The 56,556-nt window shown below is 70.8% G+C and carries 51 protein-coding genes (2 of these 51 only partly in view); 21 read left to right on the top strand and 30 right to left on the bottom strand.

Features of this window, described 5'->3' with window-relative positions; translation table 11 throughout:
* From ACFWV3_RS12420 to ACFWV3_RS12405, 4 genes are all read right to left on the bottom strand, one after another.
* Positions 1-3,161 carry the 5' portion of a beta-ketoacyl synthase N-terminal-like domain-containing protein gene (locus ACFWV3_RS12420; protein ID WP_382411180.1) on the bottom strand. It extends 538 nt beyond the left edge of the window, so only the first 3,161 of its 3,699 coding nucleotides appear in the window; it begins with the start codon at positions 3,159-3,161; its stop codon lies off the left edge, out of view.
* A complete protein-coding gene (locus ACFWV3_RS12415; protein WP_382411179.1) occupies positions 3,149-9,670 on the bottom strand; it encodes an SDR family NAD(P)-dependent oxidoreductase in 6,522 nt (2,173 codons plus the stop codon). Before ACFWV3_RS12415 ends, ACFWV3_RS12420 begins: the two co-directional genes overlap by 13 nt.
* 196 nt (positions 9,671-9,866) lie before the next feature.
* Complete coding sequence (locus ACFWV3_RS12410; RefSeq protein ID WP_382411178.1) at positions 9,867-10,190, bottom strand: hypothetical protein; 324 nt, start codon at positions 10,188-10,190, stop codon at positions 9,867-9,869.
* Between the two features lie 43 nt (positions 10,191-10,233).
* On the bottom strand, positions 10,234-10,986 hold the full coding sequence (locus tag ACFWV3_RS12405; protein WP_382411177.1) for a nuclear transport factor 2 family protein: 753 nt from the start codon (positions 10,984-10,986) through the stop codon (positions 10,234-10,236).
* Between the two features lie 55 nt (positions 10,987-11,041).
* Here ACFWV3_RS12405 and ACFWV3_RS12400 point away from each other — a divergent pair, with 55 nt between their 5' ends.
* Positions 11,042-11,860 carry a helix-turn-helix domain-containing protein gene (locus ACFWV3_RS12400; protein WP_382411176.1) on the top strand — a complete coding sequence of 273 codons (819 nt, stop codon included), beginning with the start codon at positions 11,042-11,044 and terminating at the stop codon, positions 11,858-11,860.
* Here the strand turns inward: ACFWV3_RS12400 and ACFWV3_RS12395 are convergent.
* From ACFWV3_RS12395 to ACFWV3_RS12360, 8 genes are all read right to left on the bottom strand, one after another.
* Positions 11,837-12,709: an aminoglycoside phosphotransferase family protein gene (locus ACFWV3_RS12395; RefSeq protein WP_382411175.1), complete on the bottom strand. Its 873-nt coding sequence runs from the start codon at positions 12,707-12,709 to the stop codon at positions 11,837-11,839. The genes ACFWV3_RS12400 and ACFWV3_RS12395 overlap by 24 nt on opposite strands.
* 307 nt (positions 12,710-13,016) lie before the next feature.
* On the bottom strand, positions 13,017-13,469 hold the full coding sequence (locus tag ACFWV3_RS12390; RefSeq protein WP_382411174.1) for a winged helix-turn-helix domain-containing protein: 453 nt from the start codon (positions 13,467-13,469) through the stop codon (positions 13,017-13,019).
* A gap of 15 nt (positions 13,470-13,484) precedes the next feature.
* Positions 13,485-14,420 (bottom strand): ABC transporter substrate-binding protein, encoded by a 936-nt coding sequence (locus ACFWV3_RS12385; RefSeq protein ID WP_382411173.1) that lies wholly within the window; start codon positions 14,418-14,420, stop codon positions 13,485-13,487.
* Positions 14,421-14,433: 13 nt separating this feature from the next.
* Positions 14,434-15,171: an amino acid ABC transporter ATP-binding protein gene (locus ACFWV3_RS12380; RefSeq protein ID WP_382411172.1), complete on the bottom strand. Its 738-nt coding sequence runs from the start codon at positions 15,169-15,171 to the stop codon at positions 14,434-14,436.
* Positions 15,168-16,019 (bottom strand): amino acid ABC transporter permease, encoded by an 852-nt coding sequence (locus ACFWV3_RS12375; protein ID WP_382411171.1) that lies wholly within the window; start codon positions 16,017-16,019, stop codon positions 15,168-15,170. The genes ACFWV3_RS12380 and ACFWV3_RS12375 overlap by 4 nt, the downstream gene beginning before the upstream one ends.
* Before the next feature lie 239 nt (positions 16,020-16,258).
* The gene (locus ACFWV3_RS12370) at positions 16,259-17,530 is read right to left on the bottom strand and encodes an LLM class flavin-dependent oxidoreductase (RefSeq protein WP_382411170.1); all 1,272 of its coding nucleotides are present in this window, start codon (positions 17,528-17,530) and stop codon (positions 16,259-16,261) included.
* An 11-nt stretch (positions 17,531-17,541) separates the two neighbouring features.
* Positions 17,542-18,384, bottom strand: coding sequence for an LLM class flavin-dependent oxidoreductase (locus ACFWV3_RS12365; RefSeq protein WP_382411169.1), 843 nt, complete (start codon positions 18,382-18,384; stop codon positions 17,542-17,544).
* Positions 18,385-18,482: 98 nt separating this feature from the next.
* Entirely contained in the window at positions 18,483-18,965 is a 483-nt protein-coding gene (locus tag ACFWV3_RS12360) for an NUDIX hydrolase (protein ID WP_382411168.1), read from the bottom strand.
* 67 nt (positions 18,966-19,032) lie between these two features.
* Between ACFWV3_RS12360 and ACFWV3_RS12355 the strand changes: the two genes are divergently transcribed.
* From ACFWV3_RS12355 to ACFWV3_RS12325, 7 genes are all read left to right on the top strand, one after another.
* The gene (locus tag ACFWV3_RS12355; RefSeq protein WP_382411167.1) at positions 19,033-19,419 is read left to right on the top strand and encodes a MerR family transcriptional regulator; all 387 of its coding nucleotides are present in this window, start codon (positions 19,033-19,035) and stop codon (positions 19,417-19,419) included.
* Entirely contained in the window at positions 19,410-19,718 is a 309-nt protein-coding gene (gene trxA / locus ACFWV3_RS12350) for a thioredoxin (RefSeq protein ID WP_382411166.1), read from the top strand. Before ACFWV3_RS12355 ends, trxA begins: the two co-directional genes overlap by 10 nt.
* A 19-nt stretch (positions 19,719-19,737) precedes the next feature.
* Positions 19,738-21,321 (top strand): Na+/H+ antiporter, encoded by a 1,584-nt coding sequence (locus tag ACFWV3_RS12345; RefSeq protein ID WP_382411165.1) that lies wholly within the window; start codon positions 19,738-19,740, stop codon positions 21,319-21,321.
* Positions 21,314-21,565, top strand: coding sequence for a hypothetical protein (locus ACFWV3_RS12340; RefSeq protein WP_382411164.1), 252 nt, complete (start codon positions 21,314-21,316; stop codon positions 21,563-21,565). Before ACFWV3_RS12345 ends, ACFWV3_RS12340 begins: the two co-directional genes overlap by 8 nt.
* Before the next feature lie 9 nt (positions 21,566-21,574).
* The gene (locus ACFWV3_RS12335) at positions 21,575-22,165 is read left to right on the top strand and encodes a TetR/AcrR family transcriptional regulator (RefSeq protein ID WP_382411163.1); all 591 of its coding nucleotides are present in this window, start codon (positions 21,575-21,577) and stop codon (positions 22,163-22,165) included.
* A gap of 88 nt (positions 22,166-22,253) precedes the next feature.
* Positions 22,254-22,988: an SDR family NAD(P)-dependent oxidoreductase gene (locus tag ACFWV3_RS12330; protein ID WP_382411162.1), complete on the top strand. Its 735-nt coding sequence runs from the start codon at positions 22,254-22,256 to the stop codon at positions 22,986-22,988.
* A complete protein-coding gene (locus ACFWV3_RS12325) occupies positions 22,988-23,680 on the top strand; it encodes a phosphotransferase (protein ID WP_382411161.1) in 693 nt (230 codons plus the stop codon). Before ACFWV3_RS12330 ends, ACFWV3_RS12325 begins: the two co-directional genes overlap by 1 nt.
* Here ACFWV3_RS12325 and ACFWV3_RS12320 read toward each other — a convergent pair.
* The 3 genes from ACFWV3_RS12320 to ACFWV3_RS12310 are packed head-to-tail and all read right to left on the bottom strand — an operon-like array spanning position 23,673 to position 26,300.
* Positions 23,673-25,244: a hypothetical protein gene (locus ACFWV3_RS12320; RefSeq protein WP_382411160.1), complete on the bottom strand. Its 1,572-nt coding sequence runs from the start codon at positions 25,242-25,244 to the stop codon at positions 23,673-23,675. The genes ACFWV3_RS12325 and ACFWV3_RS12320 overlap by 8 nt on opposite strands.
* A 59-nt stretch (positions 25,245-25,303) precedes the next feature.
* Entirely contained in the window at positions 25,304-25,477 is a 174-nt protein-coding gene (locus ACFWV3_RS12315) for a DUF397 domain-containing protein (RefSeq protein WP_382411159.1), read from the bottom strand.
* Complete coding sequence (locus ACFWV3_RS12310; RefSeq protein ID WP_382411158.1) at positions 25,452-26,300, bottom strand: helix-turn-helix domain-containing protein; 849 nt, start codon at positions 26,298-26,300, stop codon at positions 25,452-25,454. Before ACFWV3_RS12310 ends, ACFWV3_RS12315 begins: the two co-directional genes overlap by 26 nt.
* Before the next feature lie 143 nt (positions 26,301-26,443).
* Here ACFWV3_RS12310 and ACFWV3_RS12305 point away from each other — a divergent pair, with 143 nt between their 5' ends.
* The 6 genes from ACFWV3_RS12305 to ACFWV3_RS12280 are packed head-to-tail and all read left to right on the top strand — an operon-like array spanning position 26,444 to position 31,878.
* Entirely contained in the window at positions 26,444-27,562 is a 1,119-nt protein-coding gene (locus tag ACFWV3_RS12305; RefSeq protein ID WP_382411157.1) for an efflux RND transporter periplasmic adaptor subunit, read from the top strand.
* Positions 27,559-28,239: an ABC transporter ATP-binding protein gene (locus ACFWV3_RS12300; RefSeq protein ID WP_382411156.1), complete on the top strand. Its 681-nt coding sequence runs from the start codon at positions 27,559-27,561 to the stop codon at positions 28,237-28,239. Before ACFWV3_RS12305 ends, ACFWV3_RS12300 begins: the two co-directional genes overlap by 4 nt.
* On the top strand, positions 28,236-29,426 hold the full coding sequence (locus ACFWV3_RS12295) for an ABC transporter permease (protein ID WP_382411155.1): 1,191 nt from the start codon (positions 28,236-28,238) through the stop codon (positions 29,424-29,426). Before ACFWV3_RS12300 ends, ACFWV3_RS12295 begins: the two co-directional genes overlap by 4 nt.
* Before the next feature lie 12 nt (positions 29,427-29,438).
* A complete protein-coding gene (locus ACFWV3_RS12290) occupies positions 29,439-29,936 on the top strand; it encodes a hypothetical protein (protein ID WP_382411154.1) in 498 nt (165 codons plus the stop codon).
* Positions 29,936-30,631, top strand: coding sequence for a response regulator transcription factor (locus ACFWV3_RS12285; RefSeq protein WP_382411153.1), 696 nt, complete (start codon positions 29,936-29,938; stop codon positions 30,629-30,631). The genes ACFWV3_RS12290 and ACFWV3_RS12285 overlap by 1 nt, the downstream gene beginning before the upstream one ends.
* Positions 30,628-31,878 (top strand): sensor histidine kinase, encoded by a 1,251-nt coding sequence (locus tag ACFWV3_RS12280; protein WP_382411152.1) that lies wholly within the window; start codon positions 30,628-30,630, stop codon positions 31,876-31,878. Before ACFWV3_RS12285 ends, ACFWV3_RS12280 begins: the two co-directional genes overlap by 4 nt.
* A 28-nt stretch (positions 31,879-31,906) precedes the next feature.
* Here the strand turns inward: ACFWV3_RS12280 and ACFWV3_RS12275 are convergent, their stop codons facing one another.
* Positions 31,907-32,809: a LysR family transcriptional regulator gene (locus ACFWV3_RS12275; RefSeq protein WP_382411151.1), complete on the bottom strand. Its 903-nt coding sequence runs from the start codon at positions 32,807-32,809 to the stop codon at positions 31,907-31,909.
* A 123-nt stretch (positions 32,810-32,932) separates the two neighbouring features.
* Here ACFWV3_RS12275 and ACFWV3_RS12270 point away from each other — a divergent pair, with 123 nt between their 5' ends.
* Complete coding sequence (locus tag ACFWV3_RS12270) at positions 32,933-33,682, top strand: SDR family NAD(P)-dependent oxidoreductase (RefSeq protein WP_382411150.1); 750 nt, start codon at positions 32,933-32,935, stop codon at positions 33,680-33,682.
* A 14-nt stretch (positions 33,683-33,696) separates the two neighbouring features.
* On the opposite strand, the gene ACFWV3_RS12265 is transcribed toward ACFWV3_RS12270, so the two are convergent.
* A complete protein-coding gene (locus tag ACFWV3_RS12265; RefSeq protein WP_382411149.1) occupies positions 33,697-34,902 on the bottom strand; it encodes a YbiU family protein in 1,206 nt (401 codons plus the stop codon).
* Positions 34,903-34,989: 87 nt separating this feature from the next.
* On the opposite strand from ACFWV3_RS12265, the gene ACFWV3_RS12260 reads away from it, so the two are divergent.
* On the top strand, positions 34,990-36,057 hold the full coding sequence (locus tag ACFWV3_RS12260; RefSeq protein WP_382411148.1) for an ROK family transcriptional regulator: 1,068 nt from the start codon (positions 34,990-34,992) through the stop codon (positions 36,055-36,057).
* Here the strand turns inward: ACFWV3_RS12260 and ACFWV3_RS12255 are convergent.
* The 3 genes from ACFWV3_RS12255 to ACFWV3_RS12245 form a co-directional block, all read right to left on the bottom strand.
* Positions 36,054-37,121, bottom strand: coding sequence for a DUF1684 domain-containing protein (locus ACFWV3_RS12255; protein WP_382411147.1), 1,068 nt, complete (start codon positions 37,119-37,121; stop codon positions 36,054-36,056). The two genes, ACFWV3_RS12260 and ACFWV3_RS12255, sit on opposite strands and share 4 nt — an antisense overlap.
* Positions 37,118-37,684, bottom strand: a complete 567-nt coding sequence (locus ACFWV3_RS12250) for a class I SAM-dependent methyltransferase (RefSeq protein WP_382411146.1) — start codon at positions 37,682-37,684, stop codon at positions 37,118-37,120. Before ACFWV3_RS12250 ends, ACFWV3_RS12255 begins: the two co-directional genes overlap by 4 nt.
* A 90-nt stretch (positions 37,685-37,774) precedes the next feature.
* Entirely contained in the window at positions 37,775-38,344 is a 570-nt protein-coding gene (locus tag ACFWV3_RS12245) for a helix-turn-helix domain-containing protein (RefSeq protein ID WP_382411145.1), read from the bottom strand.
* A 48-nt stretch (positions 38,345-38,392) separates the two neighbouring features.
* On the opposite strand from ACFWV3_RS12245, the gene ACFWV3_RS12240 reads away from it, so the two are divergent.
* Positions 38,393-39,277, top strand: a complete 885-nt coding sequence (locus ACFWV3_RS12240; RefSeq protein ID WP_382411144.1) for an NAD(P)/FAD-dependent oxidoreductase — start codon at positions 38,393-38,395, stop codon at positions 39,275-39,277.
* Positions 39,274-40,584 carry an MFS transporter gene (locus ACFWV3_RS12235; protein WP_382411143.1) on the top strand — a complete coding sequence of 437 codons (1,311 nt, stop codon included), beginning with the start codon at positions 39,274-39,276 and terminating at the stop codon, positions 40,582-40,584. The genes ACFWV3_RS12240 and ACFWV3_RS12235 overlap by 4 nt, the downstream gene beginning before the upstream one ends.
* On the opposite strand, the gene ACFWV3_RS12230 is transcribed toward ACFWV3_RS12235, so the two are convergent.
* The 4 genes from ACFWV3_RS12230 to ACFWV3_RS12215 form a co-directional block, all read right to left on the bottom strand.
* Entirely contained in the window at positions 40,571-41,662 is a 1,092-nt protein-coding gene (locus ACFWV3_RS12230; protein ID WP_382411332.1) for an FAD-dependent oxidoreductase, read from the bottom strand. The two genes, ACFWV3_RS12235 and ACFWV3_RS12230, sit on opposite strands and share 14 nt — an antisense overlap.
* A gap of 105 nt (positions 41,663-41,767) precedes the next feature.
* Positions 41,768-42,910, bottom strand: coding sequence for a galactonate dehydratase (gene dgoD / locus ACFWV3_RS12225; RefSeq protein WP_382411142.1), 1,143 nt, complete (start codon positions 42,908-42,910; stop codon positions 41,768-41,770).
* A complete protein-coding gene (locus ACFWV3_RS12220) occupies positions 42,907-43,584 on the bottom strand; it encodes an SDR family NAD(P)-dependent oxidoreductase (protein WP_382411141.1) in 678 nt (225 codons plus the stop codon). The genes dgoD and ACFWV3_RS12220 overlap by 4 nt, the downstream gene beginning before the upstream one ends.
* A gap of 10 nt (positions 43,585-43,594) precedes the next feature.
* On the bottom strand, positions 43,595-45,607 hold the full coding sequence (locus tag ACFWV3_RS12215) for a hypothetical protein (protein WP_382411140.1): 2,013 nt from the start codon (positions 45,605-45,607) through the stop codon (positions 43,595-43,597).
* Between the two features lie 73 nt (positions 45,608-45,680).
* Between ACFWV3_RS12215 and ACFWV3_RS12210 the strand changes: the two genes are divergently transcribed.
* Positions 45,681-46,271 carry a bifunctional 4-hydroxy-2-oxoglutarate aldolase/2-dehydro-3-deoxy-phosphogluconate aldolase gene (locus tag ACFWV3_RS12210; RefSeq protein WP_382411139.1) on the top strand — a complete coding sequence of 197 codons (591 nt, stop codon included), beginning with the start codon at positions 45,681-45,683 and terminating at the stop codon, positions 46,269-46,271.
* Here the strand turns inward: ACFWV3_RS12210 and ACFWV3_RS12205 are convergent.
* Genes ACFWV3_RS12205 through ACFWV3_RS12190 form a run of 4 tightly spaced genes read right to left on the bottom strand, consistent with a single transcriptional unit; the run spans position 46,249 to position 51,115 of the window.
* Positions 46,249-48,180 carry an alpha-galactosidase gene (locus ACFWV3_RS12205; protein WP_382411138.1) on the bottom strand — a complete coding sequence of 644 codons (1,932 nt, stop codon included), beginning with the start codon at positions 48,178-48,180 and terminating at the stop codon, positions 46,249-46,251. The genes ACFWV3_RS12210 and ACFWV3_RS12205 overlap by 23 nt on opposite strands.
* Positions 48,181-48,209: 29 nt before the next feature.
* Positions 48,210-49,022, bottom strand: coding sequence for a carbohydrate ABC transporter permease (locus tag ACFWV3_RS12200; protein WP_382411137.1), 813 nt, complete (start codon positions 49,020-49,022; stop codon positions 48,210-48,212).
* A 1-nt stretch (position 49,023) separates the two neighbouring features.
* Positions 49,024-49,851, bottom strand: a complete 828-nt coding sequence (locus tag ACFWV3_RS12195) for a carbohydrate ABC transporter permease (RefSeq protein ID WP_382411136.1) — start codon at positions 49,849-49,851, stop codon at positions 49,024-49,026.
* Position 49,852: 1 nt separating this feature from the next.
* Positions 49,853-51,115 carry an ABC transporter substrate-binding protein gene (locus tag ACFWV3_RS12190; RefSeq protein ID WP_382411135.1) on the bottom strand — a complete coding sequence of 421 codons (1,263 nt, stop codon included), beginning with the start codon at positions 51,113-51,115 and terminating at the stop codon, positions 49,853-49,855.
* 78 nt (positions 51,116-51,193) lie between these two features.
* On the opposite strand from ACFWV3_RS12190, the gene ACFWV3_RS12185 reads away from it, so the two are divergent.
* Positions 51,194-51,880: a FadR/GntR family transcriptional regulator gene (locus ACFWV3_RS12185; RefSeq protein WP_382411134.1), complete on the top strand. Its 687-nt coding sequence runs from the start codon at positions 51,194-51,196 to the stop codon at positions 51,878-51,880.
* Between the two features lie 102 nt (positions 51,881-51,982).
* Positions 51,983-52,903 (top strand): sphingomyelin phosphodiesterase, encoded by a 921-nt coding sequence (gene sph / locus ACFWV3_RS12180; RefSeq protein ID WP_382411132.1) that lies wholly within the window; start codon positions 51,983-51,985, stop codon positions 52,901-52,903.
* Here the strand turns inward: sph and ACFWV3_RS12175 are convergent.
* Both ACFWV3_RS12175 and ACFWV3_RS12170 read right to left on the bottom strand, forming a co-directional pair.
* Positions 52,900-55,395, bottom strand: coding sequence for a DUF6493 family protein (locus tag ACFWV3_RS12175; RefSeq protein ID WP_382411130.1), 2,496 nt, complete (start codon positions 55,393-55,395; stop codon positions 52,900-52,902). The genes sph and ACFWV3_RS12175 overlap by 4 nt on opposite strands.
* Positions 55,392-56,556, bottom strand: the 3' portion of a protein-coding gene (locus ACFWV3_RS12170) for an SWIM zinc finger family protein (RefSeq protein ID WP_382411128.1). The gene runs 116 nt beyond the window's last position; 1,165 of the gene's 1,281 nt are visible here — the last part of the coding sequence; the start codon falls outside the window, past its right edge — the gene reads right to left on this strand; it ends in the stop codon at positions 55,392-55,394. Before ACFWV3_RS12170 ends, ACFWV3_RS12175 begins: the two co-directional genes overlap by 4 nt.

The following is a 56,556-nucleotide window of genomic DNA, read 5'->3' as shown; positions in this document are numbered from 1 at the left end:
TCGATCCCGGTCGGCAGCACGGTCTGGTCCACGGTGTGGCAGACCTGCATCCAGTGCCCGATCAGCTGGCCGGCGCTGTCGAGCAACGCTCCCGGCGCGGGCAGCGGCGTCAGCACACCCGCGATTCCGTTGTCCGCCAGGCACTCGATCTTCGTGACGCCCGCGAACGCCGGTCCGTGGAACATCCAGTTGTCCGTGTACAGCTCCTCGGCCGACACCGGTGGCGTGCGGACGCCCTGGAGTTCCCGGTCCACGCGCTGGAGCGGTTGCGGCGCCATCAGCACGACGCCCTCGGCGAAGTCACCGACCTTGACGAGAACGTCCTGGCCGTGTGCGCGGGCGGAGACCTTGGCGGTGGTCGCGGGCAGTGCGGTGAGCCAGCGCTTGGCCCTGACCTGCGCGAAACCGTGCACGGTGCCGCCGGTGAGCTTACGGGCCGCGTCGGCGAAGACCTCCAGCAGGCCGGTCGCGGGGACGATCGGGAACCCGTCCTCCAGATCGGGCCAGCCGAGCGGTTGCGGGAAGACGGAGTGGTCGACCAGCTCGGGCATGGTGCGCAACGAGAACTCGCGCGAGAACTCGGCCTCGGCCGGAGAAGAATCACGCTGCCTGACTCCACCGCCAAGGCCGCGTGCCGCACCGATCACTTCCCGCGCCACGGCGTTCGTGTGTGCGAGCAGCTTGTTCACCGCCGCCGACATCGGACCGTCGTCCACCGCCGGCACGGGTTCGGCGGCGAGCGGTTCGACTGTGATCTTGGGCGTGCCGAGCCGCAGCTTCACGCGGTGTGCCGTCCCGCGCTTCAACCCGAACGCCCACAACGCCTCCGGCGCGATGTCGGAGCTGACGGCGAGGTGCGGGCGGTCCGACAGCGTGTCGCCGACGAACCCGGGCAGGCTGCCCTGTCCGATCTGGACGAACGCGCGGAAGCCCTCGCGGTGCAGGCGTTCCAGCAGCGGCCGGAACTTGACGGGCTCGACGAGGTGGCGCAACACCAGGTCGCGGACCTCACCTGCGGCCATCGGTTCGAGCGAGTTGGCCGACCACACGGGGACGTCCGGCGTGCGGACCGGCAGCTGGTCGAGCATCTCCCGCGCGCGGCCCAGGTACGGGGCGAGCGCCGGGGTGTGGAAGCCCGTCCGGAACGGCATGAGCTGCGCCATCACGCCGGCGGCCTTGAGCGTCGCGACGACCTCTTCGAGCCGGTCGAGCGGGCCGCAGATCACCGACTGGTGCGGGCAGTTGTCGTGGCTGATCGTGACGCCGTCGACGAGGTGCCGCGCGGCGGTGTCAGCCGAGCACCCCAGTGCGGCGTAGGCGATGTCGACGACGGCGACCGCGCCGGGACCGAGCGCGGCGACGAACTCGTCGATCGTCGGGTAGATGCCGCCGACGACCATGGCGGTCCACTCGCCCATGCTGTGCCCGGCGAGCGCGCCGGGCGTGATGCCGAGCGCCATCAGCTCACGGGCCTCGCGGCGGCCGTCCTGCAGCAGCGCGACGGCGTGGTCGACGACCTCGCCGGTGAACTCGCGTTCGAAGCCGGGGAACAGGAACGCGACCTGGTCCGTGCTGGTCACCAGTGGTTCCGGGGAGAACCAGATGTCGTGGCGGCCGGGCCACGCCTTGCCCTGGGCGAGCACGCGTTCGGCCAGCTTGAGCTTGCGGTCGTCGGGGTTGCCGATGGCGAGCCGGAACGCCCGGTCGGCGCTGGAGGTCCGTCGCTCCTTCAGCGCCGCGGCCAGTTCCTCGGCAGTGTCGGCGGCGAACGTCAGGACGGGCTTGCGCGGCTTGGCGACGGTGTGGCCGTCCAGGACGGCGTGCGCGTTGATGCCGCCGAACCCGAACGCGTTCACCACGGCGCGGTGCGGGCCTGTCCACTCGCGGGCGGTCGTCACCGGCGTGAACCTGGTGCCGCACAACGCCGAGTGCGGTTCGGAGACGTGCAGCGTGGGCGGCAGGGTGTTGTGGTGCAACGCGAGCGCGGCCTTGATCAGCCCGGCCATCCCGGCGGCGGGCATGGCGTGGCCGATCATCGACTTCACCGTGCCGATGCCGATCTCGTCGCCCTCGCCGCCGAACGCGTTGATCATCGTCTGCAGCTCGGCGGCGTCACCCGCGGGCGTGGCCGTGCCGTGCGCCTCGATCAGGCCGGGTCCGTCGGCAAGCGGGTCGAGACCGGCGCTCTCCCAAGCCCGTTGCACGGCGAGGAGCTGGCCTTCCGGGTTGGGCGTCATCATGCTCGTGGCACGGCCGTCGCTCGCGGTGCCGATGCCGCGGATCACCGCGTAGACGCGTTCGTCGCCGACGTCCTCAAGGCGCTTCAGCACGACCATGCCGACGCCCTCGGACAGCAGCGTGCCGTCGGCCGAGGCGTCGAACGGCTTGATGCTCTCGGTCGGGCTCAACGCCCTGAGCTGGGTGAAGACGCTCCACAACGTCGGGTGGTGGCACACGTGCACGGCACCGGCGAGCATGGCGTCCGCGCGGCCCTCCTGGAGCTCGCGGACGGCGTGCTCGACGGCGACGAGCCCGGACGCGCAGGCCGCGTCGACCGTGTAGGCGGTGCCCCGCAGGTCGAACCGGTTGGCGATGCGCGACGCGGCGAGGTTCGGCACGAGCCCGATCGACGCCTCCGGCTGCTCCGGCCCGAGCTTCTCCCGGATCGCCTCCCGGACGGTGTCGAGGTCCGCGCCGGCGAGAGCGGGGAACAGGTCGCGCACCACCGAGACGACCTCGTCGGCGAGCCGCACCCGCTGGTCGAGCCGGGCGCAGCCGGGCGTGAGGTACCCGCCACGGCCGACGACGACGCCGACGCGGTCCCGGACAGGCAGGACCGCCTCGCCGCCCGCGTCCGCGATGGCCTCCGCGGCCGTGGCGAGGGCGAGCAGCTGGTCGGGCTCCGCGCCGTCCACAGTGGACGGCATGATGCCGAACCTGGTCGGGTCGAACTCCGCGAGGTCGTCGACGAACCCGCCGCGGCGGCAGTAGAACCGGTCGCCGCTCGTGCTGTCCCGGTCGTAGTAGGTCGCCGGGTCCCAGCGGCCGGGCGGGATCTGCCCGATGGCGTCGACGCCGCCGGCGATGTTGCGCCAGAACGTCGTCGCGTCGGGGGCACCGGGGAAGACGGCGCCGATCCCGACGATCGCTACGCCTCCCATCGGTAGACCACCTGGACGTCGTCACCGGCCGCGATCTCGGCGAGCAGCGCGTCCACGCCCTGCCGCGGCTCGATCAGCGGGATCCCGCGCCGCGCGTACTCGTCGGCGAGCCCGACTGCCATGCCGGCGCCGGCCCAGGGGCCCCAGTCGACGGCGACGACCCGCCGGTGCGCGCCCCAGAACCGCGCCATCCGGTCGAGCGCGTCGTTGGCGGCCGAGTAGTCGGCCTGCCCGCGGTTGCCGAACACCCCGCTGACGCTGCCGAACAGCACCAGGAACCCGTCGCCGAACGCCTTGGCGCCGTTGACCTTCGTCGCCCAGACCCGGTCGAACGACTCCTGCGTCTTGGCCTCGATCAGCTTGTCGTCGAGGACGCCCGCGCCGTGGATCACGCCGTCGATGCGCCCGAACCGCGCCTTGACGTCGTCGAGAACCCTGCTGACGGCCTCGGCGTCCGTGACGTCGCATTCGTGGTAGCGCACGCTCGACGCGGTGGCGCGCAACCGTTCCATGGTCTGCCGGACCTCGCGCTCGGCGAGGACCTTGCGGGCCTTGGCCGGGACGTTCTCCTTCTCCCCCAGCTCGAACAGCGCCTTCACCAGCTCGGGTTCGGTGGTGGCGTGAGCGAGCCGGTGGTCCTCGGCGGCGATCGGGGTGCGGCCGACGAGTTCGACGTGACAGCCGGTGCGCTCGGCGAGTGCCGTGGCGGCCAGCGCCGTGATCCCCCGTGCTCCGCCGGTCAGCAGCACCACGCTGTCGGCGTCGAGGGCGAGCGGCCGCGGCTCCAGATCGGTGGCGATCGCGTCGATGACCTGCCGTTTGCCCGCCTGGTAGCCGACGACGGCCGGTCCGGGCCCGATCTCGGCGAGCAGGGCGGTGGCGATGTCGCGGTGGCTTTCCTTGGTGTTGACGTCGACCGCGCGGACGACGAGGTCCGGGTACTCCAGCGCCGCGGTGCGGACCAGGCCGTGCAGCCCGATGTCGCCGGGCAGCTCGTCGGGCTGGTGGTCGAAGCCGAACGTGCCGCCGCCCGCGGTGACCACGACGAGCGCGACCCCGGTGGTGACACAGGCTTTGACCTCGCTGAACGCCTCCGGCAGCCGCGCGCCGAGCCGGACCACGACGTCGATGCCGCCGAGGTCGGCGGGGAACGACGGCTCGATGCGCGGCCGGGCGGTGTGGCGTTCGAGGAGGTCGGCGAGCTCGAGGCCGATGCCGTTGTCGTCGACGATCAGCACGGTCTTGCCGGTGAGGTCGACCGCGGCGGCCGGTTCCGCGGGGACGACCCGGGGAACGAGCCGGACCAGCCGGCCGCCCTTCGGAGCTTCCAAGGCAGGCTCCGGTGCGGTCAGGGCCGGTGCGGTGGTGTCCCCGAACCAGCCCACGATCCCGTCGATCGTCTTGAGCTGTGCCAGGTCGTCGACCGATCCCGACGCGCCCAGCTCGGCCACCAGCTCGCCGACGATCTCCGCGCGCTTGATCGAGTCGATCGACAGGTCCGCTTCCAGGTCCAGGCCCGGCAACAACATCTCGGCCGGGTAGCCCGTGCGGGTGCTGATGGTCCGCACGACGACCGCCCGCACGTCCTTCACCGGCGCGCTGGCCGGGGCGGACGTGCCGAACCAGCCGACGATGCCCTCGATGGTCTTGAGCTGCGCCAGCTCGTCCACCGAGCCGGACGCGCCCAGCTCCGCGACCAGCTCGCCGACGATCTCGGTCCGCTTGATCGAGTCGATCGACAGGTCGGCTTCGAGGTCGAGGCCCGGCAACAACATCTCGACCGGGTAGCCGGTGCGCGTGCTGATCGTCCGCAGCACGACCGCCCCGACGTCCTCCTGGGGCTCGTCCTGGTGCTTTTCCGGGGAGACCACCACGACGGCCTGCTCGATCACCTGCGTCACCGGTGCGGCCGGGGCGGCGGGCGCGGTGCCGAGGTAGCTCAGCAGCACGTCGCGCTGGGCGCTGACCGCGTCCCGCATGCCGTCCAGGAACTTCTCGATGATCTCGTCGCGGCCCAGCCCCGCGCCCACGCGCAGAGTCGGGAACTCGGTCGCGGGCCGCAGCCCGCCGGGCAGTGCGTCGCCGTTCGCGTCCCGCACGAGACCTCCATCGACGTACCAGCGGGCCCGCGGCGGCACGGCCGTCGCGGGTTCGGCCCTGTCCTCGAACAGCGGTGCGGCGTCCACCTCGACCCCGGCGGCCGCGAGCTCCGCCAGCGTGCGCAGGAACGTCACGTGGTCGTCGCAGCGCAACGCCTGGTGCGGGCGGTCGCCGAGGGTCTTGCCCACCAGCGACGTCAGGACGCCGCCCGGTCCCGCCTCGACGAAGATCCGGGCGCCCGCCGCGTACATCGACTCGACCTGGTCCACGAACCGGACCCGTCCGGCGAGCTGTGCGGACAGGCCGTCGCGCACGTCCTCGTGCGGCTGCGCGGCCACGTTCGACCAGACCGGAAAAGCCTTCTCCCCCAACGACATCGCCGCGAGCCGGGCCGCGAACCGGTCGCGGGCGCCGGCCATCAACGGGCTGTGGAACGCGGCGGCGACCGGGATGTTCCTGACCGACAGCCCCGCTTCCCGGAGCACGTCGACGGCGCGGTGCACGGCCGCGGTAGGGCCGGAGATCACGACCTGGTCCGGCGCGTTGTGGTTCGCCACCACGACATCCGCCGGCAACAACGCCTCGACGGCGTCCAACGGTGCCGAGACTGCCGCCATCGTGCCGGGGTCCTCACCGACGGCGTCGAGCATCGCCTCGGCCCGCGCGGCGCTCAGCTCCAGCAGCTCCTCGGGCCCGAACACCCCGGCCGCCGACAGCGCGACCAGTTCGCCGTAGCTGTGTCCGCCGGCCAGATCCGGCCGCACATCGACGGAGTCCAGCAACGCGGTGACCATCAGCCCGGCGATGCCGAGCGCGGGCTGGGCGTTGCGCGTGTCGGTGATCTCCGCGCGCTGGCGTGCCACGTCGTCGGCGGTCAGCGCGGCCGGCGGGTACATGACGCGCTCGTACCGCTCGTCGAGGAAGTCCTGCAGCCGCGGGAAAGCGGTGACCAGGTCGAGCAGCATGCCCGGCCGTTGGCTGCCCTGGCCGGGGTAGAGGAACGCGACCTTCGGCCGTTCTCCTCCGCGCAGCCGCACGACCTCCGATGGACGCCACGCCTCGACGTCCGCCAGCGCCTTCAGCAGGCTCTCGTGCGTGCTGACCACGAACGCAGCCTGGACAGGACCGTCTCCGCAGGCCGCGGCCAGCGAGCGCAACGGCACCCGCGGGTCGGCCAGCGACCGCAGCCGGGCCGCTTCCGCGCGTGCCGCACCCTCGTCGGCACCGCGGACCAGGAACAGCTCGGCCGGCCAGACGGTCAGGCCGTGGCGCGGTTCGTCCGCGCCGGTGTAGCCGGAGAGGACGGTGTGGAAGTTCGTGCCGCCGAACCCGAACGCGCTCACGCCCGCGACCCGGTCGCTGCTCGCCCACGTGCGGTGACCGAACGAGAACGGGCTGGTCGCGGCGTCCCAGAAGGCGTTGGGCTGTTTGACGTGCAACGTGCCGGGCCGGACTCCCGTGTGGACGGCCAGCGCCGCCTTGATCACGCCCGCGAGGCCGGCGGCGCACTTGGTGTGGCCGATCTGCGACTTCACCGAGCCGATCGTGCAGGTGCCGGGCTCGACGCCGGCGAACATCCCGGTCAGCGACGCGAGCTCGGTCCGGTCGCCCACCACGGTTCCGGTGCCGTGCGCCTCGACCAGGCCGACACTCTCGACCGGCAGTCCCGCCGACGCGTAGGCCCTGGTCAACGCCCGTTGCTGGCCTTCTGGTCGTGGGGCGGTGAGGCCGCGAGCCCTGCCGTCGCTCGACGCGCCGATGCCCTTGATCACCGCGTAGACCCGGTCGCCGTCGCGTTCGGCGTCGGCCAGTCGCTTGAGCACCACGGCCGCGACGCCCTCGCCGAGTGCGATGCCGTCCGCTTCCGAGTCGAACGTGGCGCAGCGGCCCTGGGCGGACAACGCCTTCACCGACGCGAACATCTGGTAGTCGTGGGCGCTGTTGTGCAGGTCGACCGCGCCGCACAGGACCATGTCGCTGGTGCCACCGACCAGCTCCTTGCACGCCACGTCGAGCGCGGCGAGGCTCGATGCGCAGGCGGCGTCGACCGTGTAGTTCGCGCCGCCGAGGTCGAGCCGGTTCGCGACCCGGCCCGCGATCACGTTGCCGAGCACGCCGGGGAACGAGTCCTCGGTCAACGCGGGCAGGTGGTCGTCCAGGCCGCGGATTCCCAGTGCGGGCAACGCGGTGCGCACGGTGTAGGCGTTCGCGAGGTCCGCACCGGCCTCGGCTCCGAAGATCACCGACGTGCGTTCGCGGTCGAACACCCGCGTCTTGTAGCCGGCGTCGTCGAGTGCCCGCGCGGACACCTCCAGCGCCAGCAGCTGCGCGGGTTCGATCGAGGTCAGCGACGCGGGCGGGATGCCGTAGGCGAGCGGGTCGAACTCCGTGCGCGGGAGGAACCCGCCCCACCGGTACGGGCTGTCGTAGCGCTCGGGTGACCAGCGGTCCGGCGGGATCTCGGTGATGGAGTCGGTGCCGGACAGCACGTTCGCCCAGAACTCGGCGACGTCCCGCGCACCGGGCATGATCGCCGCCATGCCGACGATGGCGACGTCGAGCGGTGCCGTCTCGACGGTGCCGGCGCCGGTCTCGGGCAGCACGCCGGAGACGATGTCCTCGTGCAGCCGGGCGATCGTGGTCCGTTCGGACCGCAGGGTCGCGACCTGGCCGATCATGAACATGCCCTCGCGGCGCTGCTCGTCCTCGCCGACCTCCTCCAGGCCGTTCTCGCCGCGCACGAGGCCGCGGCTGGCGAGCCGGAGCCGTCCCAGGTTGAGCTGTTCGAGCCGTTCCCAGCTCTCCTGCTTCGACAGTCCGGTCAGCTCGGCGCGCGCCTGCTCGAAGGTGTCCACATAGGACGTCTGCGCGCAGCGGACGGCGTGGCCTGGCGAGGTCTCCAGCAGCGCGGTGTCCTCGCACTCCAGCGCGACCTGCTGGAACACGGGCTGGATCGCGCCGTGCTCGACGGCCTCCTCGGTGAACAGGTAGGCCGTGCCGACGAGGACGCCGACCGACGCGCCCCGTGCCGCGATCGGCGCGGTCATCGCGGAGATCATCGCGGCCGAGCGGGCGTCGTGGATGCCGCCGGCGAACAGCGCGACGACGTCCTTCTCACGCCCGCGCAGCACGTCGATCTGCTGCTGCCACAACGTGAAGCTGGTGCGCGGACCGGTGTGCCCGCCGCACTCGGAGCCCTCGAAGACGAACTTGCGCGCGCCCTCGTCGAGGAACCGGCGCAGCAACGCGGGCGACGGGACGTGCAGGAACGCCTCGATCCCGGCGTCCTCCAGCTCCCGCGCCTGCGAGGGGGTCCCTCCGGCGACGATCGCGTACCGAGGCCGCACCGCCAGCACTGCCGCCATCTGCCGTGCCCGCAGCTCGGGCGGCGCGAAGCCCAGCAGACCGACGCCCCATGGCAGGTCGCCCAGCTTGGCGGCGGTCTCGTCGAGCAGGGCGCGGACCGCGTCGCCCTCCATCAGGGCCAGCGCGAGGAACGGCAGCGCCCCTCCCCCGGCGACGGCCGCGGCGAACGCGGGCTGGTCGCTGACGCGCGTCATCGGGCCCTGGGCGATCGGGTAGCGCAAGCCGGGAACGGCGTCGCAGAACGGCCCGCCGGCCCGGATCGAACGGTGCTCACCCGCCAGGGTGAGATTGTCCTGAATGCCCCGCGCAATGGCACCGACCACACCACCGACGGTCCCGAACGAGGTACGGTTCAATTCAGCGAAGGAACCTTCTTGACCAATTTCGAGCGCGTTCTGCCGAAGATGCACACGCACTCCGTCGCGCACAACGGTGTCGGCGCCGTCCATCGCCCTGAGCGCGTTGACAAATTCGCCGGAAATATGTTTCCGCACTTCGGCGACGAGAGCGAGCTGCCCTTCCAGCACCACCCCGCGCGCACCACCGGCGACCGCCGCCGCGGCCGTGTCGGGCCCGATCGACCCGGCCACCCAGACCGGCAGATCGGTCAGCGCGAGCACCTGCTGGAGCAGCACGAACGCGGGTGACCCACCCACTCGGCCGCCGGACTCGGCACCCTTCGCGATCAGGCCGGCCGCACCGAACTCGATCGCCGCAACGGCCTCCGCCACCGAGGTGACCACCGCGAGAACGCGACGTTCGCCCAGCTCAGACCTGTCGGGCCGGTAGTGGGTGAGATCGACGACCACGGTGTCGACGGCATCGGGCAGAGCGCCTCTGACCGGTCCGTGCAGCCGCACCCCGAACGCGCGCGGATGACGCGCGGCGACGCGGGCGAGATCGGCGGCGGCGTTCGGCCCGAGGTCGAGCACACCGAGTGCGCCCGCTCGCTCGGCCGCGACCACGAGGGCCGGGTTGGGGGTGCTGAGAGGACTCAGGCACAGCACCCGTTCTCGATCCGACGGCATGTCCACTGCGCTCACTTCCTCACCCTGCAGGGGTGGGGAGAAAGGAATTCAGCTCGGGTTACTACTGGCCGGTACGGTTAGTGCTTGGTCACCGTACGCACAGATCGGAGGTGCCGTCGAGAGGGGTAGTGAAACTTTCTCATCTACGTAACCTGACGAATGGCCCCAGATGGCGGGGACCATTACGCCGGTTCGCGGATGGCGCTGTGTGCTATGGGTTCGGGGTGCTGCGGGTTCGGGGGCCGGGGGTTCGGGCGAGCACCTCCGTAACGTCCGCGCGGATCGCGAGCGTCCGCCCCGTGAGATCACCGGGCACCTCGGCGCGGTCGCGGCTGATCCGCACGAGCCGCGCCCCCGGCAGTGCGCGCACCACCTGCTCGACCAGCCGGCGCACCACCGCGGGCGTGCTCCACCCGGCGCCGATCTCGATCACCAGCACGCGCCGCCCCCGCCGCACCGCGGGCACGACGGCACCGCCGAGGTCTCTCCTGGCGAACCCGTTGCGCTCGAACAGACCGTCCACAGTGGATGGCACCACCGAGTGGTCGTACCCCGCGGCGGCGGACGGTCCGCGCGACTCAGAACAGCCCGTTGGCGTGCGGCAGGTCCGCGGGGATCGGCGCGATGACGTCCCAGTGCTCGACGATCCTGCCGCCGGCCACGCGGAACAGGTCCCAGTACGCCACCGGGTCGCCGAACTCCCCCTCCGACTGCAGCAGCACGAGGTCGCCCTCCGCCACGACGTTGTGGATGGTCTTGTAGACGAGGTTCTTGCCCTCCGACGCCCACCGGGCGGCCGCGGCGCCGAACCCGTCCAGGCCGTCGGCGGCCTCCGGGTTGTGCTGCAGGTAGGTCTCGGTGGAGATGTAGTCGGTCAGGACCGAGTAGTCGGCGTCCTGGAGAATCCGCTGGGCGAACTCCAGCACCAGAGCGCGGTTCTGCTCCGTGTCCGCGTCCGCGGGCCCGGCCTGTCCGTCCGTCTGGGACCGTCCGCTGGCGGTCTGCTCGACCACGGGCGTGAGCGCGTCCCAGTGCTCGGCGAGCTTGCCGTCCCGCACGCGGAACAGGTCGAAAGCGACCAAGGGCTGGGGGCCGAAGCCGTGGTAAGTGCCGTGCAGGGCGACGAGATCACCGTCGGCGATGACACGGGCCGGTTCGTAGCGGAAGCCCTCGGGAAGGCCGGTGACGAGACCGCGCAACGCCTCGGGTCCGTCGGCGGCGAGCGAGCTGTGCTGGCGGTAGTCCGGCGCGACCCAGCGGTCCACGGCGGACGGGTCCCGGTCGCCGAAGAGCTCACCGGTGGCCTTGAGCACGATGTCCTTGTTGTTCATGGCTGGAAGCATGTCCCGGCGGAGCACCGGGAACGAGGTAGGATCACGCCTCACCATGGTCAAAAGCGGACAGGTGGCGGAGTTCGGGTTCAGCAACCCCGACCGCGGCCGGCTCGGTCTCGAGGTGCTCGACCTCGCCGCACTCCGGCGCAGGCTCAGCGCGGACACGCTGACGAGGGTGCATCGCACCGACTTCCACCAGCTGTTCCTGATCACGTCCGGCGAGGCGGAGGTCATGGTCGATTTCGTGACCCACCACTGCGGGCCGGGCACGCTGCTGCACGTCGGCCCCGGTCGCGTGCTGCGCCTGCCGGCCGGCGACGCGGAGGCGTTCCTGGTGCTGCACACCCCGGCGTTCGCGACCCACTCGCTCACCCCGTTCGGACCGGTCCGGCACACCGTGCCGGAGGCCGACCGCGCGGTCTTCGTCCGTGCCGTGCAGGACCTCCGGCAGGAGTACCGCCGCAACCTGCTGACCAACGAGCCGCTGGACCTGCTCCGGCAGCTGCTGGGCGCTCTGCTGCTGCGCGTCGCGCGCCTGCCCGGTGACGCGCCCGCGCAGGCCGACGAGCGGTTCCATCGCTTCCAGCAGGAGCTGGAGCGCACGTTCGCCCGGTCGCGCAACGCCGCCGAGTACGCGGCGGCGATCGGCTACTCGGTGCGCAGCCTCAACCGCATCTGCCTGGCGGCGACCGGGCGGACGGCGAAGGCGCTGATCGACGCCCGCGTGGCGCTGGAGGCGAAACGGCTGCTCGTGCACACCGACCTGTCGTCGGCGGCGATCGGGCACCGGCTGGGGTTCAGCGAGGCCACCAACTTCACGAAGTTCTTCCTCCGGGAGACGGGCACGTCACCAGGAGCGTTCCGCCAGTAGCTGGTCGAGGACGTGCCGGGCGATCCCGGCGAGGAACGGGTTGGTGTCGCGGTAGTACGGCAGTGCGACCACCGCCATCTGCAACGCCCACCCGCGCGCCCGCAGCCAGGTGGCGTCGTCGAACTCGCGCAGCTCAGCCCGGAAACGCGCCCGCCCCTTCGCGTCCAGGAACAACCACGCGGTCATGAGATCGCCTGCCGGGTCGCCGACGCCGGCGGAGCCCCAGTCGACCACCCCGGTCAGCTCGCCCTCGGTGAACAACAGGTTGCCCCGGTGCAGGTCGGCGTGCAGCCACCGCCCGGGCCCCTCCCAGCGCGGCGCGTCGAGCACCTGCTGCCACAACGCGGACAGCCTCGGGTCACCGCCGAGCTCGGCGATGCAGGCCCGCACCTGCTCGTCGCTGTTCGAGTGATCGCGCCGCCCGCGGTAGGTGGTCCACTCCCGGCCACCGGCGTCGATCTCCTGCAACGCCAGGACGAACTCGGCGAGCCGGACGGGCGTGCTCTCCCGGACCTCGCCGATCGTCGAGATGTCACCGGGCAGCCACCGCACCACGGTCCACCGGAACGGGTACTCCTCGGAGGGCTCCCCCAGCACCAGCGGTTCCGGCACGGCGACCGGCAGGTGCGGGGCGAGCAGCGGCACGATGCCGAAGTCCCGCTCGGCCTCGTCCTTGGCCCACCCGATGCGCGGCAGCCGCACCGCCAGCTCGTCGCCGAGGCGGTAGAGGGCGTTGTTGGTGCCGCCGTGGCGCACCTGAGTGATGGGAAGTCCTCGCCAGCGCGGGAACTGCGAGCGGATCAGGGAGTCCACGAGGGACGCGTCCGTCGCGATCTCGCCCTGGTGCATCAACCACTCCCCCGCAGAACCGGTGTCGTCGCATGCAACACCGGGTCCGCGAGGGCGGGCAACTCCTTTTCGAACGGACATGCGCACCGGGGAAGCCGTGAGATGACGCCGGACCGGTGCGGTTCAGCCAAGAAGCGCGCCTCCGTCATGCGAAAGACGGGCATCGTCCAAGGCGCGCCGTCCCAGCTTCCCGCCACCCGGCACCGTCCTCTGTCGGCGGCTCGACGGGAGCACTCCCTTCCGCGGTCCAGCGGCGCCGCCACCGCACCGGCGCCCGGCCTCTCACCCGCCGGCGAACCCTCGTCCGTCATCCCGCGCGACGGTCCGCCAGCCGCACCACGTTCGGCGCCCCCTCCACCCGCACCCGGCTGCTGGACGCCACCAGGTACCCGACCCCGCGCACGGTCTGGATCACGTCCGCGACGTCGCCGAGCTTCTGCCGCACCCGCCGCACGTGCACGTCGACCGTGCGGGCGCCGCTGTAGTCGTCGTCGATCCCCCACACCGCCGACAGCAGCTCACGGCGCCGGTGCACCCGGTCCGGGTGCTTGCACAGGTGCAGCAGCAGCTCGAACTCCAGCCGGGTCGTCTCGACGACCTCGTCGCGCAGCAGGACCTGTCTGGTGTGCGGCAGGATCCGGACCTCCGCTTCTGCCACGGGCTCCGCGGGCGACTGCACGAGGCCCACGTCCTTCATGGCCGCGAGCAGCCGTATGGCGGTCTCTTCGTTCTCGGTGTCGATGGTGATGCTGAACCGCATGGCTCGTCTCCTCGGTCAGGATTTCGGCAGGCCCTGGGGGTTGATCTCCGACGTGGGCACCGCCTCGTCGGACAGGCCCCAGCGCTTCAGCACCTCGGCGTACTTGCCGTTGGCGATGAGCTGGTTCAGGGCTTCCTGCACCGGGCCGACGAGCCCGCTGTCCTTCTTGGTGGTCGCGGCGATCTTGCCCTGGACGGTGGCGCCGCCGGAGAAGTTCCCGATCACCTCGGTCTGGCCGGACGTGGCCGCGTGGTAGGCGGAGGTGGGGTTCGGGCCGAGGTAGGCGTCGATGCGGCCGGACTGCAGCGCGAGGTAGTAGTCGGAGGCCTTCTGGTAGTACTTGATGTCGGTGGCGGCGAGACCGGCGGCGACGTTCTTCGTGCTCCAGTCGACGAGGATCTTCTCCTGGTTCGTGCCGGAGGACACCGCGATCACCTTGCCCGCGACGTCCTTGGGCTCCTTCACCTTCCAGCTGCCGCCCTTCTTCGCCTCGAACGCCAGCGTGTCGAGGCGGTAGGTGGCGAAGTCGTACTTCTCCTTGCGCGCCTCGGTGACGGTGATGTTCGACAGGCCGAGGTCGTAGGCCCCGCTGTCCAGGCCGACGAAGAGGTTCTCCCACGAGGAGACCTCGATCTTGGGCTTGAGGCCCAGCACGTCGGCGATCAGGGTCGCGATGTCGGCCTCGACGCCGATGACGGTCTTGTCGTCGGTGGCGTAGAAGCGCAGTGGTGGTGATGTGCCGGCGTCCCCGCCGATGCTGAGCTCGCCCTTGGATCTGAACTTCTCCGGAACCTTCGAGGCGATCTTGTCGTCCTTCGCGGCCGTCACGCGGTTCTGGTCGGGGCCGAGGTTGACGTTCAGGTTCGTGCCGCCGCTGGTGGACGGCTCGCTCTCGGCCGTCCCGCACGCGGCCAGGACCAGGGCGAGCGCGACGAGAAGTGTTTTGCGCACAACGGACTCCTTGCTAGAGGACCTTGGACAGGAACGCGCGGGTGCGGTCGTGGACGGGGTGGTCGAGCACGGCGGCCGGTGTTCCCTCTTCGACGATCACGCCCTGGTCGATGAACACGACCCGGTCGGCGACCTCGCGGGCGAAGCCGATCTCGTGCGTGACGACGACCATCGTGGTGCCGGACCGCGCGAGGTCGCGCATCACGTCCAGCACCTCGCCGACGAGCTCGGGGTCGAGCGCGGAGGTCGGTTCGTCGAACAGCACGACCTTCGGTCGCGTGGCGAGGGCTCTGGCGATCGCGACGCGTTGCTGCTGGCCGCCGGAGAGCTGTCGCGGGTAGGAGCCCGCCTTGTCCGCGAGGCCGACCCGGTCGAGGAACTCCCGCGCGGTGGCGAGGTCGGCGGCCTCCGCCACGTTCTCCAGCGCGGTGAGGTGCGGGAACAGGTTGAAGTTCTGGAAGACGAACCCGATGTCCTTGCGCTGCTTGAGGATCTCGCGTTCCTTGAGCTCGTGGAGCTTGTCGCCGCGGCGCCGGTAGCCGATCAGGTTGCCGTCGATCGTGATGAACCCGCGGTCGACCTTCTCCAGGTGGTTGATCGTGCGCAGCAACGTCGACTTGCCCGACCCGGACGGCCCGAGCACCACGACGACCTCGCCGGCCGCGACCTCCAGCGACACTCCGCGCAGCACCTCCAGCGAGCCGAAGCTCTTGTGCACGCCCAAAACCTCGATCATCCGCGCCTCGATCATCGGCGGTCTCCTCGCGCGAAGTAGCGCTCGACGTAGTGCTGGCCGATCGAGAGCAGGGTGGTCAGGATGATGTACCAGACGGTGGCGACCATGAGCAGCGCCACGACCCGCGCGTTGCGGCCGTAGATCACCTGCACCTGGTAGAACAGCTCGCCGATCGCCATCACGGACACGACCGAGGTGCCCTTGAAGAGGCTGATCACCTCGTTGGCCGCGTTGGGCAGGATCGAGCGCATCGCCTGCGGCAGAACGATTCTGCGGAACTGGCGGAACCGCGGGATGCCCAGTGAGGCCGCCGCTTCCAGCTGCCCGCGGTCGACCGAGATCACGCCGGACCGCACGATCTCCGCCGCGTACGCCGCCTGGTGCAGCGCGAGGCCGAGCACCGCGGCGCCCAGCGGGCTGATCAGCTCGATCGTCTCGAAGCTCACCAGCTCCGGCCCGAACGGGATGCCGAGACTCAGCCGCTGGTAGAGGTAGGAGATGTTGAACCAGAACAGCAGCTGCACGATCAGCGGGATCGAGCGGAACGCCCAGATGTAGGTCCAGCCCACCGCCTGCAGGAACGGGCTCTTCGACATCCGCACGACCGCGACCACGATGCCGAGCGCGAACCCGAGCCCGGTGCCCAGCACCGTGAGCAGGATGGTCGTGCCGACGGCGGTCAGGATCGACTGGGCGGTGAAGTAGCGGGCGAACGTGGGCCAGTCCCACGCGGGGTTCGTGACGAGCCCGTGGACGAACTGCACCGCCAGGACCAGCACGAACGCGACCCCGACCCAGCGCCACGGGTGCCGTGCCGGCACGACCTGCAACGAGGCCGGGTCATCATCGTCCTTTGTGGACACAAGCGTCAGCGTGCCGGGAGAGGCCATGGGGAGTCCTTGCTGCGGCGGGGAACGTGAGGCGAGCCGGACGAGAGATCAGCTCGTACAGTCGTTGTGGCAGCGGGAGGACAGGATGATCGTGGCGAAGACGGCCATCCTGTCCTCCCCTCCCTGCGCTCTTCCAGGAGAGCACTCACTCAACGACGCTCACGTTAAGTTCCGGCGAATCGGCTGGGCAAGGACGTCCACTTGCTGAACAACTATCGGAGTCCGAGATGCTCCCTCAGCGTCGGACCTGTGTAGTCCTCCCGGAACACACCGCGTTCCTGCAGCAACGGCACCACGGTGTCGGCGAACTCGTCGAGGCCGCCGGGCGTCACGTGCGGCACGAGGATGAACCCGTCCGCCGCGTCCTGCTGCACGAGGTCGTCGATCTGCGTCGCGACGGTGTCCGCCGAACCGATGAACGTCTGCCGCGCGCTCACGTCGATCACGAGGTCGCGGATGGAGAGGTTCTTGGCCGCGGCCTTCTCCCGCCACTCCCGCACGGTCGCGGCGGGGTCCTTGAACATCCGCACGCTCGCCCGTCCCTTGGCGATGGTGTTCTCCCCCGCGAGGGGCTCCACCTCGGGCAGCGGGCCGTCCGGGTCGTACGCGCTCAGGTCGCGGTTCCACACCTGTTCCAGGAACCGGATCGCGGTCGCGCCGCTGACCTGCTGCCGCCGCACGACCGCGGCCTTCTCCTGGGCGTCCGCGTCGGTGTCGCCGAGGACGAACGTGGCCGCGGGCAGCACCACCAGCTGGTCGGAGGTGCGGCCGTACTTCGCGAGCCTGCCCTTCACGTCGGCGTAGAACCTCTGCCCCGCCTCCAGCGTGCCGTGCCGGGAGAAGATCGCGTCGGCGGTGGCGGCGGCGAACTCGCGGCCCTCCTCGGAGTCGCCGGCCTGCAGGATCACCGGCCGGCCCTGCGGCGAGCGCGGGACGCCGAACGTGCCGCTGATGTCGAAGTGCTGGTCCTGGTGCGCGAACTCGCCGACGCCGGTGTCGAACAGCTTCCACGCCGTGCGCAGGAACGACTCGGCGCGCGTGTAGCGGTCCTCCTGCTTCAGGAACCCGCCGCGGCGGAAGTTCTCGCCGGTGAACGCGTCCCACGACGTGACGACGTTCCACGCGGCCCTGCCGTCCGACAGGTGGTCGAGCGAGGCGAACTGCCGGGCCACCTCGTACGGTTCGTTGAACGTCGAGTTGATCGTGCCGGCGAGCCCGAGCCGCTCGGTGACGGCGGCCAGTGCGGCGAGCACGGTGAACGTGTCCGGCCGGCCGACCACGTCCAGGTCGTAGATCTCGCCGCCCTGCTCGCGCAGCCGCAGTCCCTCGGCGAGGAAGAAGAAGTCGAACTTCGCCCGCTCGGCGGTCCGTGCCAAGTGGACGAACGAGTCGAACTCGATGTGGCTGCCCGCCTCCGGGTCGCTCCACACGGTCGTGTTGTTCACGCCGGGGAAGTGCGCGGCGAGGTGGATCTGCTTGGTCATCTCGCGCTCCTTCAGGCGAACTGGTTGGCGGGACGGGTGAGGCCGAGGTGGCCGCGCAACGTCGTGTGCTCGTATTCGGTGCGGAACACGCCAGCGCGTTGCAGCTCGGGGACGAGCACCCGGGTGATGTGCGCGAGATCGCCGTGCAGGCGGAAGCCCGCGAACCCCTCGGCGTGCCACGCGATCAGCTGGTCGACCGGCGTGGAGGCGTCGACGTCCCGGAAGACGAGCCCGCTGACCGAGGGTCGGTCGGAGAACACGATGTCCCCCACCGGTTCCGTCGCCGCGATCGGCGGATGGCCCTGCGGCGGGCGTGGCGTGATCGACGGCCCGCGCACGGAGAACCAGCGGCCCTCGAAGTCGATGTGGTGCAGCTTCTCGCGGTCTATGAACCGGCCGGTCGCCACGTCGCGGATCTCGGCGTCGTCCTCCCAGCTGTCCCACAGCCGGCGCAGCACCTCGGCGTAGTCGATGGCCTCGTCCCACAGGTCGGTGAGGTCGTCCCGACGCCCGAAGTGCCGTGCCACCGCCGGGTTCTCGGCGACCGTCAGCGCGACGCCGCCGCGGCCCTTGCTCACGTAGTCGAGCGTCGCGATCGCCTTGGACACGTGAAACGGCTCGGTGTGCGTCACCACTGCCGTGGGCACCAGCCCGATCCGCGAGGTCAACGGCGCGATCCGGGCAGCCGTGAGGACGGCGTCCAGTCCCGGCCGCCCGTCGAGCGAGTCGTCGAACGTGACGAAGTCGAGCTTGGCGTCCTCGGCCGCGCGCACCAGCCCGGCCCAGTGCTTCGCGCTGTACGCCTCGTCGCCGGTCGCCTGGAGCGCGACGGCCAGGTGCAGTCGTGAGCCCACCGGTCCCCCTCTCGTCGTTTTCCCCGCATTCTGTTGCGGGCGCGGGGGTCGGCGCTGGGGCGGCCACTGGGTGGGAAACCTTGGCTCGGCGGGAATATTCAGCCGGGTCGCCGACGCAGCGCCCTGGCCACGACGTCGTGGACCGCCGTGTCATCGGGCGCCCGGTTCTCCATCAACAGCGGCAGGTCGTCGACGCCGACCCACGCGAAGCGCGGGTGCTTGTCCCACTCCAGGACCGGCCGGCTCAGGTCGCCGTCGACCTCGACGACGAAGTCGGCCGAGTGGCGGACGATCCCGTCACCCGCGTCCCACGCGGACGTGCCGAGGTCGTGGACCACCCGGCGCAACGCCCAGCCCGTCTCCTCGGCGATCTCGCGGCGCAGCGCCCGCACCACGGTCTCGCCGTCCTCGACATGACCGCCCACGACGTCCCAGGTGCTGGGGAACAACCTCCGCCCGGGCCCGCGGAACTGGACGAACGCGCGCCCGTCCGCGTCGAGGACCACCGCCCCGACCACCCACACCTCGTCCGGCGCCATGTCCGGCAGGCGCACCCCCGGCCCGATGATCTCCTCGTCCACCGGCCGATCCTCGCACCCGCCGCGCCGGTCTTGCCTTCACGCGCACGTCAAGGTTTAGCGTTCGGTCATGAGGATCGGCGAACTGGCCAAGCGGGCCGGCACCACCACCCGTGCGCTGCGGTTCTACGAGTCCGAGGGACTGCTGGAGGCCGGGCGCGCGGCCAACGGCTACCGCGAGTACGGCGAGCACGACCTGCGGCTGGTGCGGGAGATCCAGTCGTTGCAGGCCGTCGGGCTGTCGTTGGAGGACACCCGGCCGTTCGTGGCGTGCCTGCGGGCGGGGCACTCCTCCGGCGACTCGTGTCCCGACTCGCGGGAGGTCTACCGGCGCAAGCTCGCCGAGGTGGACGCCTGCCTGGACCGGCTCACCGCGGTCCGGGAGTTCCTGCTGGCCAGACTCGCCTTCCAAGACCCGTGCCTCGTGGCCGACCCTGAGGAGTTCCCGTGCAGCTGACCGACGCCACCTTCGCCGAGAGCACCCGGACCGGGACCGTGCTCGTCGAGTTCTGGGCGCAGTGGTGCGGGCCGTGCCACATGCTCTCGCCGGTGCTCGACGAGATCGGCCGCGAACGCGCCGACCTGACGGTGCTCAAGATCAACGCGGACGAGAACACCGCCACCGCCCGCGACTACCAGGTCATGTCCCTGCCGACGATGCTGCTGTTCCGCGACGGCGTGCCGATCCGGCAGATCGTGGGAGCGCGGCCCAAGTCCCGGTTGCTGGCGGAACTGGATGACGCGCTGAGTGCGTGAGCCGCTTATCTTTTAGCCCATGCTCGGTCTTGAACTGGTCGTGGTGCTGGGCGTCTGCATCCTGGCGAGCAGCGTCGCGTCGGGGCGGTTGCGCGTGGCCGCCCCGGTGCTGCTCGTGGTGTGCGGCGCGCTGCTCGGCTTCGTGCCCGCCCTGGAGGAGGTCAGCCTCCCGCCGGAGGCGATGCTGCTGATCTTCCTCCCCGCCCTGCTGTACTGGGAGAGTCTCAACACGTCGTTGCGGGAGATCCGCAGCAACCTGCGCCCGATCGTGCTGCTCAGCACGCTGCTCGTCCTCGCCACCGCCGCGGCCGTCGCCGCCGTGGCCCACGCCCTGGGCCTCGACTGGGGTCCGGCCTGGGTGCTCGGCGCGGCGCTGGCCCCCACCGACGCGACCGCCGTCTCGGCGATCGCGCGGGGCATGCCGCGCCGCACCACCACGATCCTGCGCGCCGAGTCGCTGATCAACGACGGCACCGCGCTCGTGATCTACGCGATCGCCGTCTCGATCACGATCGGCGAGGCGGAGTTCAGCACCGGCATGGTCGGGCTGCGGCTGCTGCTCTCCTACGCGGGCGGCGCCGCGGCGGGACTCGTGGTGGCCTGGCTGGCCGTGCAGGTCCGCAAGCGCCTCGACAACCCGCTGCACGAGACGGTCGTCAGCATCCTGACCCCGTTCGCCGCGTTCCTGCTCGCCGAGACGATCCACGGCTCCGGCGTGATCGCCGTGGTGACCTGCGGTCTCGCCCTGGCCCGCGTCGGCCCGCGCCTCATCCGCGCCGACACCCGGCAGGTCAGCTACGCGTTCTGGGGCATCGCCACGTTCCTGCTCAACGGCGCCCTGTTCGTCCTCATCGGACTCCAGGCCCACAGCGCGCTGCGCTCGCTGGACGGCTCCGAGACGCTCGCGACGTTCGGCGCCATCGGCCTGGTGGCGCTGGCCGTGGCAGGCACCCGGCTGCTCTGGAGCTACACCACGCCGTACATCATCCGCGCCCTGGACCGCCGTCCCCAGCAACGGCTTCGCCGCGTCGGCGCCCGCCAGCGCCTGGTGACCTCGGCCGCCGGCTTCCGCGGCGCGGTGTCGCTGGCGGCGGCGCTGGCCGTGCCCGAGACCGTCGTGGGCGGCGGCCCGTTCCCGTTCCGCGAGGAGATCGTCCTCATCACGTCGGGCGTGGTCCTGGTGACCCTGGTCGTCCAGTCGATCATGCTGCCGTCGATCATCCGCCTCTCCCGGCTGCCCGAGGACACGGCGCTCGACGAGGAGCTGCACCTCGCCCAGACGACGGCGTCCGAGGAGGCCTACGAGGCCCTGCCCGCGATCGCCGACCGCGTCGGGGTGTCCGACGTCGTCTACAAGCGGGTGCTGGCCGAGTACGAGCACCACAGGGAGGTCGTGCGGGGCAAGGCCGCGGGCGACGAGGAGATCGCGCAGGCCGAGCTCGAGTACGCGGCGCTGCGGCTGGAGCTGATCGCGCACAAGCGGGCGACCGTGGTGCGGTTGCGGGACGAGGAGGCGATCGACGACATCGTGCTGCGGACGATCCAGCGGAAGCTGGACGTGGAGGAGGTGCGGTTGTCCCGGCGCGAGGTCGACGATGAGTGACACGCCCCGGGACCATGCGCTGGGCACTGTGGCCGACCACCTCGCGTCCGTGCGGCTCGGCCATCCGGAGCGGGTGGCGGTGAACGGCTTCCACCACCCCGCTCGGGCCCGGCGCTACCACGCCGCGAGCCGCCGGTACCTCGACGAGGTCGGACCGGCCGGCCGCGCTACCGTCGTCCTCGACAACACCGACCTCGCGCACCCGTCACCGACCCGCTTGGACCGATCGGTCCACTATGGGTAACCTCGGCTCATGCCGCGACCACGCCAGTTCGACGAGGAACGCGTGCTCTCGGCCGTGCGGGCGGCGTTCTGGGACAAGGGGTACGCGGGCACGTCGCTCGAAGACCTGATGTCGGCCAGCGGCCTCGGCAAGGGCAGCCTGTACGGGGCGTTCGGCGACAAGCAGAGCCTGTTCCTGCGCGTGCTGCGCGAGTACGACGAGGCCAACGACCGCATGTTGCGCGCGTGGCTGGAGAAGGCCGACCGCGGTGTCGACGTGGTCCGCGAGTTCGTCCTCGGCTCGTTCCGCGACCCCAGTGGCGAACACGCCCGCCGCGGTTGCCTGCTCGCCAACACCGCGATGGAGCTGTCGGCGAGCACCGCCGAGGTGGCGGCGGAGGCACGGCGCAGCTACGCGGCGACCTCCGCCGTGCTGGCGGAGGCCGTCAAACGGGCGCAACGCGAAGGCGACATCGCGGCCCGGCTCGACCCCGACCTCACCGCCAGGGCCGTGCTGGCCGGGCAGCTCGGACTGGTCGTGCTCGGCCGCATCGGCCAGGACCCGGCCGTCCTGTCGACGATGGCCGAGGCCCTGCTCGCCGGACTTATTCCCGCGAACTGAGCACCGTGACGCTTCCCACCGGTTCTTGACCGGTCGGTCCACATGCGAGTGTTATGGACCAATCAGTCAACAACCAGGAGGGCAAGCCGTGAACGTGCTCAAGGACAAGGTCGCGGTCGTGACCGGGGGCAACTCGGGGATCGGGCTGGCGATCGCGCGGGCCTACAGGGCCGAGGGTGCGCGGGTGTTCATCACCGGACGGCGGCAGGCGCAGCTCGACGAGGCCGAGGCCGAGCTCGGTCCCGAAGTCACCGGAGTCCGTGCCGACGTGGGCAAGCTCGACGACCTCGACCGGCTCTACGCGACGGTCGCCGAGCGGGCGGGCCGGATCGACGTCCTGGTCGCCAACGCCGGGATCGGGAGCATCGAACCACTGGGCGAGATCACCGAGGAGCAGTTCGACGCCCTGTTCACCACCAACGTCAAGGGCTCGCTGTTCACCGTGCAGAAGGCGTTGCCGCTGCTCGCACCGGGCGCGTCGATCATCCTCACCGGATCGACGGCGGGCACGCGGCCCGAGCCGTTCATGCCGGCGTACGGGGCGACCAAGGCCGCGATCCGCAACCTGGTCCGCGGCTTCGCCCACGGCGCGGGCAAGGGGCAGTACCGGATCAACGTGCTCTCCCCCGGCGCCACTCGCACGCAGAAGCTGCTCGACCTGCTCCCGACCGACGCGCTCGAAGGTGCCGACGCGACGATCCCGCTCGGTCGCATGGCGGAGCCGGAGGAGATCGCGGCGGCGGCCGTCTTCCTCGCCTCGGACGCGTCGAGCTACGTCAACGGCGCCGACCTCGCCGTGGACGGCGGCTACGCTCAGGTCTGATGTCGTTGCCGGGTGGCTGGATCAACGCGGTGGTGCGGGTCGGCGGGACCGTCCGCAGGCCACGACACGCGCGCTCGTCCTACGTGCACGAGCTGCTCCGCCACCTCGGCGACTGGCCCGGCGCCCCTCTGTTCCTCGGCGTCGACGCCGAGGGTCGTGAGGTCCTGAGCTTCGTCGACGGCGAAGCGGCCTGGAGGGACGAGGCGTTCGCGAGGACGGACGCGAACCTGGCGGAGGTGGCCGCGCTCGCCCGTCGGATGCACGACCTGACGGAGGGCACCGACCTCGCCGCGGGCGGTTCGGTGGTGTGCCACAACGACTTGGCGCCCAAGAACACCGTCTACCGCGACGGGAGTCCGGTGGCGTTCGTCGACTGGGACCTGGCCGCCCCCGGCGAACGTGTGCACGACCTCGCACACATCTGCTGGCAGTACCCGGACCTGGGCCGCACGACGGTCGACGTGACCGAGGCGGCCGGGATGATCGGCGTGATCTGCGACGGTTACGGGTTCGCCGACCGCGGCGAGGTCGTCGACACCGTGCTCTGGTGGCAGGACCGCTGCCGCCGCGGCATCGAGACCGGTGCCGCGGCGGGCGACCCGGCCATGGTCGGGCTGCGGGACCACGGCGTGCCCGCCGCCATCGGTGCCGCGCGCGACTGGGTGCGCGAGCACCGGCGCCGGCTCAGCTGACCAGCGACAACCCGCGGCGCACCGGCTCGGGGGTCGTGATCTCGGCCGACGGGATCTCGACCTCCTCGCCGCCGATCTCGCGGGTGATCCACGCCCCGGACTCGACCATCACCTTCAACGTCCGGGTGTCCATCGCGTTGATCCGGCCGTAGTACCACTCGTCGGTGGCGAGCGAGCCCATCCGGTCGCCGAGGCGCTTCTTGACCTCCAGGACGCGCTGGTACAGCGTCTTCACCAGCGCGGTGCGGTCGTACGGTCCCACGAGGCCCTCGCGGATGCGGTCCTCGATGCCGCGCGGGGTGCCCTCGGAGTCGGGCATCAGCATGGTCGTCCAGGCGCGCGACTTCTCGCGGTACTGCAGCTGCTGCATGATCCCCTCGTGCTGCGCGAAGTCGGCGGCGCGGAAAGCCTTGCCGCGCCAGCGCTTCTGCAGGTTCACGGCGAGCGACAGCGCGCTCTTCAGACCCGTGTTCAGGCCGCGGCCGGGCCAGAAGTGCAGCGAGTTGGCCGCGTCGCCGAGCAGGAACCCGAACGTCGAGGGCGCGAGCTGGGCGGTGAACTTCGACATCTGCTGCATGCCCAGCGTGAACGAGTTGATCGCCACGACATCGGCCACACCAACGCCGAAGAACCGCAGGCCGTCGAGGATCCGCGGCCACAGGAACGACAGCCGGTCGACGGACGGCTTGAACACCGCGCGGTGCCGGTCGCACACGAACCGGCCGTTGTCGGGACGCATCGCGCACCCGAACTTGCCGATGCACGACACCGGCCCGCTCTCGCCGAGCGCCACGATCTCCGAGGCCTCCTCGGCGGTCAGGCGCATGTTGATGAAGCCACCGCCGAGCGAGTTGAACAGGAACCTGTTCTGCCCCACCGTCAACGGCACGGTGTGCTCGTCAGGAACCTTCGCCGTGACGCGGATTCCGAGCACCCGCTCGTCGAGCGGCGAACCGTCCACGGAGAACAGTTCCCGGCTCGGCGTGCCGAAGTGGTCCTTCAACGAGTCGCGGGTGGCGGAACGGGCGCCGTCCGCGATGGCCAGCACGTGCAGACCGTCCCAGCGCGCCGGCTTCTCGTACGCGGCGGGCACGACCTCGATGCCGTAGACGTCCTGCGCCATGTCGAGCAGGCAGTCCTCGATCCAGCGGATCTTGATGTTGCGCGGACGCCCCTTCGACGCGGGCGAGTCCGGCCCCAGCGGCCACATCTCGGAGAACTTGCCGGGCGTGAAGAGCCGCTGCTGCACGGCCTCGGGAAGCGCCGCCCACACGTTGGACTGCCACGTCACGACCTGCTCGCGCCGGTTGTTGCCCTCGGCGGTGCCGCGCCACACGACGCGGTTGCCCCGGCGCATCCACCGGCGGTCGTGCACGCGGATCGCGACCTGGTCCCCCAGCAACGACTTCAGCGTGCACGCGTAGGCCAGCCCGACCGGCCCGCCACCCGCGACGTCCACCCGCAGCGGCTCGCTCCGGCGCAGCGGCACGACCTTGCTGCCCTGCTTGGGCAGCATCACCGTCGGGCCACAGCGGCCGATCAGCACCGTCTTCTCGTCAGCCATGGCCCGTCCCCTCGGTTCCCGTTCGTTCGGCGGGTACACGTGAGGGGACGGCGGCTGGTTCAACGGTTCGCGAGGAAATTTTCCCAGGCGGCCGTGGAGAAGGTCAGAACGCCGCCGGAGGGGTTCTTCGAGTCGCGGACGAGGGCATCGCCGGCCAGCGACACCTCGACGCAGTTGTCGTCTTCGGTCGCACCGCTGTAACTGCTCTTACGCCATGCGCGTTCCTGCGTCATCGAGGTCCTCTCGCGGTCGGCCAGCGTACTCAGCCAGCTTGCTCCGCGATTGTTCCTCATCCAAGGCGACCTCGGCCAAACGATCGAACAGCAGCCGGGTCCGTGCGATCGCGCCCGGATCCTGCACGAACACCTTCGCCAGGTCGGTGGACGTGAACGCGATCGGCAACGCCTTCTCGTACTCCCACAGCACGCAACTGCTCGCCACCAACGCCGCATCCGCCGGGACGACCCGAATCCTGAACTGCCGGAAGAGCAGCCGCGCGTACTGCTCCGCCATGACCCGGTCATCACCGACCCGCGTCCGCAGCGCGTGCTCGTGGACGTAGAACAGGCAGTCCGGCCGGTCGTGCCGCCTCAGGATGGCCTGCCGATCCATCCTGAACTGCACCACTGCCGGGATCCGCTCCTCCGCGACGTACCCGCCCATCCGGTACAGCCCCTTGGCGTACTCGGGCGTCTGCACCAGCCCGGGCATCGCCTGCGCGTCATAGCTCGTGATCGTCGCGGCTGTCGCTTCCGCCATCGCGAGCGTCCGCAGGTTGTCCGACACCTGCACGATGTACTCCTCGAACGCGTACCGGTACCGGCGTTTGAAGTCCTCGAAGAAGTCGATGTCCTTGCCGCACATGGACAGGTACTGCACGAGGTCGATCTCGCTGGCGCGGTACTTGCCGGTCTCGATCGTCGAGAGCTTGCTCGGGTCCCAGCCGAGCCGCACGGACAGCGCGGCGCCCGTCAGTTCCGTGCAGGTCTCGCGCAGTCGCCGCAGCTCGTCGCCCAGGTCCCGGCTGTAGGCGGTGGAGGGGGTGGTCGTGGCCATTCCTCGACGCTAGGGCTTGCTGAAAAAGCAAAAGGTGCACAACCGGGTGAAAAACGGGCGCTGTGATCTCCAGCGGTGATCTTCAGCGCACTCCCAGGAAACTCGCAGCCGGGCCACAGACTCGGGGACGACGATCCCGGTCCATGACGCGACGTCGCAGATCCCTGGTGATCAACGGGCTGCTGGTGGTGGTGCTCCTCGGTGCCGGGGTGGCCGGTTATCTGGTGTTCTTCGGTTCCTCCGGCAACGCCCAGCCCACCGCCGCCCGCACCGCCGCTGCCGCCAACCGGGACGTCAGCGAGGTGGTGACGGCATCGGGCACGGTGCAGAGCTCGTTCAGCGCCGCGGCGTCGTTCGGGGCGGCCGGCACGGTCACCGAGATCGACGTCAAGGTCGGCGACGCCGTCACCAAGGGCCAGCCGCTCGCGAAGCTCGACCCGACGCAGGCGCAGCTGCAGGTCGACATCGCGCAGGGCAACCTCGACGCGGCGCTGGCCAAGGGCACCGGCACGACGGCGTTGCTGACGGCGTACCGGCAGGCGCAGCTCGCGCTCCAGCAGGCCGAGGACACCCTGAACGCCACCACGCTCACCGCGCCGGGCGACGGCACGATCACGTCGGTCACCGGGTCGGTCGGCCAGAAGGTCGGTGCCTCGAACAGCGCGTCCACCAGCACGAGCACGACCTCGGCCACGCCGTCCGGGTTCGTCGTCGTCACCGACCTGAAGAACCTGGTGCTCAAGGCCAACGTGTCCGAGTCCGACGTCAGCAAGCTCAAGGGCGACCAGGCCGCGACCGTCACGGTCAACGCGATGCAGTCGACGCCGATCCAGGCCAAGGTCGCGCAGGTCGACCTCACGCCCACGACGGCGAACAACGTCGTGCAGTACGGCGTGACGCTGACGTTGACCCAGCCGCCGGACGGGTTGCGGCCCGGCCAGTCGGCGAGCGTCGAGATCACCGTCGCCGGGGCCACCAACGTCCTCGCCGTGCCCGCCGCGGCCGTGCAGACCGTCAGCGGCACCAGCACCGTCCAGGTGGTGGAGAACGGCGCGGAGACCCGCAAGACCGTCGAGGTCGGGGTGCGCGGCGACCAGTACGTGGAGATCAAGTCCGGGCTGAGCGTCGGCGAGGAGGTCGTGCTGCCGCCGGTGACGACGTCGACCAACCAGAACCAGAACCGGCAGCAGCAGGGCGGGACCTTCCCCGGCACCGGTGGCGGCCAGCGCAACGGCGGCGGGTTCACCGGGACCGGTCGATGAGCCCCGTCATCGAGGTCCGCGACCTCCGCAAGACCTACGGGTCCGGCGACACCGCCGTGCACGCGTTGCGAGGCCTCGACCTCACCGTCGAGAAGGGCGAGTACATCGCCATCATGGGCGCGTCGGGCTCCGGCAAGTCGACGCTGCTCAACATCCTCGGCTGTCTCGACGTGCCGACGTCCGGCGAGTACCTGCTGGACGGGATCGACACGGGCGAGTTCGACGAGGAGCAGCTCTCGTTGCTGCGCAACAGGAAGATCGGTTTCGTCTTCCAGTCCTTCAACCTGGTGCCGCGCACTACGGCACTCGCCAACGTCGAACTCCCGCTGGTGTACGCGGGAGTTCGACGTGCACAACGTCGCGAGCGCGCGTTGGCCGCGCTCGATCTGGTCGGTCTCAAGGACCGCACGCACCACCGGCCCAACGAACTGTCGGGCGGCCAGCAGCAACGGGTCGCGATCGCGCGGGCTCTCGTGACGTCCCCGGCGATCGTGCTGGCGGACGAGCCGACGGGAAACCTCGACACGGACTCCAGCCGTGAGGTGATGGGCATCCTCGACCGGCTCAGCGCCAGCGGGCGCACGGTCGTGCTGATCACGCACGAGGACGAGGTCGCCGCCCACGCCATGCGGACCGTGCGCGTGGTGGACGGAACGGTGGCGGGGGTGCTGGTGTGAGGCTCTTCGAGATCGCCGCCTTCGCCGTGCGCGGCCTGACGGCGAACAAGATGCGGTCCGGGCTCACGACGCTGGGCATCCTGATCGGTGTCGCGTCGGTGATCCTGCTGATCGCGGTCGGCAACGGCGCGTCGAGCGCGGTGCAGCAGAGCATCGCCGGGCTCGGCACGAACATCCTGACGATCAGCCCGCAGCGCGCCCAGCCCGGCGGCACGGCGAAGCCGCTGACCACGGCGGACGCGGCGGCGCTGGTCGGCCAGGACTCCCCCGACGTCAAGTACGCGTCACCGGTGGTCTCGGCGCAGGCGACGGCCGGGTACGGCGACACGACGCACGACATCGGGCAGTTCATCGGCTCCGACCCGAACTACTTCACCACCACGAACAGCTCGGTCGCGCAGGGGAACCTGTTCTCCGCCAACGACGTCGAGCAGGCGCGCAAGGTCGTGGTGATCGGCTCGACCGTGGCCGCGGACCTCTTCCCCGGCACCGACCCGGTCGGGAAGGCCATGCTGGTCAACAACATCCCGTTCACCGTCGTGGGAGTGCTGGCGGCCAAGGGGTCCAGCGGGTTGCAGGACGCGGACGACCTGGCCGTGGCGCCGTTGACGACGACGCAGAACGCGTTGACCGGCTACGGCAGCCTGACCCAGATCGTCGTGCAGGCGCAGTCGGCGGACGCGTTGCCGAACGCGCAGGCCCAGGTGACGACGATCCTCAACGGCCGGCACAAGATCACGAACACCGCCGACTACCGCATCCTCAGCCAGGACCAGCTGCTCACCGCGCGCACCGCGACGACCGAGACGTTCACCGTGCTGCTGGCGTCGGTGGCGGCTATCTCGTTGCTGGTGGGCGGGATCGGCATCACGAACATCATGCTGGTCACGGTCACCGAGCGGATCCGCGAGATCGGCATCCGCAAGGCCGTGGGCGCGCCGCGGTCGTCGATCCTCGGCCAGTTCCTGATCGAGGCGACGCTGCTGAGCCTGTTCGGCGGTGCGCTGGGGGTCGCCGCGGGGATGGTCGGCAGCCAGTTCACCATCGCCGGCATCCAGCCCGTGGTCGTGCCGTCGTCGGTGCTGCTCGCGTTCGCGGTGTCGGCGTTGATCGGCCTGTTCTTCGGCAGCTACCCGGCTTCCCGCGCGGCCAAGCTGCGCCCCATCGAAGCCCTCCGGCACGAATAAGGAGCTCCTGACGTGACCAACCCACTCGACCAGCCGCTCGAGAACGACCTCTCGGCGCAGCTCAAGGAACGCAAGGCGGGGTTCGGCAAGACCACGGTCATCCTCGGTGTCGCCGTGCTGGCGATCGTCGCGTTCGTCGGCGGGGTGTTCGTGCAGAAGTCCTTCGGCTCCACGCAGACCCCGGCCCGCCAGAACGCCGCCGGACGCCAGTTCCCCGGCGGCAACGGCACACCGCCCTCCGGCGCCCAGCAGCGGCCCAACGGCGGCAACTTCGGCGGGCGCGGCACCGTCGGCACGATCGACCACGTCGACGGCACGACCGTGTACGTGAAGACGCAGAACGGCAAGGTCGTCAAGGTGACCACCTCGGACTCGACGAAGGTGGAGGTCACGTCCGAGGGCAAGCTCACCGACCTCAAGGACGGGCAGCAGGTCGTCGTGCAGGGCCAGGCGGGCCAGGACGGCACCGTGACCGGGCAGACGATCACCCAGCGGCCGACGACCGGCTGATGCAGGATTCCCGGGTGGAACGCGGCCGGTTGCTCGTCGTCGAGGACGAACCCAGCATCCGCGAGCTGCTGTGCGCGAGCCTGCGGTTCGCGGGGTTCGCCGTGTCCAGCGCGGCGACCGGCGGCGAGGCGCTGGCCGCGGCCCGCTCCGACACCCCGGACCTGGTGCTGCTGGACGTGATGCTGCCCGACCGGGACGGGTTCGAGGTGGTGCGGCGGCTGCGGTCGGACGGCGTGCGGGTGCCGGTGCTGTACCTGACGGCGCGCGACGGCACGGAGGACCGCATCACCGGGCTGACGGTCGGCGGCGACGGGTACATCACCAAGCCGTTCAGCCTGGAGGAGGTCATCGCGCGGGTGACGGCGGTGCTGCGGCGCACCCTGCCCGGCCGGTCCGACAGCGAGCTGCTGACGTGCGGCGACCTGTCGCTGGACGTGGAGAGTCACGTGGTGCGGCGCGGGTCGCGGGTGGTGGAGCTGTCGCCGACGGAGTTCCGGTTGCTGCACTACCTGATGCGCAACAGCGGGCGGGTGCTGTCGAAGGCGCAGATCCTCGACCAGGTGTGGTCGCACGACTTCGACGGCGACGCCGGGGTGGTCGAGTCGTACATCTCCTACCTGCGGCGCAAGGTGGACACGGCCGAGTCCCGGTTGATCCACACCGTGCGCGGGATCGGGTACATGATCCGCCCATGACGTTGCGCGTGCGGCTGGTGGTCGTGCTCGTGGCCCTGGTGGCCGCGGGCCTGGTCGGCACGTGGCTGATCGGGTCCAAGGTGATGGAGAACTACCTGCTGCATCAGCTCGACGCCCGGCTGGACCGCGCGGTGTCGCTGCCGAGGTCGTTGCCGGTACGGGACAACATGGTGCTGCGCGACGAGTCCGGGGTGCTCGCCGGGACGCCGATCGCGGGGCTGCCGGCGTTCGGGTCCCTCACCCCCGGCGAGCACGTGACCATCGGGTCGTTGCGGGTCGTGATGCGGTCGCTCGACGGCGACGAGCTGGTCGCGGCGGTGGACCAGTCGGAGGTCGACCGGGCGGTGGACGACCTGCGGCTGGCGTTCCTGCTGATCAGCCTGGGCGCGTTGATCCTGGTCGGGATGGCCGGGTACGCGCTGGTCAGAGCCTCGACGCGGGCGTTGGAGGAGGTCGAGCAGGTCGCCGGGGAGATCGCGGCCGGTGATCTCTCCCGACGGGTGCCGGTGCGGCGGCCGGGTTCCGAGGTGGGGCGGCTCGCGTCGGCGTTGAACACGATGCTGGGGCAGATCGAGCAGTCGTTCGCGGCGCGGGTGCGGTCGGAGGGCCGGATGCGGCAGTTCGTGGCGGACGCGTCGCACGAGCTGCGCACGCCGTTGACGTCGATCCGGGGCTATGCGGAGCTTTATCGGCAGGGCGCGGCCACTGACGCCGCCGAGGTGCTGAAGCGGATCGAGGACCACGCTTCGCGGATGGGGTTGCTGGTCGACGACCTGTTGCAGCTGGCGCGGCTCGACTCCGAGCAGCCGCTCGTGCTGTCCACTGTGGACCTGGTCGTGCCGGTCAACGACGCCGTGGTCGAGGCACGGTTGCGGGATCCTTCGCGCGTGGTGTCGGTGGAGCTGCCCGCCGGGCCCGTGGTGGTGCAGGCGGACGAGGCGCGGGTGCGGCAGGTGCTGACGAACCTGGTCGACAACGCTTTGCTCCACACTCCGGCCGGGTCGCCGATCGAGGTACGGCTGTCCGACGAGGGGTTCTCGGTGACCGACCACGGTCCGGGGATGACCGCCGAGCAGGCCGCGCGGGTGTTCGAGCGGTTCTACCGGGTCGATCCGGCGCGCGGACCCGGCGGGACGGGGCTGGGGCTCGCGATCGTGGCGGCGCTGGTCGCGGCGCACGGGTGGCGGATCGAGCTGGACACCGCGCCGGGTGAGGGCGCGGTGTTCCGGGTGGCGCTGGGGCCGTGACCGGTCGGGCCAGGCTCGTTCGTAGTGCTCAGCGCTGGGACGCGCTGTCGCCGGCGCTGGACCAGTCCTGCCGGACCAGCTGGTCCAGCAAGGCCATCTCGGCCCGGCCCGGCGACCGGCGCACGCCCGCGACCACCGGTTCCGAGAGGACGGGCCGGAGCGGGCGGGTCAGGTGCGCGCAGCCGTCGGGGATCGCGGAGGACGGCGCGACCGTGACGCCGAGTCCCTCCGCGGCGAGCCGCACCGCGGTGGAGATCTGGGTGGCCCTGCCGACCGTGCGCGGGGCGAGGCCGCGGTCGGCGAGCAGGCGCGCCAGGTGCTCGTCGAGCTTGCTGGTGCGGCGGTAGCGCACCCATCCCTCGGCCGCCAGGTCCTCCAGGAGCAGCGGCTCGTCCCGGCGCAGGAGCGGGTGGCCGTCCGGCAGCACGGCGACGTAGGACTCCCTGCCCAGCGGGTGGACGTCGAAGAGGCATCCCGGCGGGACCTCGTGCACCAGCACCAGGTCGAGCGTGCCCTGGCGGGCGAGCCGCTCCATCTCCGCCGGGTCGGGCTCCTCGTGGATCGTCACCTCCAGCCGGGGATGACGGCGGCGCAGCTCGCCGAGCGCACGCGGCAGCCGGTGGGTCCCGAGGCCCAGGTAGGCGGCGATGACCAGCTCTCCCGTGAGGTCCGCGTCGGCGGAGCGGGCGGCGGTGAGCGCGCGCCGGGACGCGGTGGTGGCGATCTCCGCCTCCGCCAGGAAGGCCCGGCCTGCCGCCGTCGGCGCCATTCCCTGCGGGGTGCGCGTGAACAGGCGCACCCCCACCTGCTTCTCCAGGGTGCCGATCTGCTGGGACAACGACGGCTGCGCGATCCCCAGCCGTTCGGCCGCCGCGGTGATGCTGCCCTCTTCGGCCACCGTCAGGGCGTACTCGTACTGCCGCAAGTTCACCGGATGCCGCCTCGCTACATAGAAACCTTCTATGCAAATCATAGCAGTCGACTCTTTGCGTCTATATCGGTGTCGTGCGTACCTTCTGAATCGCACGAATCATGCGAGGAAAACGGAGAACCGATGCGTCTCGCCGACAAAGTCGCTCTGGTCACGGGCGGCGGAGCAGGTCTCGGCCTGGCAATTGCCGAGAAATTCGCGGCCGAAGGTGCCCACGTCTACATCACGGGCCGCCGGAAGGAGGTTCTCGAAGAAGCCGCGGCTTCTATCGGAGAAGGAGTCACGACCGTGGTCGCGGACTCCACGTCGCCGAGCGATCTCGACGAGCTCGCCGAGACCATCAGGAGCCGGAGCGGGCGGCTCGACGTGCTCGTCGCCAACGCGGGCATGATCGAGCGGGCCGATTTCGGCGCGGTGACGGAGGACCACTTCGACCGCACGTTCGACCTCAACGCCCGCGGCACGCTGTTCACCGTCCAGACGCTCCTGCCGCTCATGCCGGCCACCGGCTCGATCGTCCTGGTCAGTTCCATCCAGGGGTTCAAGGGACTGCCCGGATCGAGCGCCTACAGCGCGGCGAAGGCGGCGGTGCGCTCCTACGCGCGCGTGTGGGCAGCCGAGTTCGGCGGCAGAGGTCTGCGGGTCAACGTGCTCACCCCGGGGCCGTTCGACACCGCCATCATCGACGGGCAGGCCGAGTACTTCGGGCAGGACCCGGCGGCGCTGCGCGCCCAAATGGCCACGCACGTCCCCCTGGGCCGCCTCGGACGTCCCGAGGAGCTCGCCGGCGCGGCACTGTTCCTGGCGTCGGACGAAAGCAGTTTCATGACCGGCGCGGAACTCTGCGTCGACGGAGGAATGGCCCAGGTGTAGTTCCGCGAACAATGTCAGGCGCTTTCGAAGGCCTGGGGACGTGACCGGTCGGGCCAGGCCCGTTCGTAGTTCTCGTCGGGGAAGTCGCTCGGGCTGTCCCCGGCGGCGTGGGCGCGCTGGATCTCCTCGGCGTAGCGCTCGTTGCGGGCGCACCAGGGCGCGGCCGGGATGTACAGGACGTTGCTCCAGCCCTGCTGGTCCTCGACGGGCGCGACGCTGTGGATCATGTCGCAGTGCCACCAGACGGAGTCGCCGGCGCGGATGTCCGGGATGCCGCTGAGCGCCTGCGTCAGCAGCTCGTGGTACTTGGTGCTGACCGGGAAGACCTGGTTGACGGTCACGCCGCACATGTCGTCGTCCGGGACGTCGTCGAGCAGCGGGCGCAGCATCAGGTACGCCATGGCACCGGGGATCGGGACGGTGTGCAGGACGCCCTGGTCGCGCTTCATGTCCGACAGCGCCGTCCAGCCCTGGAAGGTGCGGAACACCGAGCACATGGTGGTGCCGGGGTACTGCGGGCCGGTGGTGCGGTGGGCGGCGTCCCAGGGGTCGTACTGCTCCGGCGTGCCGTCGAACAGGTGCCGGAACGCCTGCTGGTACTCGGCCGTCATCCACAGGTCGAGCGTGCCGGGGTCGAGGTGGGTGCCGAGCCCGTTGGAGCTCGCGCCGGGCGGGCGGCGGCGGATGCGGTCCGGGTAGTGGACGTCGCGGTCGGGGTCGAACCAGCCGTCGCTCTTCCAGACGCTGTTCAGGAACCGCTGCACGGTGGCCATGCGTTCGTGCTTGCGCGCCTCGTCCTGCGCGGGTGACCAGTAGATCGGGTAGATCTCGGGCTTCGAGCCGACGCTGCCGAAGAAGTCGTCGCCGGGGCCGCGGTAGTCCTCGAAGAAGTGGTTGCCCTCGACGTAGTCCACAATGGACTTGTCCCACTTCACGGCCTGCTCGTGGTCGAAGTGGTTCCGCACGACCAGGCAGCCGCGCCTCGTCAGCTCGTCCGTCGGGGCGGTGCCGGCTTCGATGTCGGCGTAGTCGAGGACCGGCCAGACGTCGTTGCCGCGCGCCCGGATGTCGTCGACCTCGCGCTGGATCCGCTCCTCGACGACGGCGAACACCTCCTCGACGCTCCGTCCGGACGCCTCGATGTTCGCGCGGATCGCCTGCTTCACCTCCCGCACGGCTTTCGGCAGGTCAGCGGGCGTGGTCTCCCAGTTCGGCAGCACGTCGACTCCTTCCAGTAAGGCCTCCTAACTTGGAACTGTAAGCGTGTCGCCCCGTTCTGGGCAAGGCCCCTAACTAGAATGGCGGCCGTGACCCGGCCGTCCCAGGAGCTGCTGCGCTCGATCTCCGACGAGCACGTGCTGCGCTCGTTGATGTCCGCCCGGCGCCTGACCAGGGCCGAGCTGGCGGTGGAGACGGGCCTGTCGAAGCCGACCGTGAGCGAGAGCGTCCGCCGCCTGGTCTCGTCCGGCCTGGTCGCCGACACCGGCGAACGCACCCCCGGCGGCCGCGGCAAGGGACGCGTCGGCTCGTTCTACGGCCTGGCCGAGGACGTGGGCGTCGGGCTGGTGATCACGATCGCGCCCGACGGCGTGACGGCTCTCGTCGTCGACGCGTACGGGGACGAGGTCTCGCGGACGCACCGCGCGATCTCCGGACCTGGTGACGTGGCGTCGGTCCTGCCGTCGGTCGCCGAGGAAACCGTTGCCGGACACCACGTCCGGCTGTGCACGGTGAGCGCGGCCGACCCGGTTGACCGGCGAACCGGCCGGCTCGTGCACCTGCCGGACTCGCCGTTCCTGGTGGGCGATCTCGACCCGGTGGCGGTGCTGTCGCCGTGGGTGCGCGGCCCGGTGGTCGTCGACAACGACGTGAACTGGGCGGCGCAGGCCGAGCACGCGTTCCTGGGCGTCGCCGACTTCGCCTACCTGTACCTGGCCGAGGGACTGGGGTGCGCGGTCGTGTCCGACGGCGAGGTGCGGCGCGGGCATTCGGGGCTGGCCGGGGAGATCTCGCACCTGATCACGACCGGGCCGTCGGGCGCGGTGCCGTTCATCGAGGTGTTCGGCGAACTGGGACTGCGACAGTCCGGCACCACGGCGATCGACGTCTCACGGTTGCTGCGCGCGGACTCCGGCGTGCTGGCGCGGGCGGTCGGCGGGGTGGTCATGGGGCTCGTGACGCTCGCGGACCCCGAGGTCGTGGTGGTCGGCGGGTCGTGGGGGCCGGCGTTGCTGGACGCGATCCGCGCGGAGTGTTCTTCGTTGCCGCGTCAGGTTTCCGTGGTGGCGGCGTCGGTGGCGGAACCGTCGTTGGTGGGAGCGCGAGCGGCCGCCCTCGACAGGCTGAGGGCGGCGCTCGTGGAGGCCTCGCGTTAGGCGGGCATGCAGGCGTACTCCTCGATCCGGGTGATCAGCCCGTCCTCGAACCGGAAGTACACGGCGGCGTCCAGCCGGAACTGCCCGCCGTCCTTCATCGCGACGTTCACGACGTGCTGCTGCAACACCTCGCCGGGCTGGTCGAACTGCCGCGTGATGTCGTAGCGCATCGACTCGATCGGCTCGATCTGCGCGGCCATGCCGGCGATGTTCTCCTGGATCGTCGAGTCGCCCTTGCCGTCGTTGTGCCAGACGGTGGCGGTCTCGGCGCACATCGCCCGCGCTGCGGACCACTCCCGGTTCTCGAGGTGGCGGAGGTAGCCGGCGGCCTTGGCCTTGAGGTCGTACATGAGCGCGCGTTCTCCTGCTTCGACTCGCATCGGGAGGTGGTTTCCGGGTGGGGACAGCGGACAGGTGAAGACCGACGGCGACACGTGGTGGTGCGAGAGGGTCGCCTGGTTGAAGTCGACGGTGATCTTGGTGCCGGGGTCGGCCAGCGGCAGGTTCAGCCAGCGGCCGATGTCCGGCGTCCCGCTGCCGTTGGTCTCGTCCGTGAAGATGACGAGTCGTTGGTCCGGCATGGTTTCCACGACCGCGAGCACGTGTTCGGTGCCGTTGATCGTGACGACCAGGTCGACGGGGGCCTGGACGGGTTCGGTGTGGCGGGGTGACGTCAGGTGTTCGACGTCGATGCTGCGCTCGGGTGCGGCGCGGATCTCGCCCTCGAAGACCCAGCTCGGGTCGTGGGGGTAGGTGTCGATGCCCGTGAGGCCGGAGCGGTCCAGCGCCTGGTGGTCCATGACGACCACGCCGTAGAAGCCGTCGGCGCCGCCCGCGAAGGCCACGCGTCCGTCCGGCAGGTGCAGGGCGCCGTCGACCTCGGTGGTGACGCCGTCGATGGTGTGCCGGAGGGCGCCCTGGCCGTCGACGTGCCACTCCCCCGGGATCCCGGTCAGGGTCTGCGGTTCGGGGCCGGCGACCTTGCCCCTGGCGACGATGGTCGCCTTGCCGTTCGGTCCGGCGATCTCGGCCCATCGGGCCTCGCGGAACTCGTCGTGGTTCATTTCCCGCCTTCCCGACGCGCCAGAACCACCTGCAGGCCGTTGTCGCGGAGGGTGCGGTCCGCCGCCACGGTGAAGCCGGCCTCGGTCAGCATCGGAGCCCAGTCGCCACCGTGCAGCCCGTCGTGCACGGCCTTCTCCACGAGGAGGACCACGCCACCGGGTGCCAGCACGTCGTGGATCTTGCGCAGGACCTGGCCGGGGTCGGCCAGGTGGTGCAGCGAGCCGGACGCCCACAGGAGGTCCGCGGTGCCGAGATCCGGCCAGCCGGCGTCGAGGTCGGCCTGGACCGTGCGGACGCGATCGGCGAGTCCCAGCTCGCACGCCCGGTCGTGGAGGCGCTGGAGGTCTTCGACCGAGACGTCGACGGCGGTGACCCGCGCTTCCGGGAACCGGCTCAGCAGGGCGAACGTGCCCGCGCCCGCACCGGCGCCCAGGTCGACGACGTGGCGGGGGCCGGGCTCGGCGGAGGTGTGCTCGGCCAGCAGCGCCGTGTACAGATCGGAGTGCACCGGGCGGTGCCCGTGCCCATGACCGTGGCCGTGGCCATGTCCGTGTTCGCTCATGGGCCCAACGTAGGTCGGCCGTGCGCCAGGTGCACGGTCACTTGCGCGTTCGGCAAGACGGTCGCCCGGCCCGGTGCCGTCCGCGCAAGATCAGCTCTTCTTGTCGGCGTTGTGGCCGCGCCGTGCCTCCCGGTCGAAGATGCCGAGGATCTCGCACGGCCCGCCCGCGGTGCCGATGGCGTGCGGCAGCATCGTCGGGAACTCCGCCGCCTGGTTGGTCTCCACGCGGAACCGCCGGTTGCCCAGCAGCAGCACCGCGACCCCGGACAGCACGACGAGCCACTCCCGCCCGGAGTGCGCGCGCAGGGACGCGGGGTTGTCGGGCGGCGGGGTCGTCATCCGCTGGCGCATGACGGTCATGCCGGGCTCGGCCCTGATCGGCCAGCGCATCGTGGCGTGGCCGCTGTCGATCATCGGGCTGACGATCACGTCGTCGGTGTCGGTCTCGACGAGCTGGTCGAGCGTGGTGTCCAGGGCCCGTGCCAGGGTGACGAGCTGGTCCAGGGCGAGGCGGCGCTGGCCGTTCTCGATGCGGCTGAGCGACGACGGGCTCAGCCGCGCGCGGGTCGCCAGCTCGTCCAGCGACCAGCCCTGCGCCACCCGCAACGCGCGGATGCGCTTGCGCACGAGGCTGTCCAGATCGCCATCTTCTTGCGTCATGCGCACGATCGTATGCCTCATCCGCAAGAGGTGCCTACCGTCGGAGCCATGAACGAACTCTGGGACGCCGTGGTCATCGGCGGTGGCGCCGCCGGCCTGAACGGCGCGATCATGCTGGCCCGCTCACGCCGTTCGGTCGTCGTGGTCGACAGCGGCACGCCCCGCAACGCCCCGGCCGACGGCGTGCACGGACTGCTCGGCCTGGACGGCATCCCGCCCGCCGAGCTGCTGGGCAGGGGCCGTGACGAGGTCCGCAAGTACGGCGGGCGGATCGTCCACGGCGAGGTGGTCAAGGCCGAACCCACCCCGGACGGCTTCACCGTCACGCTGGCCGACGGCACCTCGCTCACCGCGAAGCGCGTGCTGGTCGCGACCGGGTTGCGCGACGTGCTCCCGGACGTGAAGGGGCTGGCCGAGCACTGGGGCCGCGGTGTCGTGCACTGCCCGTACTGCCACGGCTGGGAGGTCCGCGACGAACCGATCGGCGTGCTGGGCTCGGCGCACCACGCGCTGCTGTTCCGGCAGCTGTCCGACGACATCGTGTTCTTCGCGAACGGCACCGAGCTCGAGGACGACACCCGTGCGAAGTTCGCCGAGCGCGGCATCCGGATCGTCGAGACCCCGGTCGCGGAGATCGAGTCCACAAAGGAGCAGATCACGGGTGTCCGGTTGACGAACGGCGAAGTCGTGCCACGACGCGTGATCGCCGTCGCCACCACGATGATCGCCCGCACCGACGGCATCGAAGGCCTCGGGCTGCCGTTGGAGGACGTGCCGAACGGGCGGAAGTTCGTCACCGGCATGGCGGGCACGACCCCGGTGAAGGGCGTGTGGGTCGCGGGCAACGCCACCGACCTCACCGCCCAGGTCGGCGCGTCCGCCGCCGCCGGTGCGCTGGCCGGTGCCCACATGAACGCGGACCTGCTCGCGTGACCACGATCGACAGCACCCGTCAGCGCACAGCCGTGCTGGTCGCGATCTCCGTGGCGTTGATGGCCGTGATCTCCTCGGTGACCGGCCTGAACGTCGCCCAGCCCGACCTCGCCGCCGAGTTCGGTGCCTCGCGGAGCACGGTTCTGTGGATCATCAACGCCTACGTGCTCACGCTGTCGGCGTTGCTGCTGCCGCTCGGCGCGGCCGGGGACCGATGGGGCCGCAAGCCCGCGCTGCTGACCGGCCTGGTCGTGTTCGGCGTGGCGAACGTCCTCGCGGGTCTGGCCCAGTCGACCGAGGTGATCTTGGCGGCACGGGTGCTCAGCGGTGTCGGTGCCGCGACGATCATGCCCGTGACGCTCGCCGTGATCACCTCGTCGTTCCCGGAGAAGGAGCGCGGCAGGGCGATCGGCGTGTGGACGGGCGTCGCCGGCGGCGGTGGCCTGCTGGGCATGTTCCTGTCGGCCGTCCTGGTCGACTGGGCGAGCTGGCGGTTGTTGTTCGTGCTGCCGGTGGCCCTGGTCGTCGTGGCGCTGGTGATGGTCTGGCGGTCCGTCCCGGACTCCCGCGGCGAGCAGCATCCGTTCGACGTGGTGGGCGCGCTGACGTCGGTCGTCGGCGTGGCCGGGTTGATCTACTTCCTGCACGAACGCGACGTCGTCAGCCTCCTCGTCGGGCTCGCCGGCACGGCGGCGTTCGTGGCCTGGGAGCTGCGGCACCGCACGCCGTTGGTGGACGTCCGGCTGTTCCGCGAGAAGGAGCTGGCGGCCGGGTCGGTGACGATCCTGGTGGTGTTCGGGGTGCAGGCGGGCGTGTCGATCATGCTGTACCCGTTCTTCCAGACCGTGCTCGGCTGGTCGGGACTGCTCGCCACGGTGGCGCTGCTGCCGATGGCGGGCCTGATGATGGTCACCTCCGGCCTCGCCCCGCGGCTGGCCGAACGGGTCGGTGCCCGCACGACCACCGCGCTGGGGATCGCCGCGGCCGGGCTCGGCCTGGCGTTGATGGCCCTGCTCGTCTCCGACGGGTACCTGTCCGTGCTCCCCGGCATGATCGCGATGGGGATCGGGATGGGCCTGTCGATGCCGCCCGCCACCGAGGCGATCACCAGCTCCCTCCCCCGGGAACGCCAGGGGGTCGCGTCCGCGCTCAACGACGTCACCAGGGAGTTCGGCACCGCGCTCGGTGTCGCCCTGCTGGGAGGGATGCTGTCGGCGTCCTTCGTGGACGGCTGGCGCACGTTCATGTGGGCGGGCGTCGCCCTGATGGCCGCGCTGCTGGCCTCCGTGGTGCTCAGGCGTCGTTGAGCATGTCGAGCAGCTTCTGCGGGGCGCCGCCCTCGCCGAACAGGCTCTCCAGCATCCGGTCGGAGTCCTCGGTCGCCGCCACCGCCCGCACGAACATGGCCTCCTCGTACTCGGTCAGCGCGGTCTCGACGTCGTTGCCCGCCAACGCCTTCGCCAGCTCGGCCCCGTCGAGCATGGCGAGGTTGGCGCCCTCGCCGTTGGGCACGGACAGGTGCGCGGCGTCCCCGACCAGCGTCACGCCGGGCACCCGTTCCCACCGGTGCCCGGCGGGCAGCGTGTAGTGCGGGCGGAAGACCGGCACGGTGTCGGTCTCGGTGATCAGCGCGGTCAGCTCGGGCGCCCAGCCCTCGAACTCGGCCGCGACCCGCTGCGGATCCGTGACGTCGAGGTCGTCGAACCACTCGAGCGGCCGGCTGAACTCGACGTAGGCGTGCAGCGTGTCGCCGGCCTCGCGGTGCCCGAAGATCCCCTTGCCCTGGCCTGGCGAGAACATCGACCCGCCACCCACGGCCTTCGCGGCGGCCGGATGCCGCGTGTCGGCCTGGTAGAGGTAGGTCTCGACGAACGACATGCCGGTGTACTCGGGCTTCGCGTCCGTGAGCACCGGCCGCACCCGCGACCACGCGCCGTCCGCGCCGACCAGCACCTCGGCGTCGACGGTGGTGCCGTCGGCGAACGTGACGCGCCTGCCCTCGACGTCCGTGACCTTGTGCGCCCACCGGACGGTGCCCTCCGGCAGGCTGTCGAGCAGCATCTGCCGCAGGTCGGCGCGCTGGATCTCCGGCCTGCCGCCCGTGCCGTCGTCGGCCTTGTCGAGCAGCACGGTGCCGTCGTTGTCGAGCACCCGCAACGCCTCGCGCCCCTCCAGCACCAGCGCGCGGAACTCGTCCATCAGCCCGGCCGCCTCGACGGCGAGCTGCCCGTTGTAGTCGTGGATGTCGAGCATGCCGCCCTGTCCCCGCGACGCGAACGACTCCTCCGCCTCGTAGACGGTGGACGGGATGCCGTGGACGTGCAGCACGCGGGCGAGCGTGAGTCCGCCGAGGCCGGCGCCGATGATCGTGACGTGCATGTGCAGAGCTCCCCTGTGGTGATCATGCCGCCTCCCTGACGGCACGTCCCACAGTCGTCGCGCGGGCTGACACCGGCCGCACATGTCACTGACAGCGCCTGACAGTCCCTGTCACCACTCCGCGAAGCCGCCGTCGTCGTGCCGCCAGATCGGCGACCGCCACGCGTGCCCCACCTCCGCCGCCCTCCGCACCGCCGCCTCGTCCACCTCGACCCCCAGCCCGGGTCCGGTCGGCCGGGCGATCCAGCCGTCGACCACGCGCACCGGTGCCATGTCCACCAGGTACGACGGGTCGGTGCCGTTGTAGTGCATGCCCGCGCTCTGCTCCTGGATCAGGAAGTTCGGCGTCGTGAACGCCACCTGCAGCGACGCCGCCAGCGAGATCGGGCCGAGCGGGCAGTGCGGTGCGATCGACGCGCCGTAGATCTCGGCGAGCGAGCCTATGCGCCGAAGTTCGGAGATGCCGCCCGCGTGGGACGGGTCGGGTTGCACGACCGCGACGCCCGCGTCCAGCACCGGTTTGAACTCCCAGCGCGAGAACAGCCGCTCCCCCGTCGCGATCGGCACGGTCGAGGCCTGCACGATGGACGCGAGCACCTCGGGCGGCAGTTCGGGCAGCACCGGTTCCTCGACGAACATCGGCTGGACCTCTTCGAGCATCCGCACCAGACGTCGTGCCATGGCAGGGGAAACGCGGCCGTGGAAGTCGATCGCGAGGTCGCCGCCGGGTCCCAGCGCCTCACGAGCCTCACGGGCACGCGCCACGACCGCCGCGGCTTCCGCGGGCGACGCGATCGGGCGTATCTCGGCGGTGGCGTTCATCTTCACGGCGCTGAACCCCGCCGCCACCTGGGCGGACACCGCGTCGAACACGCCGTCGGGCCGGTCGCCGCCGACCCACGAGTAGGCGCGGATCCGGTCGCGGACGGGACCGCCGAGCAGTTCGTGGACCGGCAGGCCGCGTGCCTTGCCGGCGATGTCCCACAGCGCGTGGTCGTAGCCGGACAGGGCGGACGACAGGACCGGGCCGCCGCGGTAGAAGCCGCCGCGGCGCAGGACCTGCCAGTGGTCCTCGACGCGCAACGGGTCCTGGCCGACGACGAGCTCGGCCAGTTCGTGGACGGCGGCGCGCACGGTCTCGGCGCGGCCCTCCACCACCGGCTCGCCCCAGCCGGTCACCCCCTCGTCCGTGCTCACCTTGAGGAACAGCCAGCGGGGCTCGACCAGGAACGTCTCGACCGCCGTCACCTTCATGAGGAGTCCTTTGCCGCGGACCAGCCGCCGTCGACCAGGATCTCCGCGCCCGTCACGAACGACGCCGCCGGAGACAGGAGGAAACCGATCACCGAGGCCACCTCGGCCGGGTCGCCGAGACGACCGGCCGGGGTGGCTCGGGCACTGCGTTCCCGGTCCTCGACCGGGACCCGGTCCCATGCCGCCGTCAGCACGGGACCGGGCACCACCGCGTTCACCCGCACGGCAGGCGCGTACTCCACGGCGAGCTGGCGGGTCAACGCCACCAGCCCGCCCTTGGAGGCCGCGTAGGCGCCATGGCCGGGGATGCCGAAGTGCGCGTGCACCGACGAAACCAGCACCACCGAGCCACCACGAGCACGCAACGACGGCAAGCAGGCCCGCAGGCCGTGGAAAGCACCGCCGAGGTTGACTGCGAGCTGACGTTCCCACGAAGCCGGTGCCATGGCGTCCAGCGGCGTGACATCCACCGTGAAAGCGTTGCTCACCAACGCGTCCACGCCGTCACACAGCGCCAAAGCCCGTTCCCACGTGGCCGGGTCGCTGACGTCGCCCCGCACGGCCACGTCGCCGTGCAGGTCGATGCCGATCACCCGGTAGCCGGCCTCGGTCAGGTGCCGTGCCGTGGCGGCGCCGATCCCGGCCGCCGCGCCTGACACCACCGCGCACTTCATGCACGTTCTCCTAGAGGGTCTGCCGGTAGACCTTGTTGTCCGGCCCGCGCACCACTGTCCACGCGGAACCGTCGGGACCAGCAGTAGCACCCACCGCGCCGACCAGCGAGTTGCTCGGGAACTCCGGCCGGTTGAACCACCCGCCCCACACCCCGGCGGAGCTGTTGACCTGCCACACCGTGTAGTCGCTCGCCCGCGCGAACAGGTAGATCCGGTCCTGGAACTCGACCATCGTCGGGCTGCCGGAGATCACGCCTCCGAGTGACGTCCACGCGCCACCCGACACCGGCCGCACCCACACGCTGTCGTCGGCGGTCCGCACGGCCACCTGACCGCCCGCGACGCTCGGCCTGCCGTAGATCGGGGCGTCACCGGGCGCACCCAACGACGTCCAGCCGCCGCGGTAGAGCCACACGCGACCATCCGGCCCGCGAGCGACGATCGTGCCATCCGTCGACACCGAAGGCGCGTCGGTCAGCTTGCCGCCCAGCGGCTTCCAGCCACCCCACCGTCCGTTGTGGAGGGTACGTTGCCAGGCCTGGTTGTCGAGCCCTCGCACCGTGACCTCGACGTCGGATCCGACCGCGCGGACAGCAGGCTGTCCCTGGATCGCCTTGCCCAAGCTCGACCACTTGCCTCCGCGCAACATCCGCAGCTCGCCACCGACGCCCCGCGAGAACACCAGGGCCTCGTCACCGACACGGGCGATCGCGGGCGACGCGGTGGCGTCCGACCCGACGGCCTCACCGGGCACCAGATCCGTTCCCCGCAGCTTCAGCATCGCCGTGCCGTGCGCCGGAACGGTCACGGTGTACGAACCAGAGACGGTACCTCGGTCGGCACGCGCCCGCAGGTCGCGAACCGTCACGTCCCCGCGCAGCCCGGCGGGGGCGAAGTCGACCGTCATCGCAGCAGGAACTTCACGCCGGTTGAGCAGTACGACGGAACGCTCACCCTTACGGGACAACACTTTGCTGTACACATCGGTGTCGCCGGTCGACGCCACCCGCACACCCTGGATCGCCAGCGGGTCCTGGTCGACCGCGAGGATCTCCGGGTTCTTCAGGGTGGCGATCATCGACGGCGGCAGCGTGCGCGGGTCCGAACCGATGATCAACGGCGAGGACATCTGCGCCCACATCACGAACTGCGAGGTCGACTCCTCCTCGTTCAGCTCGTACGTGCCCTGCTGCGTCCTGCGCATCGGGATCAGGTAGTCCGGGTCGTTGTAGTGCCCCGGCCCGTTCGCCTCGGGATGCGCGGCGTTGCGGTCCATGTTGCGCAGCACGTCGCGCCAGATGCCCTCGTAGGGCGTGCCGAACGCGACGTCGGTCGAGGTGCGCCACGAGTCGGCGAGAAGCGGCCCGAACGTGTAGGAGATGTCCGCGACCTGGTCCGGCCCGTGCGGGACACCCCACTCGTCGGTGACGGGGTTGCAGAGGTTGAGGATCATCGGCCGCCCGGCTTTCCGCACGGCCTTGCTGAAGTCAGCGAACGCCTGCGCGGGCTTGAGGTTCGCCGCGATCCCGCACAGGAAGTCGATTTTGATCGCGTCGAACTTCCAGGCCGCGAACCGGCGAGCGTCCTTCTCGTAGTACCCGCCACCGCTGCCCGCGGCGCAGTTCTTGCCGTCGGACGGGCCGGCGTCGGTGTAGATGCCGGCCTTCAACCCCTGGGCGTGCAGGTCGCGGACGAGCTTGTCGAAGCCGCCGGGGAACTTCGCCGGGTCCTCGACGAGGTCGCCGCGGGCGTTGCGGGGAGTCGGCGCGTTCCAGCCGCCGTCGATCCAGACGATCTTGTAGCCCGCGTCGCGCAGGCCGCTGCTCACGAGGTGGTCGGCGACGCCGCGGACGTCCTTCTCGGTCGGGGCGCCGAGGCCGAAGTACGTGTTCCACCCCATGTACGGGGTCTTGGCGACACCGCTGTCGTAGTAGATGGGCGCTCCCTGGTCGTCACCGGCGTAGGCGGGCGTCGCAACCAGGGACATCAAGGCGATGGCCAACGCGACTCTGCGAACGGACATGCGGTGAGCCTCCCCCGCCCCCGACTCGGGTGTCAAGAATAATTCCTAATTTATGTGTAGTAGGCTGGCGAGCGTGAGCTACCGCTACGAGATCACCCAGGCGGTCGTGCGGCAGGGCATCATCGCGATCATCCGCACCGCCGACACCTCCTCCGCCGTCATGGCCGCCGTTCCGCTGCTGGACGCGGGACTCACGTCGCTCGAGCTGCCGCTGACCAACCCCGGCGCGCTCGACGCCATTCGGCAGCTCCGGGCGGACCACCCGGACGCCGTCATCGGCGCGGGATCGGTGCTCGACGAGGCCTCCGCGGTGGCCGCCGTGCGCGCCGGAGCGCAGTTCCTGGTGGCGCCCAACCTGAACACCGCGGTCATCCAGGCCGGGCACCGCTACGGCGCCGCGGTGCTGCCGGGCGCCGGGACCGTCTCCGAGGTCGTCCAGGCGCTCGAAGCAGGTGCGGACGCGGTGAAGGTGTTCCCCGCGCCGACGCCGCAATGGGTGAAGGACGTGCTGGCAGTGCTGCCGTACGCGCCGCTGGTGCCGACCGGCGGTGTCGCGCCGGCCGACGTCCCCGCGTGGCTGGAGGCGGGCGCCGTGGCGTGCGGGGTCGGGTCGGCCCTCGCCCGCACGCCGATCGACGAGGTCACAGCCCTGCTGAGGGCCTGAGCACGACCACGTCGGCGTCGTTCGCCGCGGTCCAGGCGAACGGCAGCCCGACGTGGGTCAGGTGCGCCGCCGAGTACACCTGGCCGTTCTCGTCCACATAGGACCCACTCAGACCGCGCAACTTTACCCGCGACGGCCTTCCTGGCACCTCCGGTACCCCGGTCAGCGCTCCGGTGTTCCACGCCAGCACCACGACTCGGTCCTCGCCGTTGTACTGGACCGCGTAGTCGAGCAGGTGGGCCTCGCTGCCGTGGACGATGTGGCGGATCTCCTTGTAGCGGGCGATCAACGCCTTGGCCTCGTCGCGTTCGCCAGTGGACCAGTGCCGCACATCCGCGCCGATGCCGAGCACTCCGGCCATGGCGAGCACGAACCGGAACTTGAGCGACCGCGGCCGTGCGTCGAACACGCCGGGCGCGTCCGTCACCCACGACGACATCAGGTGCGGGGCGTGCATGTGCAGGAACCCGTGCTGGATCTTCAACCGGTCGAGCGGCGCGGTGTTGTCGCTGGGCCACACCACGTCCACCAGCCCGGTCGTGGCGAGATCGGTCCTGCCGCCCCCGCCCGCGCAGCCCTCGACGAGCACGTCCGGGTGCTTCTCCCGCAGGTGGCGGAGCACCCGCCAGTAGTTGCGGACGTGGGCGTCGTCCTGGTCGAGCGGGCGTTCGGTGGCGGGACGGTTCATGTCCCACTTCAGGTAGCCGATGCGGTAGTCCGTCAGCAGACGGTCCAATGTCAACAACACGAACTCGTACACCTCGGACAAGCCGAGGTTGAGAAGTAGCTGGTTGCGGATCAGCGTGGGTTCGCGGCCGGGCAGCCGGTAGACCCAGTCCGGGTGGTCGGCGTAGAGCCGCGACTTCGGGCTGACGGACTCCGGTTCGACCCACAGCCCGAACTCCAGCCCCATCGCCCGCACGTCGTCGACGAACCCACCGAAGTCCGGCGACTCCGGGTACCAGTCGCCGAGCCCACCGGTGTCGTCGTGCCGTCCGGCGAACCAGCCGTCGTCGACCACGAACAGCTCCGCGCCGAGGTCGGCGGCGATCCGGGCCAGCTCGCGCTGTTTGGGCAGGTCGACCTCGAACCCGGTCGCCTCCCACGAGTTGTAGAGCACGGGTTTGCGCGCTTTCCTGCTGCGCAGCCGGTCGTAGGCGTGCCAGACCTGTGCGAGGCCGTTGGTCGAGTACGCCAGTGCGAGTTCGGGCGTCGTGAAGGTCTCCCCCGGTTCGACGACGACCGGGCCGAGCATCCCGGCCCGCACGCGCGTGAGCCCGGACGGTTCGACGTCGGCCGTGATCTCCCAGGACCCGGACCAGGACAGCGACACGCCCCACGTGTCGTCGACCGACAGCCAGGGCGCGTAGTTGTGCCCGGGAACGCCGTAGGAGCTGCCGATGCGGAACCCGCCGGCGGGCAGGTCCACGTGGTCCAGCTGGAACTCGCGAGCCCACTCCCCGTGGAGGAACGACAGCCGTGGGCTACTCGTCGGCAGGCACACACCCGCCGACCCGATTCGCTCCAGCCGCAACGGTTCCGCGGACGTGTTGGTGATCTCGACCCAGCGCGACAGCACGTCGACGGACGTCTCAGGCCGGTAGCAAAGAACTGCGCGAAGCCCTGCGACAGCATCGACGAACGCCAGCCGCAGCACACCACCGGCTTCGGCAGCGCCCTGGAACGTGAACCACGAGTCGCCGTCGACTTCGAGATCGGCACCGGTGAACGGACGCTGCCCGCGCGGCACGTACTCGACCGGTGCCGCGTCCGCCTCGGTGATGAAGTGGAGATCGCCGTGGGTCTTGAGCGCGGACGGACCGACCTCGACACCGTGCGGGCCCCACGCCACCAGTTCCGCCCAGCGACCACCCGGCTCGACGGCCACCGTGTACGAGGTGGTGGCCATCCTCAGTGTCCAACTTCTGGGCGTCCAGGTCATTTCACCGCTCCCACCGCGAGTCCGGAGATGAAGTGCCGCTGGAACCGCAGGAACACCGCCACGGTCGGGATCGCCGCGATCACCGACCCGGCCGCGATCACGTTCCAGTTCGACACGTACTGCCCCTGCAACGCGAGCAGCGCCGGCGTCACGGGCATGACCGACGACGACCGCAGCACGGTGATCGCCCACAGCAGGTCGTTGAAGATCCAGGTGAACGCCAGTGCGGCCAGCGCGGCGAGCGCGGGCCTGGTCATCGGCAGCACGATCCGCCAGTAGATCTGGACGGGCCCGGCGCCGTCGATGGTGGCGGCCTCCTGCACCTCGTCCGGCATCGCGCGCATGAAGCCCTGGAGCACGAACGTGTAGAAGCCCAGCCCGAACCCGACCTGCACGACGACCAGCGCGACGAGCGTGTCGTAGATGCCGAGCAGCTCGGTCAGCTTCGACACCGGCACCAGCAGGATCTGCGGGGGCAGCAGGTTGCCCGCGAGCATCAGCAGGATGATCGTGCGCCGGCCGGGGATCGCGAAGCGGCTCAACGCGTACGCCGCCGCCGAAGCCAGTGCGAGCGACAGGAACACCGTCGGGATCGTGACGAGCACGCTGTTCCACATGGCACCCGCGCCGCCGTTGGTCCACGCGTCGGTGAACCCGGCGAAGGTGAACGACCGCGGCAGCGACGCGAGCCCGTTGGCGGCGATGTCGTCGAACGACCGGACGGCGGTGACGAGGACGGCCGCGATCGGCAGCAGCCAGAGCACGGAGATCGTGCCCGCCACGGCGTGGAAGACGCGGTTGCTGGACATCTCAGTTCTCCCGGAACGCGCGGACGAGGTAGGTCACGATCACGCCGAACGCCAGCACGAAGATGACCACCGCGAGTGCCGAGGCGTAGCCGAGCTTCAGCGACTGGAACGCGGTCGAGTACATGTAGGTGCTGAGCAGCTCGGACGAGTGGTACGGGCCGCCGCGCGTCATCGACCACACCACGTCGAACGACCGCAGCGAGTCGATCACGATCACCGACAGCACCACCGAGTTGACGCTGGACAGCTGCGGCCAGGTGACGTGCGTGAACTTCTGCCAGGCCGTGGCACCGTCCAGAGTGGCCGCTTCGTACAGCCCCGGGTCGATGCCCTTGAGCCCGGCCAGGTACAGCACCATGACGTACCCGACCTGCCGCCACAGCGCGGGCACCAGCACGGCGTAGATCGCGGTGTCCGGGTCGGCGAGCGGGCTGCTGTCGAACAGCCCGCCGGGCTGGTAGAGCACCTGCCAGATCAGCGAGGTCGCCACGAGCGAGAACACCACCGGGATGAACAACGCCGCCCGGTAGATCCCGACGCCGCGGCGTTCCTTCTGCAGCAGCACGGCGATGCCGAGGCCGCCGACCGCGGACAGGCCGCCGAAGAGGACGAGCCAGATCGCGGTGTTGGTGACGGCGATGTGGAAGACGGGGTCGTCGATCATCCTGGCGTAGTTGTCGAGCCCGACGAACCGGGGCGGCGAGACGCCGTCCCAGTTCGTCAGCGCGAGCCAGCAGCCCTGCACCGCGGGCCAGAAGACCCAGAACCCCTCCACCAGCAACGGGATGAGCACGAACAGCAGCAGGACGGGAGGGACTCTCCTGGTCATGTCAGCTCGACCACACCTGCTCGGCGGCCTTCTGCCAGGTGGCGAGGATGGTGTCGAGCTGGTCGGGTTGCTGCAGGAACTTGACCAGCGCGGCGTCCGCGGTGGGCTGCAGCGCGTCGCTGGAGTCGCGGTTGAAGAACTGGGTGATCTCCGCGGCCTCCTTGAGGTGCGCGCGTCCCTTCTGGACGAGAGGCGTGCCGGAGTCCTTGGCGTTCGGGTGCGTCGGCAGGACCGTGCCGGACGAGGCCTTGATGTAGACCTCCTGCCCCTCGGCCGTGGCCGCGTAGGTGAGGAACTCCTTGAGCTCCTTGACGTGCGGCGACTTGGCGCTGGCGAAGAACCCGTCGGTCGGGCCCTCCTCCGCCAGCGGCACGGCCGGGTCGATGATCGGGAACCGGAAGAAGTCGATGTCGTCGATCGCGTCCTTCGGTGCCGCGTCGGCGAAGAACGCGCCGGTGAGCAGCATGCCCGTGCGGCCCTGCAACATCGCGGTCGTGGCCTCCTGGAAGCCGATCGCGGTGCCGTTGGGGTCGGTGAACGGCAGCACCTCGCGCCACGGCGTAAAGATCGCCTTCACCTTGGGGTCGTCGAACTTCTGCTTGCCCGCCAGCAGCTCTCGGTGGAACGGGGCGCCGTTGACGCGAACGTTGAAGTAGTCGAACCAGGCCGAGGCGGTCCACGGCGAGTCCGACCCGGCGCCCATGCCGAGCGGGACGACGCCCTTCGACTGCAACGTCCGGCAGAGCGCGACGAACTCCTGCCACGTCTTCGGCGGGGTCACGCCCCACTTGGCGAAGTGGGACTTCCGGTAGAAGAAGCCCCACCAGTAGTACGTCGTCGGCACGAACACCTTGCCGCTCAACGTCTTGAACGACTGCGGGTAGTCGCCCATCGTCTGCCAGACGTCGCTGACGTCGAGCAGCAGGCCCTTCTTCTCGTACCCGGTGAGCAGCGCGCCGGGGTACCAGGTGAAGAGGTCGGGCGGGTTCGCGGAGGTGAGGTAGCTCGGCAGCTGGGTGCGGAAGGTCTCGGAGGCGACGGTGTTGACCGACGCCTGCGCGCCCTTCTTGTCGTTGAACGCCTTCACCAGCGCGTCGATCGCCGCTTTCGCCGCGGGCGCCGACAGGTTCGACTGGATCGTGGCGGTGCCCGCGGTCTGGGTGACGGGGCCGGAGGACGCCGAGGTGGCGCAGGATGCCGTGCCGCTGACCAGCAACCCGGCTCCCGCGGCGGCGGTGACGCGGAGGAAGTGACGCCTGTCCATGGCTGAGAAGACTGCGCGTTGACGGTGATCAAGTCAAGAATAATTCATAATTTATGATGTGCCGTATGCTCTGACCTCATGAACGAGAAGCGTCTCCGCGGCGTGCACGGCCAGACCGTCGAGGCGCTGGCGGGCCGGATCCTCGCCGGCGAGATCGGCGAGGGCGACACCCTCGACCTCCCCGCCCTGCGCGAGGAGCTCGACGTGTCGCTGACGGCGCTGCGCGAGGCCCTGAAGGTGTTGTCCGCCAAGGGCATGATCGACGCCAGGCAGAAGCGCGGTACCTTCGTGCAGCCGCGCTCGTCGTGGAACCTGCTCGACACGGACGTGATGCGCTGGCAGACCCAGGCGGGCTCCGACCACGGCCTGTTCGACGAGCTCACCGAGATGCGCGTGATCGTCGAGCCCGCCGCCGCCCGGCTGGCCGCCGAACGCGCGTCCGAAGCCGACATCGAGGCGTTGTCCGGCGCCCTGGACCGGATGGCCGCCGCCCGCGACCTGGCCGCGACCGTGCGCGCGGACCTCGACTTCCACCGGCTGCTGATGGCCGCGACGCACAACACGTTCCTCACGCAGGTCGAGCGGATCATCGCGATCGGGCTGGCGGAACGGGACAAGCTGGTGCACGGGACCGTGGACGACGACCCGGTGCCGTCGCACCGCGCGGTGCTGGACGCGATCGCGGCCCGGGACCCGGAGGCGGCTTACGAGGCGATGCGGGCGCTGGTCGACAAGTCGGGGGCGGACCTCGACCGGTTGCGGTGACGCCCGAATCGAGATGATGTCCGGATCGAGGTGACGCCTGGATCGATACGACACCTCCGGCCCGGTTGTGAAGGACTTTCACGTCCACCACCATCGGCCCTCATGCGCCTGCTCACGCTCCTGGCCGCCGCCCTCCTGACGATCACCGCCGCACCCGCCACCGCCGCGGTTCCGCTGAAGATCGCCACCTACAACGTCTTCCTGCTGTCGCGGAACCTCTACCCGAACTGGGGCCAGCTCCAGCGCGCCGACCTGGTCGACAGCACCGGTGTCCTCGCCGGGCAGGACGTCGTGGTGTTGCAGGAGGCGTTCGACAACGCCGCCTCGGACCGGCTGCTGGCGAACCTGCGCGACACCTACCCGCACCAGACGCCGGTCCTGGGCCGCAGCCGTGCCGGCTGGGACACCACGTCGGGTGCCTACAGCGACTCCACGCCCGAGGACGGCGGCGTCGCGGTCCTGAGCCGGTGGCCGATCACCACGAGGATCCAGCACGTCCACCGCGACGCGTGCGGTGCGGACTGGTTCTCCAACAAGGGGTTCGCGTACGTGCGCGTCGAGACGCCGGCCGGGCCCGCGCACGTGATCGGCACGCACGCCCAGGCCGAGGACTCGGCCTGCACCACCTCACCGCAGACCGTCCGGGCGAGGCAACGGGCCGAGATCAAGGCGTTCCTGACCGCGCGGAACATCCCCGCGTCCGAGCCCGTGTACGTGGCGGGCGACCTGAACGTCGTCAGGGCGAGCGACGAGTTCCCGCGCATGGTCGCCGAACTGGGGGTGCGGACGCCGGAGATCGGCGGGCACCCGTTCTCGTGGGACTGCGCCGACAACAGCGTCTGCCGCGACCAGTACGGGCCGGAGTACGCCTCCGAGCACCTCGACTACGTGCTGACCGTTCAGGGGCCGTTGCTGCGCAACGAGACCCGGCGGGTGAAGAGTCCGGAGTGGTCGGTCACGTCGTGGGGCCGCAAGCACACCTACACGGACCTGTCCGACCACTACCCGGTGTTCGCGGGTTAGCCCAGTGCCGCCACCAGCCTCTTCGCCTGCACCACCGCCCGGCTGGACCCCTTGCGCGCCGCGACGCCGGCCAGGCCGGGCACCTCACCGCCGGGCCTGACCTGCTGGGCCAGCTCGACGGCGAGCTCGACGACGTCGGCCACCCGGTTGCTGGTCCACATCTGCGGGAGCGCCGCAGACACGGCGTCCCACATCTGCCGCGCGGCACCGGACCGGGCCGCGTCGCGCAGACCGGGCACGACCCGGCTCACCACGAGACCGCGGTCGAGCGTCCGGCCGAGCAGGTCGCCCAGCAGCGCGCCGTCCAGCTGGTCACGGGAAGCGAGGATCAGCACCGCGTCCACGGCGTGGGCGCGGTTGACGGTCAGCTCGGCACCGAGCCCGTAGCAGAGGGCGAGGTGCAGAGCCGGTCCCGCCGGGCCGTCGGACTCGGCGAGCATCGGCAGCAGCGGGCCGTCGCCGCCCTTCGACGCCGTGCGGCCGCGGAGGTGCGGGACGAGGTGGGCGGCGACGACCTCCCGTTGAGCGGGCAGCACCGAGGGCCACCACTCGATCATCGGGCCCCACTCGTCGAACGTGTGCATGCGGTTCTGCGGCTCTTCCAGGCCGGGGACGACGACGGCGAGCAGGCCCGTGTCGCTGAGGTCCTGCTGGGTGCGCCAGTACTTGGGGTAGTGGTAGGTCCGCTCCTCGATGGTGATCACGGGGTCGGTCCTCGCGGAGAGCCACTCGCGGACCTTCGCCGCCGGTTTGCCCTGCACCGCGGCGAAGTCAGCGGCCGTGGTGGTGGGCGGCAGGCGGTGGCAGGCCTGCTTCAGGTCGCGCTGCCACGGTTCCCAGCCCTCGGCGTCGGCCTTCGCGAGCCGGTCCGCGAGCACGGTCGGGTCGAGCAGGCCGGACCCCGCGGTCGGGGTGGACACCAGCGCCGGCCTCGGCGAGTACCGGAGGCCCTTCTCGATCTCGTGCAGCCGCTCGGCGAGTTGCTCCGCGAGACCGCCGTTGTTCGCCCGCTTCAGCTGGACGCGCCACTCGCGGGCGAAGTGGATCGCCGCGGAGATCTTTCCGAGCGGCTTCGCCGGCTCCGCGACGGCGGCGAGGACGGCCATGAACTCGGTGTGGGCGTTGCGCTTGGCGTGGTCGGGGTAGGCGTCGTAGGCGGACCGGTTCAGGATCCACGGGTGCTTGTCGTAGATCGGCTGGAACGCCTGGGTGAGCGTCTCCCGGTCCTGCCAGGCGAACCGCACGACCGCCTCGACGACGCGCTCGGCCGCGACGCCGCCGATCTGTCCGGCGTTGCGCCCGTAGAGTCCCAGCACCTCGCGCGTCAGTTCGTCGAGCGTGGCGATCGGCTCCGGCCACGGCCCCGGCGTGAACGGGGCGAGAATGACGGATTCTTCCTGCGTCGCAACGCCTCCGAGCTGCGAGGCGAGGTCGGCGGGGAGCTGTTCGGCGAGCACCAGCAGTTCGGCGCGGGTGGTGTCACTGATCTTCGCGAGGTGCTTGGCGACCAGCTTGACGGCGTGGCCGCGCAGATCGTCCGACTCGTGCGCGAACAGCTCCGCGGTGATCAGCACCACCTCGTCCGGAGCGGTCCGCGCGTGCTTGCCCAGCCACGACAGCTGCGTGCGGACGAGCTTCTTCTCGCTGCGGCCGAACACCCACCGGCTCGCCTCGCCGAGCAGGTCGAAGTCGAGCCTGCCCGCCTCGTCGAGCTGCCGGAGCCGGTCCTGCGCGAGGGTGGCGACGGTGGAGCGGGCGTCCGGCAGCATCGCGACGTAGTCCCGGACGTGCTCGGCCGTCTCGTCGAGCGTGACGTCCAGGACGTCGTGCAGTGCCAGGAAACCCTGCATCTCCGTGACGCCGCCGCTCTGCTGGAGACGGGCGAGGCAGCCGTCGAGCACCACCCGCCGGTCGCCCCGGTCGCGCAGCAGCGGCAGCCACTCCCGGCTGACGGCGAACGCCGCTCCGGCACCGGCGACCTCGAGCATCCGCGGGATCAGCGGGTCGAAGCCCGGCCGCCACTGCCGGTGGCCGTCGAACGCCATGAGGTGCGCCAGGAAGCCGTCCGTGTCGGGCGGGGTGTCACCGCAGAACGCCAGGACCACCCTCAGCACGTCGGTCCGGGAGAGGTCGCGGGCCGACATCTTCGCGGCGAGCCGCGCGACGAGGTCCGGCGTCCACGGCAGCTCCCGGCTGCGCAGCACGTCCAGCACCACGGGCCCGGCGTTCAGCGGGCTCGTCTCGTCCCACCAGATCCGGTAGCGCATCATCCACGGCGTGAGCGTCGCGGCGCTCGGCAGCAGTCCGGCGCCCGCGACCGCGAGCGTGTCGAAGTGCTCCCAGCTCCGGCTGCCCGCCCGGTGCTTCTTCTCGTACGCGACGAGCTCCTTCGCGCACTCCGCGCGTTCCTCCGGCCCGAGGCTCTTGAGCACCTCGCCGAGCGCGAGGAGCTGACGCGACTCGATGAGCGCCTGGATCCTGTCGAAGCTCACGCCTTGCCTCTCACCATGTCCACGGCCAGCACGTGCTTGCACTTGCCCCGCCCGCCCCGGTACTCGGTCCACCACTGGCAGGTGCACGCGTCGCCGTTCACGCGGTACGTGCCCACCAGCGCCGTGTCGCCGTCCCACCGCACGGCGTCCTGCTCGACGAGCGCCTTCGCGTTGCGCAGCCTGGGGTTCATGGCCTGCACGTCCGCGCCGTCGTAAGGCAGCTCGCGGTGGAAGTACGACGCCTCGGCGAGGTCGTACCCGACCCGTCCGGCGGTGCCGAGCTGGGCCAGCGCGTCCTTCACCCGCTGCACGGTCAGCCCGGACCGGTCCGCCAGGTCCGCGACGTCCACCCGTGGCTCGAAGTCCAGCAACGCGCCGACCAGTTCGGCGTCGGTGTCCGCGTCCCCGGCGGCGAGCCCGTCGAGGACGGCGCCCTCACCGGACAGGCCGCGGTTCACCTCGGGCGACAGGACGAGGGTGAGCCGTTGCGCGCCGAGGTCGACCTCCCAGCCGCTCGCGACCGGCTGACCGTCGGCGGGCGGGCCGTAGAGGCGCACGGCCTTGGCGAAGCGCAGCAACGGGAGCAGCGTCTCCAGCCGGTTCGGGCCGGCCAGGCACACGGCGTTGGCCGATGCGGTTCCGCTGAGCCGCAACGACTTCCCGGACGGCACCGCCCACACCGCCGCACGTCCCTTGGGCAGCGTCTTGAGGAACCGCTGCGCGTCGGCGGGCGACAGCTCGGCCTTGAGGTCGAAGCGCGAGGTCAGCACCTGGGTCTCGGCGAACCCGCGCAGCCAGCGCGGCGGCAGCGGCACCTTCTTCTCGACGATCGCGCCGTCGAGCGTGCCGACCTCGACCTGGTCGGGCCCGACGGTCAGGTGCAGAGGGTCGCCCTTGGTCACCCTGGCCAGCGCGCGCCGCAGCGGTTCGTTGATGTCGACGTTCGTCGTGCCGCGGTCGTGCACCTCGCCGTCCAACGCTCCACTGAGGACGTCGAGCCGCGCGTAGACCCCGCAGCAGCCCGAGAACGACTCGAACCGCAGCCGGTCGCCGTTGCACGTGACGACCGGATCGCGGAGCCGTTCGGGAGTGGGCTGGAAGTAGCGGGTCCCGGCGATCTTCGCGATGGCGAGCAACGACGACGCGGACGCTTGCGAGTCG

Origin of the sequence: Lentzea sp. NPDC059081 (assembly GCF_042738015.1) — a bacterium.
GTDB lineage: Bacteria > Actinomycetota > Actinomycetes > Mycobacteriales > Pseudonocardiaceae > Lentzea.
The sequence above is the reverse complement of the archived record's forward strand: the minus strand, read 5'-3'. Positions and strand labels throughout refer to the sequence as shown.

Excerpts from the sequence above, each read along its gene's own strand:
- ACFWV3_RS12405 (WP_382411177.1), bottom strand. The coding sequence starts at position 10,986 with ATGAACAACAAGGACATCGTGCTCAAGGCCACCGGTGAGCTCTTCGGC.
- ACFWV3_RS12400 (WP_382411176.1), top strand. The coding sequence starts at position 11,042 with ATGGTCAAAAGCGGACAGGTGGCGGAGTTCGGGTTCAGCAACCCCGAC.
- ACFWV3_RS12395 (WP_382411175.1), bottom strand. The coding sequence starts at position 12,709 with ATGCACCAGGGCGAGATCGCGACGGACGCGTCCCTCGTGGACTCCCTG.
- ACFWV3_RS12390 (WP_382411174.1), bottom strand. The coding sequence starts at position 13,469 with ATGCGGTTCAGCATCACCATCGACACCGAGAACGAAGAGACCGCCATA.
- ACFWV3_RS12380 (WP_382411172.1), bottom strand. The coding sequence starts at position 15,171 with ATGATCGAGGCGCGGATGATCGAGGTTTTGGGCGTGCACAAGAGCTTC.
- ACFWV3_RS12370 (WP_382411170.1), bottom strand. The coding sequence starts at position 17,530 with ATGACCAAGCAGATCCACCTCGCCGCGCACTTCCCCGGCGTGAACAAC.
- ACFWV3_RS12355 (WP_382411167.1), top strand. The coding sequence starts at position 19,033 with ATGAGGATCGGCGAACTGGCCAAGCGGGCCGGCACCACCACCCGTGCG.
- ACFWV3_RS12345 (WP_382411165.1), top strand. The coding sequence starts at position 19,738 with ATGCTCGGTCTTGAACTGGTCGTGGTGCTGGGCGTCTGCATCCTGGCG.
- ACFWV3_RS12340 (WP_382411164.1), top strand. The coding sequence starts at position 21,314 with ATGAGTGACACGCCCCGGGACCATGCGCTGGGCACTGTGGCCGACCAC.
- ACFWV3_RS12335 (WP_382411163.1), top strand. The coding sequence starts at position 21,575 with ATGCCGCGACCACGCCAGTTCGACGAGGAACGCGTGCTCTCGGCCGTG.
- ACFWV3_RS12325 (WP_382411161.1), top strand. The coding sequence starts at position 22,988 with ATGTCGTTGCCGGGTGGCTGGATCAACGCGGTGGTGCGGGTCGGCGGG.
- ACFWV3_RS12320 (WP_382411160.1), bottom strand. The coding sequence starts at position 25,244 with ATGGCTGACGAGAAGACGGTGCTGATCGGCCGCTGTGGCCCGACGGTG.
- ACFWV3_RS12315 (WP_382411159.1), bottom strand. The coding sequence starts at position 25,477 with ATGACGCAGGAACGCGCATGGCGTAAGAGCAGTTACAGCGGTGCGACC.
- ACFWV3_RS12310 (WP_382411158.1), bottom strand. The coding sequence starts at position 26,300 with ATGGCCACGACCACCCCCTCCACCGCCTACAGCCGGGACCTGGGCGAC.
- ACFWV3_RS12305 (WP_382411157.1), top strand. The coding sequence starts at position 26,444 with ATGACGCGACGTCGCAGATCCCTGGTGATCAACGGGCTGCTGGTGGTG.
- ACFWV3_RS12300 (WP_382411156.1), top strand. The coding sequence starts at position 27,559 with ATGAGCCCCGTCATCGAGGTCCGCGACCTCCGCAAGACCTACGGGTCC.
- ACFWV3_RS12285 (WP_382411153.1), top strand. The coding sequence starts at position 29,936 with ATGCAGGATTCCCGGGTGGAACGCGGCCGGTTGCTCGTCGTCGAGGAC.
- ACFWV3_RS12280 (WP_382411152.1), top strand. The coding sequence starts at position 30,628 with ATGACGTTGCGCGTGCGGCTGGTGGTCGTGCTCGTGGCCCTGGTGGCC.
- ACFWV3_RS12270 (WP_382411150.1), top strand. The coding sequence starts at position 32,933 with ATGCGTCTCGCCGACAAAGTCGCTCTGGTCACGGGCGGCGGAGCAGGT.
- ACFWV3_RS12255 (WP_382411147.1), bottom strand. The coding sequence starts at position 37,121 with ATGAACCACGACGAGTTCCGCGAGGCCCGATGGGCCGAGATCGCCGGA.
- ACFWV3_RS12250 (WP_382411146.1), bottom strand. The coding sequence starts at position 37,684 with ATGAGCGAACACGGACATGGCCACGGCCACGGTCATGGGCACGGGCAC.
- ACFWV3_RS12245 (WP_382411145.1), bottom strand. The coding sequence starts at position 38,344 with ATGACGCAAGAAGATGGCGATCTGGACAGCCTCGTGCGCAAGCGCATC.
- ACFWV3_RS12240 (WP_382411144.1), top strand. The coding sequence starts at position 38,393 with ATGAACGAACTCTGGGACGCCGTGGTCATCGGCGGTGGCGCCGCCGGC.
- dgoD (WP_382411142.1), bottom strand. The coding sequence starts at position 42,910 with ATGAAGGTGACGGCGGTCGAGACGTTCCTGGTCGAGCCCCGCTGGCTG.
- ACFWV3_RS12220 (WP_382411141.1), bottom strand. The coding sequence starts at position 43,584 with ATGAAGTGCGCGGTGGTGTCAGGCGCGGCGGCCGGGATCGGCGCCGCC.
- ACFWV3_RS12215 (WP_382411140.1), bottom strand. The coding sequence starts at position 45,607 with ATGTCCGTTCGCAGAGTCGCGTTGGCCATCGCCTTGATGTCCCTGGTT.
- ACFWV3_RS12205 (WP_382411138.1), bottom strand. The coding sequence starts at position 48,180 with ATGGCCACCACCTCGTACACGGTGGCCGTCGAGCCGGGTGGTCGCTGG.
- ACFWV3_RS12200 (WP_382411137.1), bottom strand. The coding sequence starts at position 49,022 with ATGTCCAGCAACCGCGTCTTCCACGCCGTGGCGGGCACGATCTCCGTG.
- ACFWV3_RS12195 (WP_382411136.1), bottom strand. The coding sequence starts at position 49,851 with ATGACCAGGAGAGTCCCTCCCGTCCTGCTGCTGTTCGTGCTCATCCCG.
- ACFWV3_RS12190 (WP_382411135.1), bottom strand. The coding sequence starts at position 51,115 with ATGGACAGGCGTCACTTCCTCCGCGTCACCGCCGCCGCGGGAGCCGGG.
- ACFWV3_RS12185 (WP_382411134.1), top strand. The coding sequence starts at position 51,194 with ATGAACGAGAAGCGTCTCCGCGGCGTGCACGGCCAGACCGTCGAGGCG.
- sph (WP_382411132.1), top strand. The coding sequence starts at position 51,983 with ATGCGCCTGCTCACGCTCCTGGCCGCCGCCCTCCTGACGATCACCGCC.